Genomic DNA, 56332 nt, shown 5'->3' on the forward strand with positions numbered 1-56332 from the left:
TGGCGCTCGTGTACGAGCACCTCACCGACAGCGACTGCTGAGGATGCGGCTGGCACGCGTCGCCTATGGCGACGGCATCCGTACGGCCGTGCTGGGCCAGACCGGCGGCGAGCAGCTGCTCCTGCTGCCCGTGGGCGCCCCGACGATCGACGACCTCGTGCGGCTCGGGTTGGGGCCCGCGCTGGCGGAGGTGTCGGCGCTGCTCGCCACGGCGGAGGCCGTGCCCGCCTCCGATGCGGTTTTCCTGGCGCCGCTCACCCGGTTCAACCGCGACATCCTCTGCACCGGCTGGAACTACACCGACCACTTCTACGAATCCCTCGGCAAGCGCGAGGGCCAAGGACCGGTCGAGATGCCGGAGCACCCGACGTTCTTCACCAAGGGGCCGGGCGTGGTGATCGGCCCGACCGATCCGATCGCCTTCGACGCCTCGCTGTCGGCGAAGTGGGACTACGAGGTCGAGATCGCGCTCGTGATCGGCACACCGGGGCGCTCGCTGCGCGCCGCGAACGCCGCCGACCACGTGTTCGGCTACTTCGTGGCCAACGACATCTCGCAGCGCGACCTGCAGCGCCAGCACGGCGGCCAGTGGCTGAAGGGCAAGAGCGTCGACGGCACGATGCCGATCGGCCCATGGGTCACCACGGCCGACGAGGTCGACCTCGGTGCGCTGCAGCTCTCGCTCACCGTCAACGGCGAGACCCGGCAGAACGCGCCCGCCACGGCGATGGCGTTCACCGTGCCCGTGCTGCTCGAAGAGCTCAGCCGCGGCATGACGCTCGAGGCCGGCGACGTGGTGCTCACCGGCACGCCCAGCGGTATCGGCAGCGCCCGCGAGCCCGCCGTGTTCCTGGCCGACGGCGACGAGATCGTCACGCGCGTCGACGGCCTCGGCGAACTGCGCAACCGCGTGACGGCGACGGATCTGACCTCGCCCGCCTGATCATCCCCACCCTGCAACGCATCCGCACCCTGCCACGAAGGAACGATTCCATGGCCACTCCGCCCCCCGCCACCGCCTTCAGCCACGTCGGGGTCACCGTGCCTGATCTCGAGGCCGCCATCGACTGGTACCGAGACACGCTCGGCTACTACCTGCTGGCCGGACCGCTCGAGGTGCTCGAAGACGACTCCCCGCTCGGCCTCGCCGCCGCGAACATCTACGGGGTCGGGTTCACGAGCTTCCGCTTCGCCCACCTCTGCGGGGCGGATGGCGCCGGCCTCGAGCTGTTCCACTTCGCCTCGCCCGCCACGGTCGCCCCGGAGGACAACTTCGAGTTCTGGAAGACCGGCATCAACCACCTCTCGCTCACGGCGGTCGACTTCGACGGCGTGAGCGAGCGCATCATCGCCGCCGGCGGCCGTGCCCGCTCCGACACCGTGGTCATCGACCCGGCCAAGAACTACCGCATCCGCTACATGGAAGACCCCTGGGGCACCGTGGTCGAGCTCTGCTCCCACCCTTACACCCAGATCTGGGCGTAATCCCGCACCCACCTCGCGCGAGAAGTCGCAAACGGCCCCTGAGCCTTCGCTTCAGGGGCCGTTTGCGACTTCTCGGTGCCGGGGAGGAGGGGCTAGTGGCCCTTGAAGGCCTCGTGAAGCCACCAGGAGCCGCCGTCGGAGGCGATCTTCGCGTCGATCACGAGCGGGGCCTCGGGGCCGCCGGGGGTGGCGAGCCACTCGTCGACGCCGGCGAGGTCGGCGGCCGTGCGGACCGTGAGACCGGTGGCCCCGTAGCCGCGGGCGATCGAGGCGATGTCGGTCTCGGGGAAGGTGACCGTCGAGAGGTCGGTGTCCGCCCCGAAGTGGTGCACCTCCGCGCCGTAGGCGGCGTCGTTGTAGACGATCACCACGAGCGGCAGACCGATGCGCACGGCCGTCTCGAGCTCGGCGATGGCCATCAGGAAGCCGCCGTCGCCCGTGCCGAGCACCGGCAGCCGCGAGGGCTGCGCGAGGCCGGCGCCGATGGCCGTGGCCAGGCCCAGTCCGATCGACTGGAACGCCTGCGTGAAGCAGAAGCCCCGCTCGTCGGGTACCGCGAGGTAGGCGCTCGGATAGCCCATGAAGTTGCCCGAGTCGATCGAGACGATGCGCTCGGCCGGCAGCCGGAGGTCGATCTCCCGCGACAGCACGCGCGGGTCGATCGAGGTCGCGGTCGAGACATCCGGGGTCTCGACGTCGTTCCAGCGCACCGAACCCGGCAGGGGAGCGGAGCGGTATCCCGCACCTTCCCGGGGCGAAGCCTCGAGAGCGGCGAGCACGTCCACGGCGGTGAGGGCGGAGTCGCCCACGATGCCGAGATCGATCGGCCGGTTCGCTCCGAGGGCGCGGCCCTCGACGTCGACCTGCACGACCGTCGCATCCGGCCCGATCAGGTTGCCGTGCCGCATGGTCCACATGTTCAGTGCGCAGCCCCAGCCCACCACGAGGTCGGCCGAGGAGATGAGCTCGGCGGTCAGCGGCGACGAGAAGCCGCCCGAGATGCCGAGCGCGAAGGGCTCGTCGTGGAAGAGCCCGTTGGCCACGGCCGAGGTGGCCAGCAGGGCTCCGGATGCCTCGGCCAGCGCCGCGATCTCGGCTCCGGCCGCACGGCCACCGCGCCCGGCCACGAAAACGGGGCGAGAGGCGGCGCGGATGGCGGCCGCCAGCTCCTCGACCGCTGCGGCGGAGGGACGGATCGGCGTGTCGGGAACCACCGCGAGATCATCCGGAAGCGGCGGCGCGGCGGCGGCCTGCACGTCCAGCGGCAGGCTGATCACCACGGTGCGCCGCTCGTTGACGGCCGTGCGGTAGGCCCGGGTGACGTCGGCGAGGGCGGTGCCGGCCGAGTGCACGCGCTCGGCGACGGCGCCGAGGCTGCGGGCCAGCGCATCCTGATCGATCTTGAAGTTCGAGGTGACCGAACCGGTGGCCACGTCGGCGGTGAGCACGATCAGCGGGGTGCGGCTCTTGGCCGCCTCGCCGATGCCCGTGGCCGCGTTGGTGAGGCCGCAGCCCTGATGCGTGGTGAGCACGGCCGGCAGGTCGCTCATGCGCGAGAAGGCGTCGGCCATGGTGGCGGCGCCGCCCTCGTGCCGCGCGGTGGTGACGGGCACACCCGCCGCCGCGAGGGCGTTGGTGACCTCGAAGTTGCCGCTGCCGACCACGGTGAAGACGTGGCCGACACCGAGCCGGCCGAGGGCGGTGCCGACGAGTTCTGCGACGTTCACGGCTCAGGCGCCGGTGATCGCGAACACGCGGGTGGGGCTTCCCGTGCCTCCCACGATCGGCAGCGGGCTGACCACGAGCATGGCGCCGGTGGCCGGCAGCTCGCCCAGGTTCTGCAGCGAGGTGAGGCCGTACTTGTCGGCGCCGAGCAGGTAGAAGTGCGCCGGGAAGGCCGGGTCCATGCCGCCGGCGGAGCCCGCGTCGATGCCGACCGTCTCCACGCCGAAGCCCGAGATGGGGCGCTCCTCGGCCAGCCACTTGGCGCACGCGGCGGAGATGCCGGGGGTGTGCGGGCCGTTCTCGTCGGCGTTCAGGAACGCCTCCTGGCTGTCGGAGAACTTCTCCCAGCCGGTGCGCAGCAGCAGCCAGCTGTTCGCGGGCAGCTCGCCGTGCTCGGCCTCCCAGGCGAGGATGTCGTCGACCTCGAGCAGGAAGTCGGCGTCGGCCTCCACCTCGGCGGTCTTGTCGATCACGACGGCCGGGCCGATCAGGCGCTCCGGCAGGATCTGGGAGACGTCGAGCCCGTCGCGGCCGGTGGCCCAGTGCACGGGGGCGTCGAGGTGCGTGCCGATGTGCTCGCCGGTGTGGATGTTGTGGTGCTTCCAGTACGGGCCGGGCTCGTTGTAGGCGCTGACCTCTTCGAGGCTGAAGTCGATCAGGTTGGCGAACGGATCCGGCAGCCGCAGGGCGGGGGTGCTGCTGCTCAGCGTGTTCGTCAGGTCGACGACCTTCAGCGAGCCTCCGGTGATCCCGGACAGGAATTCGGCGATGACATTCGATCCGCTCACGATTCTCCAATCAGATGTGTGCCCCGACTCTAGCGCGCACGCCCGACTTCTGGCACCCTCAACTAACGATCGTCATGTCGTTGTAATTCTCTGGAAACGAAAGCACCGTAGCTTGAGACACCAGATCACCGCACCAGCAGTACCGCACGCACCGCATCGCACGCATCGCATCCCTACTGGAGGTCCTTCCATGAAACCCATCGCACGCACCGGAGCGGTCGCCGTCGTCGCCGCCTCCCTGTTCCTCGCCGGCTGTGTCAGCACCGCCGCCCCCGAATCCACGTCCGGCGGATCCACCGAGGGCGCCGCCGGCCTCACCATCGGCGTCGTGATGGCCGAGACCGGCTTCATGTCGCCCTTCGACATCCCCGCGCTCAACACCATCAAGATGGAGGTCGACGCGGTGAACGCCGACGGCGGCATCGACGGCGCCCCGATCGAGCTCAACATCGTCGACACCGGATCCGACCTCGACAAGTACGCCTCGGCGGCCCAGCAGGTCATCGACGCCGGCGCCGACGTGATCGTGGTCACCTGCGACTACGACGTGGCGAGCCCCGCCTCGCTCGTGGCGGAGGCCGCGGGCATCCTGAACATCGCCCCCTGCGTGGGCGACACCATCTACGGCCCCGCCGGCGGCCTGCAGCTCGGCTTCTCGATGGGCAACGGCACCCCCGGCGAGTCGTCGGTGATGGCCGAGTTCGCGAACAGCAAGGGCTGGAAGAACGCGGTGTTCCTCACGGACACCTCGATCAAGTACACCGTCGGCCAGTGCGACGTGGCGCAGAAGCGCTTCGAAGAGCTCGGCGGCACCACGGTCGGCACGTACGACTACGTGCAGGGCGAGTCGATCGTCGAGACCGTCTCGCAGATCACCGCGGGCACCGCGCCCGACGTGGTGTTCAACTGCGGCTACAGCCCGGGCGGCGCCCAGGCGGCCAAAGACCTGCGCGACAACGGCGTGACCGCGCCCATCGTCTCCGGCTTCGGCATGGACGGCACCTTCTGGCTCGACTCGGTTCCCGGGCTGAGCGACTACTACACCGTCACCTACTCCTCGATCATGGGCGACGACCCGGATGCGGCCGTCAACGAGCTGGCCGACGGCTACGAGGCCGAGTACGGCGAGCGGCCGAGCGTGGGCAGCTTCGTGACCGGCACCTCCACGGTCCAGGCCCTCGTCGCCGCTCACGAGACCACCGGGTCCTGGGACGGCAAGGCCCTGGCCGACGCCTTCCTCGCCTTCGACGACCAGGATCTGCTCGTGGGGCCGACCAGCTTCACCGACGAGCTGCACATCAACGTCGAACGCCCCCAGCGCGTGATGCAGATCACCGACGGCAAGCTCGCCTTCCTCGAGGAGCGGGCGCCCGAGAAGGTCGTCTTCGTTGACTGACCTCCCCACCGTGCAGGGTGAGTCCTCTCCGCCGTCAGGGATCCTGGCGGCGGAGGGGATCTCCCGGCACTTCGCCGGGGTCAAGGCCCTGAACGACGTGCACCTCACCGTTCCCGCCGGGCGGATCACCGGGCTGATCGGGCCCAACGGCGCCGGCAAGTCGACGCTGGTGAACATCCTGAGCGGCTACGACCGGCCGGATGAGGGCCGCGTGCTGCTCGGCGGCGTCGACCGCACCCGCGAGCGCTCGTACCGGCGCACCCGCCGGGGCGTGGCGCGCACCTTCCAGCACGGCCACATCTTCAAGGGGCAGACCATCCTCGAGAACGTGCAGCTGGGTGCGCTCGGGGTGGGCCGCGGATCGCGTGCCGCACGGCGGGAGGCGATCGAGATCCTCGACCGTTTCGACCTGCTCGAGCACGCCGGCGAGAGCGCCGAGCACCTGCCGCACGGCGTCGAGCGGCGCCTCGGCGTGGCCCGCGCGCTCGCCACCCGCCCCAGCCACCTGCTTCTGGACGAGCCGGCCGCCGGCCTCAACGACGGCGAGATGGAGCTGTTCAAGAGCGCCATCCGCGGCGTGGTCGACGACCTGGGCCTCGGCGTGCTGCTGATCGACCACAACATGCGCCTGATCTTCGGCGCCTGCGACCACATCCACGTGCTCGCCGCGGGTGCGAACGTGGTCGACGGCCCGCCCGAGACCGTGCGCACCGATCCCCGCCTGGCCGAGTCGTACCTCGGCAGCATGGCGGCCACCATCGCGGGAGGCGACGATGCCTGAGGGCAGCACCACGCCGGAGTCGTCCTCCGGGCAGAGCCCCATCCTCGAGGTGAAGGGCCTCACCGTCGCGTACGGCGGCGTCACCGCGGTGGCGGGCGTCTCGTTCCAGGTCGGGCCGGGTGAGCTCGTGGGCATCATCGGCCCGAACGGCGCCGGCAAGTCCTCCACACTGCTCGCGCTGGCGGGCGCCGTGCGCGCCAGGGCGACCACGCTGGACTTCGACGGCACCCCGCTGCTCGGCCGCAAGCCCGAGCAGATCGCCCGATCCGGCTTCGCGCTGGTGCCCGAGGGCCACCACATCTTCGGCGGTCTCACCGTGCGCGACAATCTGCGCCTCGGCGAGGTGGCCCGCCGCGGCAAGCAGGGGCTGGATGCCACCCGCGAGTGGGTGCTCGAGCTGTTCCCCATCCTGCGCGAGTTCCTCGGCCGGCAGGCCGGGCTGCTCTCGGGCGGTCAGCAGCAGCAGCTCGCCATCGCGCGCGCCCTGCTCTCCGAGCCCCGGCTGCTGGTTCTCGACGAACCCTCGCTCGGCCTCTCGCCCACCGCCATCGACACCGTCTTCGACGCCATCACCGCGGTGCAGCGCTCGGGCACGGCGGTGCTGCTGGTCGAGCAGCGCGCCCAGCAGACGGTCGCCGCGGCCGCCCGCACCCACGTCCTCGGCGAAGGCAGGATCACGATGACCCTCGGCCCCGCCGACGCCACCGACGCCGAACTCCTCGCGAAGGCCTACCTCGGATCATGAACTTCTTGCAGGCTCTCATCGACGCCACCTCCGCCGGCGCCGTCTACGCGCTCGCCGCCCTCGGCATCGGGCTCGTCTTCGGCGTGCTCCGGCTGGCCAACTTCGCCTACGGCGAGATCATCACCGCCTCGGCCTACACGCTCATCATCGTCTGGCCGATGAACCCCGTGCTCGCCGTGCTCGGCGCGGCCGTGGTGGGGATCGCGGTGGCGCTCGCGATGAACTACGCCGTGTTCACCTGGCTGCGCTCGCAGTCGCCGGCCACGCTGCTGATCGCGAGCTTCGGCCTCAGCATCCTGCTGCAGCGCATCTACGAGGGCGTCTTCGGGGCGAACGTGCTCTCGGCATCCGTGGCCGGCGGTCTGTCGACCTCGATCGACCTCGGCGCGGTGCGGCTGAACCTGCTCTCGGTGGTCACGATCGTGCTCGCCGTGGTGCTGCTGGTGGGCGTTCAGCTCTTCCTCACCCGCACCAGCATCGGCCTGCAGGTGCAGGCGGCCTCGGCCGACTTCCGGATCGCGCGCCTGCTGGGCGTGCGCTCGGGCCTCGTGATCGCCGTCACCTTCGCCATCAGCGGCTTCATCGCCGCGGCCGTGGCGTTCGTGCTGACCGTGCAGTCGGGCACCGTCGGCCCCTCGTTCGGCGTGCAGCCCACCCTGTTCGGCCTGATCGGCGCCGTCATCGGCGGGCTGCGCAATCTGCGCGGAGCCGTCGTCGGCGGCTTCGTGGTGGGCGTGGCGCTGTCGCTGCTCACCAGCTGGCTGCCGCCGGAGATCAACCCGTTCCGCACGGCCTTCGTCTACCTCCTCGTCATCGCCGTGCTCGTGCTGCGGCCGAACGGCCTGTTCTCCACAGGCGCCGGAAAGGTGCGCACCTGATGCGTCGCGATCGTAAGAACCCGGGCCTCGTCCCCGTTCCGGAGTGGATCGGCGACGTGTGGACCCTCGTCGCCCCGCTGGGCCTGCTCTACCTCGTCACCGCGATCGCGAGCGGCGTCTCCTCCTCGGCCCGCGTCGACCTCGGCTACATGCTGGTCAATCTCGTGATCGTGGTGGGGCTGTCGATCTTCGTCAGCAACAGCGGTGTGCTCTCGTTCGGGCACCTCGCGTTCGTGGCGATCGGCGCCTGGACGATGTCGCTGCTCACCATCCCGGTGGAGATGAAGGACTCGATCATGCCCGGCCTGCTGCCGGTGCTCCGCGACGCCTCGCTGCCCCCGCTGGTGGCCGTGCTGGTGGCGGCGGTCGTGGGCGGCGTCGTCGGGCTCATCGCGGGTGCGGCGCTGATGCGCCTGCACGGCCTCGAGGCCGGCATCGCCACCTTCGCGCTGCTGATGCTGGTGGTGCAGGTGCTCACCTACTCCACGGCGCTCGGCCCGAAGTCGGGGCAGTCCATGGTGGGCATCCCGCAGACCCTCGACCTGCAGGGGATGCTCGTCATCGCCCTGCTCATGGTCGTGGCCGCCTGGGCGTACGGCCGGTCGCGCAGCGCCCGCTTCCTGCGCGCCTCCCGCGACGACATCGTGGCGGCGCCCGCCTCGGGCATCGACGTGACGAAGCACCGCATCGTCGCCTTCATGGTGTCGGGTGCGGTCGCGGCCGTCGGCGGTGCGCTCTGGGCGCAGACCAACCGCGTGGTGCAGGCCTCCCAGTTCAACCTCGACTTCACCTTCACCACCATCGCGATGCTCGTGATCGGCGGCATGCTCTCGCTCTGGGGCGCCGTGGTGGGCGTGGTCGTGGTCTCGGCACTCAACCACATCCTGGGTCTGCTGGAATCGGGGATGCAGTTCGGCGGCGTGATCGTGTCGCTGCCCTCGGGCAGCCGGCTGATCATCGTGGGCCTCGTGCTGATCGTGGTGCTGATCCTGCGCCCGGGCGGCCTGACCGGCGGGCGGGAGGCCCGGTGGCCGCTCCGGCCGCGCCTCACGCTGGATCTTTCCCCGAAATCGGGCATTCGTAAGTGATGACGAACGTAAATTAAGAGTAATATCTAGTTCAGACCTTGCTGCACCTGACGGAACGGAAAGCACTCACGATGAAAATCGCATGCATCGGTGGAGGCCCGGGCGGCCTGTACAGCGCCATCCTGCTGAAGCTCGCCGATCCGGCCCACGAGGTGACGGTCTACGAGCGCAACGCCGTCGACGAGACCTTCGGCTTCGGCGTGGTGTTCTCGGAGGAGACGCTCGATGGGTTGCGCCTGGCCGACCCGGTGAGCTTCGAGCGGATCGAGAAGCTGTGGCGCAAGTGGAGTGCGATGGACGTCGACTTCCGCGGCTACCAGGAGCGCAGCGACGGGCACGCCTTCGCCGCCCTCGCGCGGAAAGACCTGCTGATGGTGCTGGCCGAGCGGGCCGCCGAGCTCGGCGTGACGATGCGGCACGACACCGTGGCGCCGCTGGCCGAAGACCTGCGCGAGACGCACGACCTCGTGATCGCCTCCGACGGCGTCAACAGCCGCACCCGCGAGACCTACGCGGCGGAGTTCGGCGAGAAGGTGGAGGTGCGCCCCTTCAAGTACGCCTGGTTCGGCACCGACCGCCCCATCGACTGCTTCACCTTCGTGTTCGTCGACACCCCGTACGGCCTGTTCTGGGCGCACATCTACCCGTACGGCCAAGACGGACCAACAGGCCAAAACGGATCGACGTTCCTCGTCGAGACGGATCCGGAGACCTGGCGCCGCGCCGGGCTCGACGCCTCCGAGCGTGTGCCCGGGCAGACCGACGAGAAGGCTCTGAAGTTCTGCGAGGAGATCTTCGCCGACTATCTGCAGGGCCATTCGCTGCAGGGCAACAACTCGAACTGGCTGAACTTCCGCGACGTCACGAACGAGCACTGGCACACCGGCAACGTCGTCATCATCGGCGACGCCGCGCACACCGCCCACTTCTCCATCGGCTCCGGCACCAAGCAGGCGCTCGAGGATGCGGTGGCGCTCGCGGGGGCGATCGCCGCCGAGCCGACCGTCGACGCCGCCTTGTCGCGCTACGAGGAGATCCGCCGGCCGGTCGCCGCATCGCTGCGCCGCTCGGCGATGACGAGCCTGGAGTGGTTCGAGAGCATCCACCGCTACACCGATCTGCCGCCCGCGCAGTTCGTGTTCCAGCTGCTCACCCGCAGCCAGCGCATCACCTACGACAACCTGCGCGTGCGCGATCCGCTGTACATGGCCCGCGTCGACGACTGGTTCGCGGCCGACCAGGCCGAGCGCGGCAACGGCGCGCCATCCGGAACCCCGCCGATGTTCTTCCCGTACTCGCTGCGCGGCCTGCGGCTGAAAAACCGCGTGGTGGTCTCGCCGACTGCACAGTACTCGGCCGTCGACGGCGTGCCGACCGACTGGCACCTCGTGCATCTGGGCTCCCGGGCCGTGGGCGGCGCCGGGCTCGTCTTCACCGAGATGACCTGCGTGTCGCCCGAGGGCCGCATCACGCCCGGTTGCCCCGGCATCTGGGACGACGAGCAGGAGCAGGCGTGGGCGCGGGTGGTCGACTTCGTGCACGAGAACAGCTCGGCCGCCATCGGGCTGCAGATCGGGCACTCGGGTCGCAAGGGCAGCACCAAGCTCATGTGGGAGGGCATCGACGAGGCGCTCGACGAGGGCAACTGGCCGATCGTCGGGCCGTCGGCCATCCCGTACCTCGCCGACGGGCAGGTGCCGCACGAGCTCACCGAGGCCGAGATCGCCGAGATCGTGCAGGAGCACGTGCGCGCCGCCGAGCGCGGGGCGCGGGCCGGGTTCGACATCCTCGAGCTGCACTTCGCCCACGGATACCTGGTGTCCAGCTTCCTCTCGCCGCTGTCGAACCGGCGCACCGACGGCTACGGCGGCGACGCCGCGGGCCGCAGCCGCTTCGCGATCGAGGTGTTCGACGCGGTGCGCGCCGTGTGGCCGGCCGACAAGCCGATCAGCGTGCGGATCAGCGCCACCGACTGGGTCGACGGCGGGTTCTCCGGCGACGACGCCGTGGAGCTGTCCCGCGTGCTCAAGGAGCACGGCTGCGACATCATCGACGTCTCCACCGGGCAGACCAGCACCGAGGCCAAGCCCAACTACGGGCGGCTCTACCAGACCCCGTTCGCCGACCGCATCCGGATGGAGGCGGGCATCCCGACCATGACGGTGGGCGCGGTCTCGTCGATCGACGACGTGAACACGATCCTGGTGGCCGGGCGCGCCGATCTGGCACTGCTGGCGCGGCCGCACCTGGTCGACCCGTACTGGACGCTGAACGCGGCGTTGGATCTGGGCTACCGCGACAAGACCGTTCCCAAGCAGTACAAGTCGGGGCTGCGGGCCCGGCGGCGGGCGCAGACTCCGTGACCGGGGCGGATGTGGCAGTCTCTCCGTTCGACCGGTTCTACGGCCTCGAGATCGTCTCACTTGGCGAGGGCGAGGCGGTTGCTCGGCTCGAGACCGGGCCGCACCACGCCCAGCCCACCGGTGTCGTGCACGGCGGTGTCTACTGCGCCATCGCCGAGGCGATCGCCTCGGAGGGCACCAATCACGCGGTCGGCCCCTCGGGCCGGATCGGCTTCGGGCTGTCGAACAGCACGAACTTCCTGCGCTCGGCGCCCGTGCCCGGCGTGCTCGTGGCGCGCGCCGAGGCTCTGCACCGCGGCCGCAGCACCTGGGTGTGGGACGTCACCATCGGCGACGAGTCCGGCGCCGTGCGCTACGCGGTCACCCGCATGGTCGTCGCCGTGCGCGACGTGCCGACCGCCTGACCCCACCCACCCCCCCCGTCGACCCGTCAGTTAGTCCCACTTTGGTGCCCGGATAACGGGAGAAAGTGACGGGTCGACGGAGGGGGAGGGGGGTCAGGGGCGCGGGGCGCGGGACTTGAGGAGGGCGGTGGCCACGAGGTGGCCGGAGCCCGCACCGAGGCCGGGGCCGGGGTGCGAGGAGGCGCCCAGGTGCCAGACGCCGGGCACGGCGGTCTTGTGCGAGCCGGCCGAGGGCAGCGGGCGCCAGAGCAGGTTCTGGTCGATCTCGGCCGAACCGGCGTACGGATCGCCCGCGACCGCATTGGGGTTGTAGGCGTTCAGGTCCTGCGGGGTGATGACCTCGGTCGCCAGGATGGAGTCGCGGAGGCCGGGCGCCACCGACTGCACGCGGTCGAGCACGCGGTCGACGTAGGCGCGCACCACATCCGCGGACCAGCCGCCGTCGGCGCCCGCGATGGTTCCGGATGCGTCGCCCCGAACCTCGAACGGAACCTCCTGCAGCTGCAACCACAGCGAGCCCTTGCCCTCGGGCACGCGGGTGGGGTCGAGCAGGTGCTGGCGGCCGATCACCACGGTGGGGGCGCTCGGCAGCAGGCCGGCCTCGGCCTGGGCGCAGGCCACACCGGTCGATCCGGAGCCGTCGCTGACGTGCACGAGCGGGGCCTCGTCGAGCCGGGAGTCCGTGAAGGTCAGCGGGGCGTCGAGCGCCAGGTGCAGCTGCATGGCGGCGCGGCCGTAGCGGTAGCGGGCGGCCTCGCTGCGGGTGCGCGCGGGCACGGATGCGCTGGGCAGCAGCTCGCGGAACAGCGCGCCGGGCGTGGTGCCGGCGAGCACCGCACGGCGGGCCAGGATGCGGCCCGAGCTCGTCTCCACACCGGTCGCCCGGCCGTCGGTCACGACGATCTTCTCGACGCTCGTTCCGGTGACGATCTCGACCCCATTGGCCTCGAGCACCCCGCGGAAGGCCTTGACGAAGTTGCCGGCGCCGCCCTTCACCACGGGCAGGCCGAAGCCGTGCATCGAGAGCGCCATGATGGCGAACATCATGCCGCCGGTGGCGCTGTCGGGGGAGAGCCCGGCGTGCAGCAGCCAGGGCGCCCAGAGGCGGTCGGACTCCTCGCCCTTGAAGCGCTCGCGGGCGAAGGAGCGGCCGCTCATCAGGGCGTCGCGGGCGAGCGACTCGCTGCCCTTGATCTTGAAGGCGCGCAGGGCCTTCGCGGCGAGGCCGACCGCGGCCGTCGTGCGCAGCTCGGAGCCGAGCGCGCCGAACACCACGGGGGCCCGCGAGCCCATCTGCTCGAGCATCAGGGCGTAGTTGGTGCGGTCGGAGGCGTGCTCGAAGGCCGCGGCGGTGGCCTCGGGGTCGCGGTACGCCACAGCCGAGCGTCCGTCGGGCGCGATGCTGCCGGTGAGCGCGCCGTCGGTGTTGCAGTACTCCAGGCCTTGAGCGTGCAGGTCTTCGCCGAGCGCGGCGTAGGCGGCGCCCGAGACGAAGAGCGGATGCCACGAGGAGTAGGTGTCGTGCACGAAGCCGGGTTCGGTGAGCTCGCCCGAGGCGATGAAGCCGCCGATCTCGGGGTTCTTCTCCACCAGCGCCACCGACCAGCCGGCCTTGCCGAGCTCGGCCGCGGCGACCATCGCGTTGATTCCGGATCCGATGATGACGGCGTCGACTGTGCGCTCCATGGTTGAACGATACCGGGCATCCGCTCGAAAATGGCACGTTCATGTTACGAACGGAATAAAAGTGTGTGATTTATGCGCTCCGGTGGTAGTTTGCCGGTGGAGGTTGCCATGTCAGCAGAAATCGTCCCCGTCGTCACCCGTCGCGGTGAGGAGCACACCGAGACCGGCCAGTCCGGGGGAGCCGTCCGCGTCTCCGGAGTGAGCATCCAGCACACCCCCGCCACCAAGATCTGGTTCGGCCAGGTGAGCAACGAGCCGGGCTACCGCTCGTTCCCGCACCACCACGGCGAGGCCGAGACCGGCGGCTACGTGCTGCGCGGCAGCGCCCGCATCTACTTCGGCGAGGGCTACTCCGAGTGGCTTGACATGAGCGAGGGCGACTGGGTGTTCGTGCCGCCGTTCATGCCGCACGTCGAGGCGAACATGTCCACCACCGAAGAACTCGTCTGGCTCACCACGCGCACGCCCGACAACATCGTGGTGAACCTCGACGACGTCGACGACTCGACGCTCGAGGGCTACCGCCGGGCATGAGCGACGCACCCGAGCTCGCCCCCACCTCGGCGCCGTTCCTCGCCGCCGTCGACCTGACCTCGACGGGCGACGACGTCTTCACCGCGCAGACACAGTACGTGCCGTGGCCCAAGGCCTACGGCGGCGACATGGTGGCCCAGGCGCTCGCCGCCGCCCTGCGCACCTCCACCCCGGATCGCCGGGTGAACTCGTTCCACGGGCACTTCCTGCGGCCGGTCGAGGTGTCGAGCGAGGTCACGTACGAGGTCGAGCGCGTCCGGGACGGCCGGGGGTACTCCACGCGCACCGTGACCGGGCGGCAGAACGGCAAGTCCGCGTTCATCGCGACCGTCACCTTCCAGGTGCCGGAAGAGGGCCCCGACCTCCAGATCGCGATGCCGGCGGATCTGCCCGGGCCGGAGTCGCTGCCGTCGTCGGCCGAGGCGGTCGCCGGCGTGGCCGGCGCTGCCGCCGCGTACTGGGCATCCGGCCGCAGCTTCGACATGCGGCACGCACCCTCGCCCGTCTACTTCGACGTGCAGGGTGTTGCCGTGCCGCACCAGGCCGTGTGGGTGAAGGCCTTCGACGCCCTGCCCGACGACGTCGATCTGCACCGCACGGCGCTGGCTTACGTGTGCGACTACACGATCCTCGAGAGCGCCCTGCGGGCCACCGCGACCCCGTGGGCCGCGGCCGGGCTCTCGACCGCGAGCCTGGACCACGCGATGTGGTTCCACCGCGACGGCCGCGCCGACGAGTGGGTGCTCTACGCGCAGCAGCTGCAGTCGCTGCAGAGCGCCCGCACGCTCGTGCACGGCTCGTTCTTCTCCACCGACGGGCGCCTGCTGGCCTCCGTCGCCCAGGAGGGCATGATCCGCCTTCCCTCATCCGCCCCGACGGGAGCATCCTCATGACGCAGCCGAGCAAGCAGACCATCAACCCGCCGAGCCTCTCCAAGCCCTCCGGTTTCGCGCACGGCACCAAGGTCGGCCAGACCGTGTACCTCGGCGGCCAGACCGCCATGGGTGCCGACGGCGCGATCGTGCCCGGCGGCATCGTCGAGCAGTTCCGGCAGGCGTTCTCGAACGTGCTCGCCACGCTCGAGCACGCCGGAGGCGTGCCATCCGATCTCGTCGACGTCACCATCTACCTCACCGACATCCCCGACTACCAGGCGCACGGCCGGGAGATCGGCCGCATCTGGCGCGAGCTCGCCGGATCCGACTACCCCGCGATGGCGGGCATCGGCACCACGGCCCTCTGGCAGCCCGAGGCCCTGATCGAGATCAAGGGCGTCGCCGTGATCGGCTCCTCCACCCCCGCCGCCTGACCTCGCTGCGTTAGCATGTCGCCATGGCAGAACATCGGGTGATCGCACCGACGATTCCTGCGGGCGAGAAGGTCAAGGGGCCGGCGTCGTACTTCCCCAGCATCGAGAAGACCTACGGCCGCCCGATGCAGGAGTGGCTCGACCTCGTGGCCGACCGGCTCGACACCGAGCGGCACATGGACGTGGTCACCTGGCTCAAGGCCGAGCACGGCCTGGGCCACGGCCATGCGAACGCCATCGTGGCCTACGTCAAGGCGAACCTGCCGTCTTGACTCGCTGATCCGAGCGGAGGGGGCGGGCTGATGGACGACGCTGAGTGGGAGCGCCTCGTGCGCGGCGTGCTGCCTCGGGGCGACTGGGCGTTCCGCGGGAGGCTGTGCTACTCGCAACCCGTCGGGCGCGTGCTGTTCGGGGTCGCGATGGAGCCGACGCCCGATCCGGACGTGATCCACATCACCCGGGTGTCGAGCCCGCTGTTCGTGCCCACCGACCGCATCACGGGCGGGATGCGGGTGACCGGATCGCGCAGCGAGGAGATCTCGCTGGTCAGCGACGACGTGCGCGGGATCGTGCGCTCGGTGCTGCGGATCGGCTACGACGAGCGCGAGGAGCTCGAGACGATGATCCACGAGGGGCTGGACTCGAGGAGCCTACAGCGATCGGAGGTGGGCGGATACGCCCTGTTCCTCTCCGGCGACGTGCCATCGGCCCTGCGGATGCTCCGGAAGGCCCACGATCGCGCCTCCGACGATCCGGGGCCGGCCGAGCTGGCGGCCCGGCGGCGCATCGGCGCGGTCTGCGAGTGGCTCGAGCGCGGTGAGTTCGCCGCGGCGCGCGAGCAGCTCGAGCGATGGGTGGATGCCTCCGTGCACGAGCTCGGCCTGGTGCGGGTGCACGGACTCGGGGTGCCGCGGGAGACGCCGTCGCTGGGTGCCCCCGGCGCATCCGTCGTCATCCGGCCGGCCTGACGCAAGACTCAGGCGACGGCGCCCCACAGGGGCGGGCGGGGCTTGTCGAGGTCGATGTTGACCGCCTTCGTGGTGGAGTACTCGTCGAGGGTCTGAGCGGCGGTCTCGCGCCCGAAACCGCTGTCGCCCACGCCGCCCATGGGCATGCCGGCGGGCAGGTCGAACCACTTGTTCACCCACACCATGCCGCTGCGCAGCTCCCGCGCCACGACGTGCGCCCGGGCGAGATCCCGCGTCCAGATGCCCGTCGCCAGGCCGTAGCGGGTGCTGTTGGCGCGCCGCACGGCGTCGTCGTAGTCGCTGAAGCGCTCGGCCACGGTGACCGGGCCGAACACCTCGTTGCGGGCGATGCGCGAGGCGCCCGCGTCGTCGGCGAGCATCACGGGCGCCTGGAAGTAGCCCGGGCCCTCGGGCGCCGAGCCGCTGGTGAGGAAGCCGATGCCGTCTTCGCGGGCCGTCGCCAGGTGCCCCTGAACGAGGGAGAGCTGCTTCGACGAGACGAGCGGGCCGAGCTCGGTCGAGGGGTCGAGCGCATCGCCCAGGCGGATGCGGTCGGCCACCTCCACGAAGGCCCCCACGAAGTCGTCGTAGATCTTCTCGTGCAGCAGCAACCGTGACGAGGCGATGCAGGCCTCGCCGTTGGCCATGTAGATGCCGGTCAGGGCATCCTGAACCGCCCGATCGAGGTCGGCGTCCTCCGCCACGATCATGGCGCCCTTGCCGCCCAGCTCCATCAGCGCCGGGGTCAGCGCGAGGGCCGCATTGCCGAGGATGAGCCGCGCGGTGGCCGGCCCGCCGGTGAAGGTGATCTTCGCCACGTCGAGGTGCGCGGAGAGCGCGGCACCCACGGCCCCGTGCCCGCACACGATGTTGACCACGCCCGGCTCCAGCAGATCCTCGATCAGCTTCATGAACTCCAGCACGCTCGCGCTGGCGTACTCGGAGGGCTTCACCACGGCCGTGTTGCCGGCCGCCAGCACGGGCGCGAGCTTGTTGGCGAGCGTGATCAGCGGCGAGTTCCAGGGCAGGATGACCGCGATCACCCCGAGCGCCTCGCGCGTGGTGTACACCAGCGAGTGCGGGTCGGAGACCGGCACCTGGTCGCCGTGGTGGGCGCGGACGACCCCGGCGAAGAACCGGAAGATGGCCGAGACGGTGGGGATGTCGCCCGCGAAGGCCTCGCGGATGGGCCGGCCGTTCTCGGTGGCGAGCAACGGCGCGAACGAGGCGCCGTGCTGCTCGAAGCGGTCGGCGATCGCGAGCAGCACGAGCTGGCGCTGCTCGGCCGAGGTGCGCGACCAGGCCGGGAAGGCGGCCTGCGCGGCGCGCACGGCGTCGTCGACATCGGCCGGCGTGCTCTCCGGCAGCACCGCCCAGGCCTCGCCGATGCTGGGATCGACGGCCTCGAAACTGCTCGCCGCGGGCCGCCAGACGCCGCCGACGAGGTTCTCGTAGTCGGCGTCGGGGCGGTAGGCGTCGCGGTCGAACGCGGGGGCGGCGGGGGCGTGGCTCATCGTGTGGTGCTCCTTCTCGGATTCCCGGGCGATGCAGGCGGCGTGCTCGTCGCGGCAGTTTGTCATGACTTGGCATCGATCGTCAAGAAAAGCGAATACTCGGGCCACGCCGTACTGTGGCACGCATGGCATCGATCGTGAGCAGGCTACTCGACGGCCGGGTGCGGATGCGGCACTTCCTGCTCGTGCAGGCCGTGGCCGAGCACGGCACCCTGAGCGGTGCGGCCGCCGCGCTCGGCGTGACGCAGCCCTACGTCACCCGCAGCCTGCAGGAGCTCGAGGCGGCGATCGGCACGACCCTGTTCGAGCGCGGTCCCCGCGGGGTCGAGCCCACGCCCCAGGGCCAGATCTTCGTGGAGTACGCCGCGGCGGTGCTCAACACGATGCGGCAGGCGGGGGAGCGGCTCGACGACTTCGTCCACGGCGCCTCGACCGGCCTCGTGCGGGTGGGCGTCAACCTGGCCACGGTGCACATGCTGCTGCCGGAGGCCATCCTGCGCTTCAAGGAGACCGCCTCCTGGGTGACCATCTCGCTGGTCGAGGAGTACCAGACCGCGCTGCGCTCCATGCTCAGCCGCAACGAGCTCGACATGCTGGTGGGGCGCATCCCCACCGAGCGCTCGAGCGAGAACCAGTACCTGCGGCTCTACGAGGATCCGCTCGTGCTGGCGGTGCGGAAGGAGCATCCGCTGCTCGGCCAGGACGTGGGCGTGCCCGACCTGATGGACCTGCCGTGGATCGTGCCCGGCTACTCCTCGGTGTTCCGCAGCGAGATCGACGGGCTGTTCCTCGTGCACGGGCTCAGTCAGCCGAGGAACCTGATCGAGAGCTCGACCATCACCGCCACCCGCCCCATCCTGCGCCGGATCGACGCCGTGGCCGTGCTGCCCCGCTCGCTCGTGCTCGCCGACGCCGCGCTCGCGCCGCTCTCGGTGACCGTCGACACGGTGCCGCGGGAGATCGGCATCACGATCCGCGCGGGCTCCGTCGAGGATCCGGTGGTCACCGACTTCATCGCCTGCGTGGTCACCGTCGCGCGGGAACTGACCGAGATGTCATCAGATCGAAACGCCCGGGAGCCCGAGGAAACATCCTCGAAACATCCTTGACATAGCGCTGCGGCGAGCTATGCCTAATCTGCATAGTGTTCCCGTTTACGCATTAGTCACCTTCCGGATCGACCGTAAAGATTGCGTGTCATGAAGCACTTACGCTCAGGTGGCACCGGCAACGACTTCCAGCTCGGCCTGTTCAGCGCCAACTCCCCGGGAGGCCTCGCGATGACCAAGGCGCCCGAGCGCTGGTCGGGCTCGTGGGACGACAACCGGGCCCTGGCGATCGCCGCCGACGCCGCCGGGATCGACTTCCTGCTGCCCATCGCCCGCTTCATCGGCTACGGCGGCGAGACCGACTTCCACGGCGAGATCCTCGATCCGCTCTCCTGGCAGGCGGGCCTCCTGGCCGTCACCGAGCAGATCGGCGTGTTCGCCACCGTGCACACCGCCTTCAACCACCCCGTGGTGACCGCGAAGGCCTTGGCCACCAACTCGCAGATCGGCCACGGCCGCGCGGGCATCAACATCGTGGCCGGCTGGAACAAGCCGGAGTACGAGATGTTCGGCGTCGACCTGCCGAGCGAGCACGACGCCCGGTACGCCCTCGCCCAGGAGTGGTGGGACATCGTGCAGAAGACGATGACGAGCGACGAGCCCTTCGACTGGCACGGCGAGCACTACTCGCTCGAGCACGTGCTCGGCAAGCCGAAGTCGTACGGCGGTCTGCCGCCCGTGCTGAACGCCGGCTCCTCGGCGCAGGGCCGCGAGTACGCCGCCCGCAACGCCGACTTCGTGTTCACCGTGGTGGGCGCGCCCGAAGACGGCGCGCCGATCGTGGAGTCGGTGACGGCGGATGCCCGTGCCCGGGGCCGCGAGACCGGCGCCATCACCCTCACCCACGTGGTGTGCCGGCCCAGCGACGCCGAGGCCGAGGAGTTCCTGCACTACTACGCCGACGAGCAGGCCGACTGGGAGGGCATCGACAACGCCATGCGCCTGCAGGGCCTGCACGCCAAGACCTTCACGCCCGAGATGCTCGGCACGTTCCGCGGCCGTTTCGCCGCCGGCTACGGCAGCGCACCGCTGATCGGCAGCCCCGACACGGTGGCCGACCTCATCCAGCGCTACGCCGACGCCGGGTTCGCCGGCATCACCCTGAGCTTCATGAACTACCTCGACGAGCTTCCGTTCTTCGTCGAGGAGGTGCTGCCGAGGCTGGAGAGCCGCGGCCTGCGTGGGAGCCGGCGATGACCAGCGTCATCGGGCAGGCGGCCGGGTCGTCCCTGGTGCAGTACGGCTACGCGCGCACCGCGCTCGGCCAGCTGCACTACGCCGAGGCGGGCGACGGACCGGCCGTGCTGCTGCTGCACCAGACGCCGCGTTCGCTCGACGAGTACGCCGAGCTGCTGCCGATGCTCGCCGCGGCCGGGCACCGCGCGATCGCGATGGACATGTACGGCTTCGGCCAGAGCGCCAAGCCCGAGGGGCCGCAGAGCATCGAGCAGTTCGCCGCCGGAGCGGTGGCGCTCGCCGACGCGCTCGGGCTCGAGGGGTTCGCGGTGATGGGGCATCACACCGGGGCGGTCGTCGCGATCGAGCTGGCTGCGGCGTATCCGGAGCGCGTGAGCGCCGTCATCCTCTCCTCGCCCGCTTACACGGATGCGGCCTACCGCGCGGCCCACGCGAACGGCCCGGGCGTCGACGAGGCCGACATCGCCGACGACGGATCGCACCTCATCACGCTGTGGCAGCTGCGCGCTCCCTATTACCCCGGTGCGCGGCCGGATCTGCTGGACCGTTTCATCCGCGACGCCCTCGCCCCCGGGGTCGTGCCCGCCGAGGGACACCTGGCCTGCGCCCGCTACAGCATGGAAGAACGGATCGGGCTCGTGAGCGCGCCGGCCCTCGTGATCGGCGCCTCCGAGGATCCGTTCGCCCTGCCCGACGTGGCGCGCGTCGCCGAGGCGCTGGTGAATGCCGTGGCCGTTCAGGTGGCCGTGATCGAGGGCGGCACCATCCCGCTGCTCGAGCACAAGAGCGCCGAGGTCGCCGCGGTGGTGCTGCCTTTCCTGGCCGGCCTGCCCGCGGAAGTCGAGAGGAGCCGATCGTGACCGACCCGCAGCCCGCCCTCATCCGGGTGGAGAACCTCGTCAAGCGCTTCCCCGGAGTGCTCGCCCTCGACGACGTGACGCTCGAGATCCGTGCCGGCGAGGTGCTGGCGCTGACCGGCGAGAACGGATCGGGCAAGTCGACCCTCTCGAAGATCGTCGGCGGCCTCTACCAGCCCGACGGCGGCCGCCTCCTGGTCGACGGCGTCGAGCGCCGGCTCGCCAACCCGCACGCGGCCCTCGAGCACGGCATCGTGCTGATCAGCCAGGAGCTCACCCTCGCCCCCACCCTCACGGTGGCCGAGAACGTGCTACTCGGCCGGCTGCCCCGGCGCGGCGGCGCCATCGACTGGCCGGAGACCCGCCGCCGGGCGGCCGAGGTGCTGGCCGAGCTCGGGGTGCACATCGACGTCGAGCGCCGGGTCGACTCGCTCAGCGTGGAGCTGCAGCAGGAGGTGGAGATCGCCCGCGCCATCTCCACCCGTGCGCGTCTGCTCATCCTCGACGAGGCCACCAGTTCGCTCTCCGAGGGCGCCACGCTGCGCCTGCTCGACATCGTCGCCGGGCTCTCCGCCCGCGGCGTCGCCGTGCTCATGATCACCCACCGCATGCCCGAGCTCTACGCCAGCTGCTCGCGGGCCGTGGTGCTGCGCGACGGCGCGCTGGCCGGCGAAGCGCCGCTGCCCGCCACCGCCGAGCACGAACTGGTGCGGATGATGGTGGGGCGCGAATTGCTCGACTACTACGGCAGCCGCGAGCCCGCCCTCGCCGGGGTGGTGCTCGAGGTCGACGGCCTGCACACGGCCGACGGGGCTCTGCAGCCCACGCACTTCGATGTGCGGGCGGGCGAGGTGTTCGGGGTGGCCGGGCTCGTGGGATCGGGCAAGGCCGAGCTCGCGATGGCCCTCGGCGGCGCCGTCCCGGCCCGCGGCGACGTGCGGGTGGCCGGCCGGCCGGTTCGCCTCGGCAGCCCCCGCCGCGCCATCGCGGCCGGTGTCGGCTACGTGCCCGACGACCGGCGCCGCGAAGCGCTGCTGCCCCCGCGCAGCGTGGCGGAGAACATCAGCCTGGCGTGGCTGGACACCATCACGCGGTTCGGCTTCGTGCGCGTCGGCGCCGAACGCCGCGACGTCTCGCAGGTGGTGGCCGACTACGGCGTGAAGACCTCCTCGCTCGACAAGCGCATCACGCTGCTCTCGGGCGGCAACCAGCAGAAGGCCATCCTCGGCCGCACCTTCGCCCGCGGATGCCCCGTCTACGTGCTCAACGAGCCGACCCGCGGCGTCGACGTCGGCTCGAAGAGCGCGATCTACGGCTACATCCAGCGGCTGGCCGAGAAGGGCGCGGCCGTGGTGCTGATCTCCTCCGAGCTGCCCGAGCTGATCGGCCTCTCGGATCGGGTCGCCGTCTTCCACCACGGCGCGATCAGGGCCGTGGTCTCCGGCGACGATCTGACGGAAGAGGTGCTCGGCTCGTACGCCGTGAGCGGCACCCGCCCCGGCGAGCACCCCTCCGCGGTCATCACGACCGGCTCCGACGACATCAGTACCGGCGTCACAGCCGGCGCGGGAAGGACACGATGAACGAGACACTCCTGGAGCGCGTCGACGAGAAGCCGGCGCCCCCGGCCCGACGCCCGGTCTGGTCGCGCATCGCGGCCGCCACCGGGCCCGCGACCGGCGCCATCGCCGGCATCGTCATCCTCACGGTGATCCTCGCCGTCACCCAGCCGGTGTTCCTCACCTGGGGCAACATCACCAATCTGGTCGGTGCGAACAGCGTCACCCTCGTCCTCGCCCTCGGCGCCACCTTCGTGCTGCTGGCCGGCGGGCTCGACCTCTCGCTCGTGGCGGCCAGCGCGGCCACCGGCATGGTCTTCGGCCTGATGCTGCAGAGCGGCGCCGACGCCCTCCCGGCGATCGCCGTGACCCTGCTGGCCGGGCTCGTGTTCGGCCTGCTCAACGGCGTGCTCACGAGCTACGCCCGCATCCCGTTCCTCGTGGTCACCCTGGGCACGGCCTCCCTGTTCGCCAGCATCGCGCTGCTGCTGAACGACGGCAAGACCATCAACGTCTTCGACTTCCCGGGCTTCGCCTTCGTGAACGACTTCGTGCTCGGCCAGGTTCTCGGCATCCCGCTCATCCTGCTGTTCGACATCGTGCTGATCGTCATCACCGCGGTGGTGCTGCGCTTCACGAAGTTCGGCCGGGGCATCTACGCGGTCGGATCGAACGCCGAGGCGGCCCGGCTGAACGGCATCAACGTGCGGCTCACCACGATGCTCGTCTACGTGATCGTGGGCTTCACCGCCGCGCTCGCCTCGCTCGTGCAGGTGGGCCGGCTCGCCGGGGCGGCGCCCACCTTCGACGCCACGCTGCTGCTCACCGTCATCGCCGCCGTGCTGATCGGCGGCACCGCCTACACCGGCGGCGAGGGCGGGGTGGGCGGCACGGTGCTCGGCGTGCTCTTCCTCGGCATCATCCAGAACGGGCTGACGCTCACGAGCGTCTCCTCCTTCTGGCGGGGCGCGGTCAACGGGATCGTGCTCATCCTCGCCGTCGCCCTCGGAGTGGCGCGGCAGTACGGCTGGCTGCGATTCGGACGGAAAGGACGATGACGATGACCGACACGCACACCCTCACCCCCGCCCTCATCGCGCGGGAGACCCAGGACGAGGTCGTCCGGGCCGTCTGCGACGCCCTGCTGCCCTCGCTCGAGCCGGCGGCCGACGCGATCGGCGATCCGGTGCTCGAGGCCTACTACCGCGACGGCGCCGTCGCCCGGGGCATCGACACCGCCGTCGCCGCCGCGGTGCCGACCCTCGACGCCACCCTGCGCCGGGCGATCGCCTCGCTCGCCGAGCACCTCGTGGCCGGCGGGTTCCTCGACCCCGCCGCGGCCGCCGATCCGGATGCCCGGATCGCGATGCTGCGCGCCGCCGGTGACGCCTCGCTCACCCACCGCAACGCGGTGCGGCAGCTGAAGAGCATGGCCATGGGCACCTTCGTGAACGCCGTCGACGAGACCGGCGTGAACCCCGTCTGGCCCGCCCTCGGCTACGGCCCGCTGGCCTACCGTCCGGCCACCCCGGGGGAGACGCCGAAGAACCTGCGGGTCGAGACGCCCGAGCCGGCTGACGAGGTGGTGCTCAGCGCCGACGTCGTGGTGGTGGGATCCGGAGCGGGCGGGGGCGTCATCGCCGCTCGCGCCGCCCAGGCCGGCCTCTCGGTGATCGTGCTCGACGCCGGCCCGCACATCGTCGACGCCAAGCGCACCCAGCACGGGTCGGAGGGCGGCGCGGTGTTCCTCGGCCGTGGCGGTCTGTTCTCCGAGACCGGGCAGATGGGCATCCTGGCCGGATCGGCCGTCGGCGGTGGCACCCTGATCAACTCCATGGTGAGCCTGCGGCCGCCGCAGAAGATCCGTGAGCTGTGGGCGAGCGAGGGCCTCGAAGGTCTCGACGGCCCCGAGTTCGAGGCCCAGCTCGACCGGGTCTGGAGCCGGCTCGGCGTGAACACCGAGGCCTCGCACCACAATGCGAACACCCGCGCCATGATCACGGGGCTCGCCGAGCTCGGTTACGCGCACGAGCGCCTGCCGCGCAACTTCGTGGCCGACGGGGTGAGCGAGTTCTGCCCGTTCTGCGCCGACGGATGCACGCACCAGCAGGGTTTCCGCGCCTCGACCGTGGTGACCTACCTCGACGACGCCGTCGCATCCGGGGCCCGGGTGTTCGCCGACGCCTGGATCGACCGGGTCACGGCCGCCGACGGCCGGGCGACCGGGGTCACCGGCACGATCGAGACCACCGACGGGCCGCGGCCGCTGCGCGTCGACGCCCCCACCGTGGTCGTGGCGGCGGGAGGCATGGAGTCGCCCGCACTGCTGCTGCGCTCGGGCATCGGCGGTCCCGCCGTCGGCGAGAACCTGCGCCTGCACCCGGCCTGGATCGTCACCGGCGTCTACGACGAGGCCATCGAGGCCTGGCACGGCCAGATCCAGTCGGCCGTGAGCTTCGACCTCACCGAGGTGGTCGACGGTGAGGGCTTCCTCGTGGAATCGCTCTCGCTCAACATCGGCAGCTGGGCCGGCCTCAGCCCGCTCGCCGAGGGCCGCGTGGCGCGCGACCGGATGCGCTCCTTCGACCGCTACGCCACCTGGCACGGCGTGGCGCACGACCACGGCGCCGGCCGGGTCGTGCTCGACGAGGAGGGCCGCGCCGCCCTGATCTGGGATCTGGACGACGACATCGACTACCGGGTCGGCGTGCGCGCCCATCAGGAACTCGCACGGATGCACCGGGCGGCGGGGGCGAAGGAGATCTTCACCTTCCTGTGGCGCGACCTGCGCTGGCGCGACGGGGAGGACTTCGAGGCGTTCCTGGAGGCGCTCGCGGCCGAGCCGCCGCGCGACTACCTCGCGATGTCGGCCCACCAGATGGGTTCGTGTCGGCTCGGCGCCGACCCGGCCGTCTCCGTGGCCGACGGCCGCGGGCAGCTGCACGACACCGCCGGGGTGTGGATCGGCGACGCCTCGGCGCTGCCCACCGCGCCCGGCGTCAACCCGATGATCACCGTGATGGCCGTCGCCGAGCGCACCGCGGAAGCGCTCGTCGCGACCGTGCGAAAGGGCGGCTGACACCCGGCCCGTTCCGCACCATCCAGCCCACCAGACCCTCCTCGGGTGCCGGTGCCGTGCATCCGCACGCCCGAAAACCGGCCGAGGAGCCCCGCACCACCCGAAAGCTCCACACCCGAAAGCACCAACTCACATCCCCTGAAGAGAGGTCGTTCGACATGAAGTTCAAGACACCGGTCGCCATCGCCGCACTGGTTCCCGCCGCCCTGCTGCTCGCCGCCTGCAGCGGCGGCACCACCGCCGACACCGGCAGCGGCGACAGCGCCTCCGGCGCGTGGAAGCTCGGATACTCGACCCCGGTCGGTGCGCAGCCCGGCCAGCAGCAGATCGCGGAGACCATCGGCGCCGCCACCGGCGAGCTCGGCTGGAGCAACGAGATCCTGGATGCCAACCTCTCGGTCGACAAGCAGGTCTCCGACGTGCAGACCATGCTGCAGCTCGGCGTGAACGCGATCGGCCTGTGGGCACTCGACTCGAACGCCCTGCGCAGCGCCTACGCGCAGGCCGCCGAGAAGGACGTCAAGCTGATCGGCCTGAACAGCGAGGCCGACGAGTTCGACGGCACCGTGTGGTGGCAGACCCACGTCTGCATCGACGGCGGGCCCTCCGACCAGACCGCTCAGTACATCGCCGACGCCAAGCCCGACGCGAAGGTGATCGTGATCGGCGGGCCGCCCGTGGCGTCCATCACCGCCACCGTCGAGTGCTTCACCGCGGCCGCCGAGAAGGCCGGCATCACGATCGTGAACCAGACCGACAACACGGCCGACGACAGCGCCACCGCCGCCTCGCTCGTCTCCGACCTGCTGCTGCAGTACCCCGACGTCGACGCCATCTGGTCGTACAACGACGCCTCGGCACTCGGCGCCTCCTCGGCGGTCACCCAGGCCGGCGGCAGCATCTACGACGGCACGAACGACGGCGTCATCACGATCGGCATCAACGGCGACGCGGATGCCATCCAGGCCGTCGAGCAGGGACGCCTCACCGGGAGCTGGGACCCGAACCCGCCGGCCACCGGCTGGGCGATGGTCAAGGCCGCCGAGCTGCTGAAGGACGGCGAGCCCGCCGACCTGATCGTCGAGGCCACCTTCTGGACCAAGGAGAACCTGGCCGACTACGTGGCCCCCGAAGACCGCGTGTACACGCTCGACACGATCCCGCTGGTCGAGTAGCGGCAGCCGCCGTCCGTCCCGACGGGCCGATCCACAGCACCACAGCACCACAGGCACACAGAACCACCGATCCACAGAACCACCTGAAGAAAGGCGACGACGGCATGAGCGGATCCACCCGGCTCCTGATCGGCGGCCACTGGGCCGACGCGAGCGACGGCGGTACCCGGGACACCCGGGACCCGGCCACCGGCGTCGTGATCGGCTCGGCGGCCGAGGCCACTCGTGACGACGTCGACGCCGCGGTCCGTGCCGCGCGGGAGGCCTTCCGGTCTCCCGCGTGGCGGGACCTCACCCCCGACGCCCGGGGCCGCCTGCTCTGGCGCGTCGCCGAGCTGATCGAGCGCGACGCCGACGAGCTCGCCGCGCTCGAGGTGCACGACTCGGGGCAGCCGATCGGCATGGCCCGCGACGTCAACGTGCCCCTCGGCGCCCAGGTCTTCCGGTACTACGCGGGCTCCGCCACGAAGCTCGAGGGCAAGACCACGCAGGTCTCCATCCCCGGTCAGCTGACCTACACGCTGCGGGAGCCGATCGGCGTCACCGCGCTCATCACCCCCTGGAACGTCCCCTTCGCCATTGCGGCCTGGAAGCTCGCACCGGCTCTGGCCACCGGCAACGTCGCCATCCTGAAGCCGGCCGAGCAGACGCCGCTCTCCACGGTCAAGCTCGCCGAGCTGTGCGAGGAGGCCGGCCTCCCGCCGGGCGTGGTGAGCCTGCTCACCGGCGGCCCCGAGGTGGGCAAGGCGCTCGTGGCGCACGCCGGTGTGGGCAAGGTCTCGTTCACCGGATCCACCGAGGTGGGCCAGGAGATCGTGCGTTCCTCGGCCGGCAACCTCAAACGGGTCTCGCTCGAGCTCGGCGGCAAGGCGCCGAGCATCATCGCGGCGGATGCCGACATCGACGCGGCCGTGCAGGGCAACCTCCAGGGAGCCGCCTTCAACTCGGGCCAGGCCTGCGGGGCGTACACCCGCTTCTACGTGCACGAGTCGCGGCTGGCGGAGTTCTCGGAGAAGATCGCCGCCGCCGCCGAACAGCTCGTGATCGGCCCGGGCAGCGACCCCGCCACCGTGCTCGGCCCGCTCATCTCCGAGGAGCAGCTCGACAAGGTGCACTCCGCCGTGCGGGCGGCGGTCGACGGGGGAGCGTCCCTGCTCACCGGCGGCTCGCGCGCCGACGGAGACCTCGCCTCCGGATGCTTCTACCGCCCGACCGTGCTCACCGGCGTGCGCGACGACATGGCCGTCGCCCGTGAGGAGCTGTTCGGCCCCGTCATCCCGATCTTCTCCTTCCGCGACCTCGACGAGGCGATCGAGCGCGCCAACGACTCCGCCTACGGTCTCGCCAGCGTGGTGTGGACCAACGACCTCCGCACCGCCCACCGCGTGGCCGCCGAGGTGCAGGCGGGCACCGTCTTCGTCAACCAGCTCCCGCTGATCGACCCCGCGGCCCCGTGGGGCGGCATCGGCCTGAGCGGCTGGGGCCGCGAGATGGGCTCGTACTCGATCGACGCCTTCACCGAGACGAAGAGCGTCTTCGTCAACCTGACCTGATGGTGAGCGGATCGGGAATGAGTGATTCCGTCTTCATCGCCGGGGTGGCCGAGACGCCGTACACCCGGCATCCGGAGCCCCACGTCACCACCGCGGCCCTGCTGGTCCGCGCCGCCCGCGAGGCGGTCGAGGCGGCGGGACTGGCCTGGTCGGACGTCGACGGGCTCGGCGTCTCGAGTTTCACCCTCGGCCCCGACCACGCCGTCGACCTCGCCTGGCGCGCCGGCCTCGGCCCGCTGCGCTGGCTGATGGAGGACACCAACGGCGGCGCGAGCGCCCTCAACCTGCTGCAGCACGCCGAGCTCGCCATCCGCTCGGGCCAGGCCTCCACGATCGTGCTGGTGTCGGGCGACCGGATGGATGCCGCAGCCTTCCGGATGCTGGTCGAGCACTACAACCGGGCCACCGAAGACCACCTGGTGCCGTTGCCGGCGACCGGGCCGAACGCCCTGTTCGCCCTGCTCACCCAGCGGCAGATGAGCGCGCTCGGGCTCAGCCGGCGCGACTACGGGCACATCGTCACCGCGCAGCGCGAGTGGGCGGGGCTCAACCCGGGCGCCGTCTACCGCAGCCCGCTCAGCCTGCAGGAGTACCTCGAGGCGCCGCTCGTCGCCCCGCCGCTCGGCCGCTACGACTGCGTGCCGCCGGTGAGCGGGGCGGATGCCGTGGTGCTCACCGCGGCGCACGGGCCGAGCCCCGAGGGCGGCCGCGCCGTGCGCGTGCTGGCGGTGGAGACCACGATCGGCGTCGACGACCAAGACGGCGACGGCCTCACGACGGGTCTCGTCCAGGCCGCCCCGCGCGCCTGGGAGCGCACCGGCCTCGGCGCCGACGACATGGACGTGTTCAGCGTCTACGACGACTACCCGGCGATGGCGCTCGCCCAGCTGATCGACCTCGGGGCGATCGCGGCCCCGGATGCGGCACGCGACCTCGCCGAACGCATCGGCACCCGCCGGCTGCCGGTGAACACGGCGGGCGGCCAGCTCTCGGCCGGTCAGGCCGGGGCGGCCGCGGGCATGCACGGGCTCGTCGAGACCTACCGGCAGCTCGCGGGCGTGGCGGGCGGGCGGCAGGTTCCGGATGCGCGGCTCGGCGTGGTCACCGGCTACGGCATGGTGCTCTACCGGTACGGGTCGTGCGCGAACGTCGCCGTGCTGGAGGCCGCCCGATGAGCGCCGGCGCCCGCGCGGCGGCCGGGGCATCCGGACCCTCCCCGGCTTTCCTCCAGCGCTGCCTCGCCTGCGACACGGTCGTCTACCCACCGCGGCTGGCCTGCCGGGCCTGTGGCGCCGATCGCTTCGAGGACGTGCCGGCCGGCCCCGGCGTCGTCGAGCAGGTCACCGAGCTGGTCGGAGGGCTCCGCATCGCCTCGGTGCGCGCCCGGGGCGTGCCCGTCGTCTGCTCGAGCACCGGAGCGCTCGCCGAGGGCGACTCGGTCACCGTCATCGGCTCGCCGGGCGACCCGGCCGCCGTTCCCGCGCAGGTGTATCTGCCCGGCTCCGCACACATCCACGACTCCGCACACACCGAGAACTCCGCACACACCGAGAACGAGGGAACCCCATGACTCGCATTCCTCAACTGGACCGCCCCTTGGCGGACTGCACCATCCCGGCGATGCTGCAGCGCCGCGCCGACGAGATGCCCGACGAGCTGCTGCTGAGCTCCGGCACGCAGACCCGCACGGGCGCCGAGCAGCTGAGCGTGGTGCGCGGCCTCGGCGGCGTGCTGAGCGATGCGGGGGTGGCCGTGGGCGACCGGATCGCGATGCTCTCCGGGAACCGGCTCGAGCTGCTGGACACGATCCTCGCCGCCGCCTGGATCGGCGCGGTCGCCGTGCCGTTGAACCCCGCCCTCACGCCGCCGCAGCTGCGGCACGCGCTGGCCAACAGCGGCGCACGCCTGCTGCTGGCCGACGAGCAGGGTCTGGCCGGGTTCGCCCGGCTCGACGACCCGGTGGGGATCGAGCGGGTGCTGGGCTTCGAGGCCTCCGCGGAGGACCCCGCCGGCGCCGCGTGGGTGCTCTCGCTGCCGGTGGAGCCGATCCCGGCGATCTCCCGCGAGGTCGACGCCGCCGCGGTCGCGCCCTCCGACATCGCCGCCATCCTCTACACCTCGGGCACCACCGGCCCGTCGAAAGGCGTGCTCTGCCCGCACGCGCAATTCTACTGGTGGGGCCGCAACCAGACGCTGCACATGCGCTTCACCCGCGACGACGTGCTGTTCACCACACTCCCGCTGTTCCACACCAACGCGCTGAACGCCTTCATCCAGGCGGTCGTCTCGGGCGCCTCCTTCGTGGTGGCGCGGCGCTTCTCGGCCAGCCGGTTCTGGCAGGATGCCGCCGACTGCGGCGCCACCTTCACCTTCCTGCTCGGGGCCATGGTGGGCATCCTGCTCAACCGTCCCGAGAGCGAGTTCGTGCCGCACACCGTTCGGGCCGCCCTCGCGCCGGCGACGCCCGCGCGCATGCTGCCGGAGTTCAAGGAACGCTTCGGCGTCAACCTCGTCGACGCCTTCGGTTCCACCGAGACGAACCTCGCGATCGCCGTTCCGGTCGACGAGCTGCGGCCCGGCTACCTGGGCGTCTCGGTGCCCGGCTTCGACAACCGCGTGATCGACCCGGAGAACGGCGAGCCGTTGCCCGACGGCGTTCCCGGCGAGCTGCTCATCCGAAGCGACCAGCCCTACGCGCTCGCCCGCGGCTACTTCGGCATGCCGAACGAGACGGTCAAGGCGTGGGACGACCTCTGGTTCCACACCGGCGACCGCGTGGTGCGCGAGGCCGACGGCTGGTTCCGGTTCCTGGACCGCATCAAGGACATCATCCGGCGCCGGGGCGAGAACATCTCCTCGGTCGAGGTGGAGTCCACCGTGCTGCAGCACCCCGGTGTCGCCGCCGTGGCCGCCTACGCGGTGCCCTCCGAACTCGGCGAGGAGGAGGTGCAGGTCTCGGTCGAGGTGAAGGCGGGGGTCGAGCTCGACCCGCGCGAGCTGATCGAGTTCGTCGAACCCCACCTGCCGCCGTTCGCGGTGCCGCGGTTCATCGTCTTCGAGCACGACCTGCCGCGCACGGCCAACGGCAAGGTGAGCAAGGCCGAGCTGCGCAAGCGCGGTGCTGCCGTGGAGCGCTGGGACCGCGAGGCCGAGACGGCGGACCGGTGAGCGAGACATCCGACCTCCTGGCGCTCGACGCCACCGGCCAGGCCGAGGCGGTGCGCAGCGGGTTGCTCACCCCCGCCGAGCTGATCGGACTGTCGTTCGACCGGATCGCGGAGGCGGATCCCGCCGTCAACGCGGTGATCCATCTCGATCCGGATGCGGCGGGGCAGCCGGCCGCGCCCGGGCCGTTCTCGGGGGTGCCGGTGCTGCTGAAGGATCTCGGGGCCGCCGCCATCGGCCACCCCGACCACCAGGGCAGCCTCGTGCGCAAGCGGGCCGGCTGCACCTTCGACCACGACTCGGCGCTCGTGCGCCGGCTGAGGGCGGGCGGCTTCGTGCCGATCGGCCGCACCAACTCGGCCGAGTTCGGGCTGCACTCCGAGACCCGCAACCTCGCCTACGGGCTCACCCGCAATCCGTGGCAGCCGGACCGTTCGGCCGGTGGGTCCTCCGGAGGCGCGGCGGCCGCCGTGGCCGCGGGGATGACGGCCCTCGCGCAGGGGACCGACGGGGGCGGCTCGCTGCGCAACCCGGCCGCGCACTGCGGGCTGGTGGCGCTCAAGGTGAGCCGGGGAACGATCAGCGGGGCGCCGGCGGGTGAGTCGCTCTACGGCATCTCGCAGCCGGGGGTGCTCACGAAGTCGGTGCGCGACGCCCGTGCCGTCTTCGCGCTGCTGGCCGGCGCAGAGCCCGGAGACGCCGTACTCTCGCCCGCGCTGTCCTCGGCCGGGGGAGAACCGCGCACCGCCACCGGGCTGCGGATCGGCGTGCTCGATCACGATCCGGCGGGCGTGTACGCCGTCGATCCGGAGATCTCCGCCGCGGTGACCGGAACCGGCCGGCTGCTCGACGGCCTCGGTCACTCGGTGGAGGAGGCCTGGCCGGCGGCGATGTTCCCGCCCGACTTCGCCGAGCACTGGTTCCAGGCCCTGCTGCCCTTCGCGAAGATCGCGCGGGACCGCGCGGTCGCCGCCGCCGTCGCATCCGGAGTCCCGGGGGCGGCCGAGGCGGGCTTCGATCCGATCACCGAGCACTGGGCCGAGAAGGCCGCGTCGCAGTCGTCGGCCGAGCACGTGGAGGCGATGAGCTGGTTCGACGGGTTCCGCCGGCGCGTCCAGTCCTGGTGGCAGCACTTCGACGTGCTCGTCAGCCCGGTGCTCCCGCTGCAGCCGCAACCGGCCGGGCAGTTCGCCGAGGGCGCCGCGGGCATCGAGGAATCCATCCGCATCCTGCGTTTCACCCCGCAGGCCAACATGACCGGGTTGCCGGCGATGAGCATCCCCGCCGGTTTCAGCACCGATGGGCTCCCGCTCGCGGTGCAGCTCGTGGGAGCGTACGGCGCCGACCACCTGCTGCTCGACCTGGCCGAACAGCTCGAGCAGGCCCGGCCCTGGCGTACGTCCGTGCTCGCCCCCGCCCTCTGACGTTGGGGCGAGCACGGACCTCGGCCCGCGAGGCCGGCCCGGCAGCCGAGGTCAGCGGGGGAGCCGGATGCCCTTCTTCTCCAGCCGCGGGAGCACCTCGGCGGCGAAGTAGCCGAGCTCGTCGGTGTAGTTCAGAAAGCTCATGGTCATGCCCGAGAAGCCGGCCTCGGCGTAGCGGGCGATCTCGTCGGCCACGTCGTCGGGGGAGCCGATCAGCGGCACGCTGCCGTGGCCCGCGGCGAACCGGCCGCGGAACATCTCGAGCATCTCGGGCGTGAACGACTGCGCGTGCAGGCCCTGCAGGCGCATCAGGTTGTCCACGGCGTCCCAGTCGGCGTTCTCGTCGGCGTAATAGTGCAAGAACTCCTCGGCCTCGGCGCGGGTCGGTCGGCACACCACATGGCCGAGCGTGAAGACGCCCACGTCGCGGCCGTGGTCGGCCTGGCCGGCGGCCTTGATCGAGGTCACGATCTCGGCGCCGTCCTCCGGGCCGCCCACCACGGTGAAGGCGTAGTCGGCGTTACGGGCGGCGAAGTCGCGGCCCTGCTTCGACGAGCCGGCGTTCAGCACCGGAACGCCCCCGCCCTGCGGCTTCGGCCAGCCCTCGAGGTGCTTCGAGCTGAAGTACTCGCCGTCCCAGTCGAAGGGCTCCTCGCTCTCCCAGAGCGTGCGGATGAGGTCCCACCACTCCTGCGCGCGGGCGTAGCGGGCGTCGTGGTCGGTGGGCAGTTCGATGCCGAAGGTCTCGTACTCGGGCTGGTTCCAGCCGGCGACGATGTTGAGGCCGGCGCGGCCGTGGCCGATCTGCGAGGCCGTGGCGAGGGCCTTGGCCACGACGATCGGGTGGTTGAAGGCGGTGTGCACGGTGGCGAACACGCTGATCTTCTCGGTGATCGCGAGCAGACCGGCCTGCCAGGCCACGGGGTCGAGCACGGATCCGTGGAAGTTGGTCGATCCGCCGTAGCCGATCCACCGGGCGATCGGCAGCAGGAAGTCGATCCCCACCTCGTCGGCGAGGCGGCCGAGCGCCATGTTGTCGTCCCAGCTGCCCGACCAGCGCTCGGGCACGGTGGTGACCGCGAGTCCGGACGAGCAGTTCGGGCTGAAGAGGCCGAGTTTGAAGTCGGGGAGGGCGAGGGATCCGGTCGGGTTGGGCATGCGGGCTCCTGTTCTGGCTGACGCTCACACGGTATGCCGCCCGGGCCCGGATGCGAAAGATCCGCGCACAGGTTTAATATTCTCGAAACGTGGCGATCGTCATGTGTTAGTGATGGATGTGGACGGCCAGTGCGCCGCGGCGTGGGCCAGGGCGCGGCCCTCCAGCAGCGTCACCATCCGCTCGAAGAGCACGCCGGCGGCCGGCGCCGCCCAGTCCTCGCCGAGGATCTCGCGGGGCAGACCCGGGTCGCGGAAGGGGAGCTTGCGCCACTGGTTGATCACCGAGACATAGGTCACGAAGGCGTCTTCGCCGTTGATGGCGCCCGAACTCTCCAGCGCTTCGGCGTGCTCGCGGTGGGTGTCGATGAAGTCGCGGTAGCGCTGGTCGATCTCCGGCAGGTCCCAGCCGCTGCGCAGCAGCGAGTCCAGATCCTGCCCGCCCGCGTAGTCGCCCACGAAGACCGCGGACTGGCCGGTGAGCTCCAGCTCCTCGATCGCCCGCTTGGCCGCGTCGAGCATCCGGGCGGGTGCGATCCACACGCCGGAGCCGATGTTGCCGAAGCCCAGGGAGGCCAGATGGGCGCGCAGTTTGTGCCGCTTGGCCCGGGCGGACTCGGGCACCGAGAAGTTCACGACGCACCAGCCGTCGTCGAGGTTGGCGGCCTGGCGGGCGTGCCAGACGATCTCGTCGCCGGCCGCGAGCGACTGCAGCGCCAGCTCGGTCAGCAGGTAGCCCTTGGCGCGGGCCCGGGTCTCCGGTTCCAGCCAGCCGCGCTGCTTCAGCCGGAAGATGGCCGTCCGCACACTCGATTCGTCGAGACCGCACTGGCCCATCAGCTCGACGGCGCCGGCGATGGGCATCCAATTGCCCATCCGCCGCACGATCGAGCCGAGGAAGCCCACGAGGATGGTTCGGGAGGCGCGCGCCGCGGCGGAACCCTGCGCTTGGCTGATCTCGGTCATTTCACCCCATCATGGCAGGCCGATCGCGGTTTACCGTGATGCGCGCGAGTGCGCCCCCGTCGTCGCGGCGATGGTGAGCACGGCGCCGAGGGCGACCAGGGCGAAGGCGATCACGGCGATCCACTCGATCACGCTGTCGGCCGGGCTGTGCTCGGCGATGTCGCCCGTCAACAGGATCTCGAAGCCCTGGGCGGCGAAGGCGTAGACGACGTCGAGCAGGAACAGTGCGGCGCCCAGGATGTAGCAGATGCGCAGCAGCAGCACGAGGCGGGCCGTCGTCGTGGTCACGACTCCACGATAGGGGCTCCTCCGGTGCCGTGCCACGTACGGGGTCGGCGCGGTCACTACGTATCCCTCTGCATCGAGCTACGTAAACCCTGTCGAGACAGCGGAAGTGCGCTCAGAACGTGAGTAAAACCTACTCAACAGCACTGTCCGATCCCAGGGCGTCACCCTCGCTCTCCGACCCGAGTCTCCGCGAATCCCGCACCGTCGCGGCGCAGAAGGAATCCCCATGTCCCCGTCGAAATCCGTCTCCCCCCGAGTCCGCGGCCAGCGTCTGCACGGTCGCGACCGGGCCTTCAAGCGCACCGTCCTCACCCTCCGGGGCTCGGGTCCCGGCGTCTGCGTGCTCATCACCGGGCAGCCCGGATCCGGCCGCACCGCGTTCCTGGACGCGGTCGCCGAGGCTCTCGCCGAGGAGCGCACGGTGTACCTGGTGCGGGGCCGCTCGGATCTCTCGGGTGTGCCGCTGGGCGCGCTCGCACCCCTTCTCGCGACGCTGCCGGATGCGGCCGACGCGGGCAGCCCCACCGACGGCGTTCCGGCCGACGACCACGCGCTGGTCCGGTTCCACCGGGAGCTGAACCGCACCGACGTGGTGCTGGTGGTCGACGACGCCGATCTGCTCGACCCGGCCAGCGCCTGCGTGCTCGAACAGGTGCGCCAGGGCGGGTCGGCGTCGATGGTGGTGTCCCGGCGACGGGAGTCGATCGCCGAGCCGGGAACGCGGGCGCGGCTGGAGAACGCCGTCGTCGGGGCGCCGAGTCTCGGGCGTGACGCCTCGGCGGTGTTCGAGCTCACGCCGCTCTCGGCGACCGAGGGCCACTCGCTGGTCAAAGACCGTCTCGGGCCGAGCGTCGGCGACGCCGCGGCCGCCGAGATGGTGCGTCTGGCGGCCGGCAGCGTGCGCACCCTGGTGGAGCTGATCGAGGCCTCGGCCGGCGCCTGCGAACTCGGTGACGACGCCGGATCGTGGCGCGAGCAGTGGCCGTATGTGTCCGCCGGGCTGGTCGCCTCGCTCCCGGCGAACCCGCTGCAGGGCGACTTCCTGATCGACGACCTGATGACGGTGCTGGCGGTGGCCGGCGACCTCCCGGTCGAACAGGCGGGCACCTCGGGCGTCTCCGAGAAGGCGACCCGGCGTGCCGAGGCGATGGGGCTGGTGACCACCCGCCTGACCGACGGGCGCACGTGGGTGCGGCTCGCGCATCCGCTCTACTCGGCCGTGGTGCTCGCCACCGTCACCGAGCTCGACCGGGGCGACTTCGCCGCGGCCGGCGCCGACATGCTCGACGGGTACCCCGCGCACCGCGTGCGGCGGGTTCTGCTGATGCTCGCCGCCGGCCAGCCGGTCGCCCCGTGGACGCTCGTCGATCTCGCCCGCGAGGAGCTCGGCCAGCAGCGCTATGCCACGGCCATCCGGCTCGGCGAGCAGGCCACGGCCACCGCCGGCGACGACCGCCGGCTGCGCGCCGCCGGGGAGTACGTGCAGGCGCAGGCCCTCTCGCAGATCGGCCGCATCCGTGCGGCGAGCGATCACTTCGCCGCCGCCTGGGCCGCCGTCGACGCCCAGGAGGGACCGGTCGACGAGGAGTTCCTGGCCGCACTGGCCCAGGCGGAGGGCAACCACCTCGCCTTCCGCACCCTGCGCCCCGACCTCGCGGTGATCCGCACCGAGCCCGTCCTCGGGCGGCTCGGCGATGCCGCGGTCCGAGCGCTGATCGAGTCCGACCTGGTGAAGTGGCGGCTGATGGCGGGTCAGGGGATGCCGGCCGACCTGGATGCCGTGCCCGATCCGCTCGGCGCGCTCGGCCCGGTCGAGACCTCGGGAGACCTCAACCTGCTGATCATGACCGCGATGCTGCAGACCATGGGAGGCAACCTGCGGCTCGCCCAGGAGGCGGTGCAGCGCGGGCTCGCGGAGTGCGAGCGCTTTCGCGACGTGCTCCCCAACGCCCGCGACCTCCTGCAGCTCTCGGAGGTTCTGGTGCTCGCTTTCACCGACCGCTTCCTGCAGGCCCGCTCGGCGGCGCGCGCCAACCTGGCCAGGGCCGAGGAGTCCAACCCGAGCGCCAAGGGCGTCTGGAAGTTCGCGCTCGCGATGATCGAACTGCACACCGGATCGCCCGCCCGGGCCTGGAAGCTCATCATCGAGGGGCGCCGCGACCTGGTCTGGCGCGACATCGCCGGCCTGCTCGCCTCCGCCGACGCCCTCTCCGCGGCGATCGCCGCGCGCACCGGCCGGTTCGCGATCGCGCGCAGCTGGCTCGATCAGCTGACGCCCGCCGAGGTGCGCGATCCGAAGGTGGAGCTGTACGCCTCACTCGCCCGGGCCTGGGTCTCGGCCTCGTCCGGCCGGCCGGGCTTCGCCATCCGCTCCCTCGCTCCCGCGCTGCAGCAGGCGGTCGACGGCGGGCACCGCTATCTGGCGGCTCTCGTGGCCTACGAGGGCGTGCGGATCGAGCCCGTGGTCGGCTCGACCGTGATGCTGCCGTACCTGACGGCGGCGCGCCACGCGTTCCCGCTCTGCGAAGCACACGCCCGGGCCGTGGCGGCACGGCAGGACGTGCTGCCGGTCGCGAAGCAGCTGGCCGAGGCGGGGCTGCTCGGGCCGGCCATCGACGCCGCTCGCTGGGCGGCCGACCGTGCCGGGGACGACCTGATGCAGGCGGCGCGGGCGCACCGGCTGGCCGACTCCTGGACGGTGCGCACGGGGGTCTCGATGGCGGGCCGGCAGCGACAGGATCAGCCGCGGGTGACGCCGCTGACCGATCGCGAGTGGCAGCTGGCATCCGGGGCGGCGGCGTTCCGCACGAGCGCCGAGCTCGCCGCCGAGTTCGGCATCTCGGTGCGCACCGTGGACAACCACCTGGCGCGCATCTACAAGAAGCTCGGGGTGGCCGGCCGGCGCGAGCTCTCGGCCGAGCTCAGCGAGCTGCAGCTGGATCACGACGACTACGCCACCGGTACGGGCAATAGCGCGAGCCCGAGGTGACGTCGAGTGGCCGAGCAAATTAGGTGGAAAGTACTCATCACACCCTGCCGGGTGGGGGCCGCAGACTGATCACAGGCGCACAGCCTGATCATCTGCGCAACGAGCATCCGCGCCGTGCGTGCGCGCCATACACAGCGGTGTCCCTCGTCAGACCCGCTGCGATGCCTGCGCGATGATCGGGAGCAGGGGCGGCCTTCGGGTGGTCGTCCCTGCTCCCCATGTGCGCACCGTTCCGCCTCAATCCGCCTCATCTGCGCACCCGCTCCACCTTGCTACTGCGAGAGACCTCACCTCGCTACTGTGAGAGACATGACACAACGGGTAGACACGCTCCTCATCTTCGGCGCCAGCGGCGACCTCACGGCCCGCCTGCTGCTGCCCGGTCTCGCGCAGCTCCTGACGGCGCAGCCCGAGCGGCGGCTACGGCTGATCGGTGCCGGTGGGCTCGACTGGAGCGACGAGAAGTGGCACGAGGTCGTCACCGCCTCGTTCGCCCAGGTGCAGGCATCCGGAGCCGCGGTCGACGACCTGCTGAAGAGCACACGGTACGTCAAGGCCGATGTCACCGACCCCGCGGAGCTCACCCGCGTGCTGGGCCTGGCCACCGGCACCCCGGCCATCTACTTCGCGCTGCCGCCGGCGGTCGCCGCCGCCGTGGTCACCACCCTGCAGAAGGTCGAATTCCCGGCCGGGCTCACGCTCGCCCTCGAGAAGCCCTTCGGCGTCGACGTGCCGAGCGCCGTCGCTCTGAACGCCGAGCTGGCGAAGCTCGTGCCGGAGAACCAGATCCACCGGGTCGACCACTTCCTCGGCCGATCGACGGTGTTCAACATCCTCGGCCTGCGCTTCGCGAACCGCATCTTCGAGCCGCTCTGGAACTCCGGGCACATCGCTAAGATCGACGTCGTCTACGACGAGCAGCTGGGCCTGGAGGGCAGGGCCGGCTACTACGACAAGGCCGGCGCGCTGGTCGACATGATCCAGAGCCACCTGCTTCAGGTGATGGCCGTGCTCGCCATGGAGCCGCCCGCCACGCTCGGTCAAGACGACCTTCGCGACGCGAAGGAGCTGGTGCTGCGCGCCACCCACCTCTGGCAGGACGACCCGAAGACCGCGAGCCGTCGCGCCCGCTACACCGCCGGCAGCATCGACGGCCGCGAGCTGCCGAGCTACGCCGACGAGGAGGGTGTCGATCCGGCGCGCGAGACCGAGACGCTGGCCGAGGTCACGCTCGAGGTGCAGACCTGGCGCTGGAAGGGCGTGCCGATCACGCTGCGCTCCGGCAAGGCGATCGGGCAGCGCCGCCGCGAGATCGTGGTGACCTTCAAGCCGGCTCAGCAGGTTCCGGTGGGCCTCACCGGGGAGAGCTCGCCCACGGTGCTGCGCATCTTCCTGGCTCCGGATGCGATGTCGCTCGAGATCGACATCAACGGTCCCGGAGACCCCTACGAGCTCGAGCGCGCCAGCCTGGAGGCCACCTTCGGCGACGGCCAGCTGCTGGCCTACCGCGAAGTGCTCGCGGGCATCCTCGACGGCGACCCGACGCTGAGCGTGCGCGGCGACTCCGCGGTCGAGGGCTGGCGCATCCTGGCCCCGGCGATCGCCGCCTGGGCGGCCGACGAGGTGCCCCTCGAGGAGTACCCGGCGGGCTCGGAAGGCCCCGCCGACTGGACTCCCATCGGCTGACCCTGCCGCAGGCCCGGCAGGGCGACCCGCCGAGCACGTGGGTGCCCGGCGGGGAGGTCAGATGACCCAGCGCACCTGGTTGTGGTTGCGGGCGGTGGCCTCGGTGACCTCGGCGTGGTGGGCGACGAGCGCGCGCAGGGCGTCGTCGTCGCGCGGGTCGGGGCCCTCGAGCACGGGAGCGGAGCCCACGGGCACGGCGGGGGTGGAGGCGGCCGTTGCGGCGGCGGGCGTCTCGGCGACGGATGCCGCGGCGGGCAGCACGGCGATGGGGGCGGTGCGCGGCGTGGTGGCCGAGGCGACGGCGCGAGCGAGATCGCGGGGCACGAACACGCGCTCGACGGGCGCGAGGCGAGCGGATGCGGCGGCCGGAGTCGCACCGGCCTCGGCGTGGCCGAGGTTCGTGCGCACGGTGATGCCGTGCTCGGCGAGGTTCGCCACGATGTCGTGGGCCACGGATCGGGCCAGCGCGGTGTGGAAGATGTCGTCGGTGTCGGCGGCGCTGCGCCGCGTGATCGCGAACGATCCGAGCGGACCGAAGTTCTCCATCAGGGTCTGGCTGACCAGCTCGTACAGGCGCTCCGGGCTGACCGTGCTCTCCCGTGCCGCCTTCGCGCGCCGTCTCCACCCGATCATCGCTGCTCCCTTCGCACCCACCGCTGTGTGAACAGTGTGCGTCCCCTGCGTTCCCGGTGAAGCCCGACACGCCGGGGTGCGGTCTCCGATTCCCTGATTAGGCTGGAATTTCCCATGGCGGGCGACCGCCCGCCCCGAACCGGGACGAAGAAGGGAACCCATGTCCGTCGAACGAAGCTGGATCGCCCTCGCGATCGCTTCCGTGTCCGCCCTGGTCATCGCTCTGGCGCTGACCGCCCTCGTGGCTCTGATCATCCGCCTCGCGGCCCGTCGCCGCCGCTGGCCGAACGCCCTCGTGAAGCGGGCGCGCATCCCGTTCCGCGTCTTCCTGGTGGTGGTGCTGCTGTGGGTGGCGGTGGCCGTCACGGCCCCGGCGGGGGAGTGGATGCCGGCGGTGAACCAGGCGTTCCTGATCGCCACGATCGGTGTCGGGGCCTGGCTGGTCTGCGCGCTGGCGATGTTCCTGGAGGACGTCGCCCTCGCCCGCTACACGATCGACCGGCCGAACAACCGGATCGCCCGCCGGCTGCGCACCCAGGTGCTCATCCTGCGCCGGCTCGGCATGGCCGCGGTGATCGTGATCGCCGTCGGCGCCATCCTGCTCACCTTCCCGGGAGCGCAGGCGGTGGGCACCAGCGTGCTCGCGAGTGCCGGTGTGGTCTCCATCATCGCGGGCCTCGCGGCGCAGTCGACCCTCGGCAACGTCTTCGCCGGCATGCAGATCGCGTTCAGCGACGCCGTGCGGGTCGACGACGTGGTGATCGTCGAGAACGAGTGGGGCCGGATCGAGGAGATCACGCTCACCTACGTGGTGGTGCACATCTGGGACGACCGACGGATGGTGCTGCCGAGCACCTACTTCACCTCGAAGCCGTTCCAGAACTGGACCCGTCGCAACTCCGAACTGCTCGGCTCGGTGGAGTTCGACCTCGACTGGCGCGTGACCCCGGGCGAGATGCGGGACGAGCTCGCGCGCATCCTGACCCGCACCGATCTCTGGGACGAGCGGGTGAGCGTGCTGCAGGTGACGGATGCCGTGGGCGGCTTCGTGCGCGTGCGCATCCTGGTGACCGCGGTCGACGCGCCCACCCTGTTCGACCTGCGCTGCTTCATCCGCGAGGAGATGGTGGCCTGGCTCTACCGCAGCAGCCCGCAGTCGGTACCGCGCACCCGCGTGCGGATGGTGGAGGAGGAGGCCGACATCTCGCGTCCGCCGCGGGCAGGCGACCACAAGGCCGACCACGACGCCTCCGCCCTGTTCCACGGCGACCACGGCGCCGAGGGGCGGGCGAGCCAGTTCACCGGGCCGATCCAGACGGCCCGGTGATGCTCAGTCCTCGGACGGAGCGGGAGGCACCTTGGGCTTTTCGGGGCACGAGCGCCACGGCCGCCGCCACGACGGAGAACACGCTCGAGAGCAGCCCGAAGATCAGCGGGAACCCGCCCCCGTCGTGGAACGCGTCAGGAATCCTCGAGCTCGCGGGCGTCTTCGTCGTTCTGCATGACGCTGCCGACCGCCAGGGCGACCGTGATGGCCCAGCTCACCCAGAGCAGGATGAGGCGCCAGTCGCGCGGGCCCTTGCGGGTGGCCTGCACGGCCGAGACGCCGCCGATGACCGCGCCGATGATGCTGCTGTTCAGGATGTATTTGCGCACGCTGACTCCGTCTTGTCCGATGGTGGCCTCTACGCTACCCCGGGCGGCGCTCAGGTGCCCCCTGGTAGTCTGGCGGCTGGACGACCGGGGCGGATTCGCCTGAATCCGTGTGCACCGCAGACACCGAACGGACTCATGCCCTCCACCGACAGACCCCATTCCGACAGCTCCGGAGCCGCCCCCGTGTTCGAGGAGTTCCCCTTCGTCGTGGTCTCGAACCGCCTGCCGATCGACCGCACCACGGATGCCGAGGGCAACCCCTCCTTCCGCACCTCGCCCGGCGGCCTGGTCGCCGCCTTGGAACCCGTGATGCAGGAGGCCGACGGCGCCTGGATCGGCTGGACCGGCAGCGCCGACGACGAGGCCGAGCCGTTCGCGCACGACGGTATCCACCTCATCCCCGTCGCCCTCTCCGAGAACGAGGTCGAGTTCTACTACGAGGGCTTCTCGAACGACACGCTCTGGCCGCTGTACCACGACGTGATCGCGCCGCCCGCCTACCACCGGGAGTGGTGGGAGAGCTACGTGATCGTGAACCAGCGCTTCGCCGATCGCGCCGCGGCCGCGACATCCGAGGGCGGCACCGTCTGGGTGCAGGACTACCAGCTGCAGCTCGTGCCGAAGATGCTGCGCGCCCAGCGGCCCGACCTCACCATCGGCTTCTTCAACCACATTCCGTTTCCGGCATACGGCATCTACTCGCAGCTGCCGTGGCGCACCCAGATCCTGGAGGGTCTGCTCGGCGCCGACGTCATCGGCTTCCAGCGCACCGCCGACGCGGGCAACTTCACCCGCGCCGTCCGCCGACTGCTCGGTTTCCAGACGAAGGGCACCGTCATCGACGTGCCGATCAGCGCGGATGCCGAGGTCGCCAGCGCGAAGCACCGCATCTCCCAGGTGGCCGGCGACAAGCTCGTGCGCACCGTGGTCGCGAAGGCGTTCCCCATCTCGATCGACGCGGGACGCTACGAGGAGCTGGCCCGCCGCCCCGACATCCAGGCCCGGGCGCGGGAGATCCGCGAAGGGCTCGGCAATCCGAAGGTCGTCATGCTCGGCGTCGACCGCCTCGATTACACCAAGGGCATCGGCCACCGGCTGAAGGCGTTCGGCGAACTGCTGGCCGACGGCGCGGTGAAGGTCGAGGACGTGACGCTCGTGCAGGTGGCGAGCCCGAGCCGGGAGCGCGTGCAGACCTACCAGATGCTGCGCGACGAGATCGAGCTCACGGTGGGCCGCATCAACGGCGACTACAGCACCATCAGCCACACCGCGATCAGCTACCTGCACCACGGCTACCCGCGCGAGGAGATGGTGGCGCTCTACCTCGCCGCCGACGTGATGCTCGTCACGGCCCTCCGCGACGGCATGAACCTGGTGGCCAAGGAGTACGTGGCCTCCCGCTTCGACAACAACGGCGTGCTCGTGCTGAGCGAGTTCGCCGGCGCCTCCGACGAGCTGCGCACGGCGCTGCGGGTGAACCCGCACGACATCGAGGGGCTGAAGGAGTCGATCCTGCAGGCGATGGACATGCCGGCGGCCGAGAAGGCACGGCGGATGCGCGCCATGCGCAAGCGCGTGCAGGAGTTCGACGTGGCGCGCTGGTCGTCGTCGTTCCTGGAGACGCTCACCACGCCCTCGCACGATCTCTCGCTGCCGCGGGCCAATTCGCGCGATCAGCGCACCCGGATGCAGGCCAGGGCCGAGGAACGCCGCGCGCAGGATGACGGCGGCACCCAGGAGGACGCCCGCACGCAGGAGGACGCCCGATGAGCCCCGAACTGACCGCGTCGATCGACCGCCTGGCCGCCACCTCGCACCTGCTCGTGGCGTTGGACTTCGACGGCACGCTGGCACCCGAGGTCGACGACCCCGAAGCGGCCAGGGCGCTCCCCGAGGCGCACGACGCCATGCTGCGGCTGCTGGCGCTGCCCGACACCTCGCTCGCCCTCGTCTCCGGGCGGGCGATGGCCAGTCTCGAGCACGTCAGCGAGCTGCCCGCCGAGGCGCTCCTGGTCGGCTCCCACGGTGTCGAGGAGCGCTTCGACGGCGAGGTGCGGCTGGCCCTCGATCCCCACGAGCAGCGCGTGCTCGCGCGGTTGCGCGAGGTGCTGGAGTCCGTGGCATCCGGTGCCAAGGGCGCCTGGGTGGAGGTGAAGCCCGCCGGCTTCGCCCTGCACACGCGGCGCTCGGCGCCCGACGCGGCTCAGGATGCGCAGGCGCGTGCCCGAACAGATGCGGCGGCGATCAGCGACGCGCTCACGGTGCGGGCGGGCAAGAACGTGCTGGAGTTCTCGGTGCGCGGCACCACGAAGGGCGAGGGTGTCCAGCGCCTGCGCGAGCGCACCGGCGCCACCGCCGTGCTGTTCGCGGGCGACGACGTGACCGACGAAGACGGCTTCCGGGCGCTGCGGCCGGGCGACATCGGGCTGCGCAGCGGATCGGGCGACACGGTCGCGGAGTTCCGGGTCGACGGCCCGCTCGAGGTCGCGGCGGTGCTCGACGCGCTCGCCTCGCGGCGCTCTGACTTGTCCACCACAGGCACCCGCTGACAGGGGAGTTCTCCCCAGGCCGCACATCCGTGCAAGAACACCCCTCCGACGGTTCTAAACTCGTAACATGCCGGAAATAGACATCAAGCCGCGTAGCCGCACCGTCACCGACGGAATCGAAGCCCTGACCTCGCGGGGCATGCTCCGCGGCGTCGGCATGGGCGACGGCGACTGGGAGAAGCCCCAGATCGGCATCGCGAGCTCGTGGAACGAGATCACGCCCTGCAACCTCTCGCTCGAGCGCCTCGCGCGCGCCTCGAAGGAGGGCGTGCACGCCGGCGGCGGGTACCCGTTGCAGTTCGGCACCATCTCGGTCTCCGACGGCATCTCGATGGGCCACGAGGGCATGCACTTCTCGCTGGTCTCCCGCGAGGTCATCGCCGACTCGGTCGAGACCGTCATGATGGCCGAGCGCCTCGACGGTTCGGTGCTGCTGGCCGGCTGCGACAAGTCGCTGCCCGGCATGCTGATGGCCGCCGCCCGGCTCGACCTGGCCTCGGTGTTCCTCTACGCCGGCTCCATCGCCCCCGGCTGGGTGAAGCTCTCCGACGGCACGGAGAAAGACATCACGATCATCGACTCCTTCGAGGCCGTCGGCGCCGTGCGCGCCGGCCGTATGTCGATGGAAGACGCGCACCGCATCGAGTGCGCCTTCGCCCCCGGCGAGGGCTCGTGCGGTGGCATGTACACCGCCAACACGATGGCCAGCGCGGCCGAGGCCATGGGCATGAGCCTGCCGGGCTCCGCGTCGCCGGCCGCGGCCGACCGTCGCCGCGACTACTTCGCGCACCGCTCCGGCGAGGCCGTGGTGGAGATGCTCCGCCTGGGGCTCACCGCCCGCGACATCATCACCAAGAAGTCGCTCGAGAACGCGATCGCCGTGGGCATGGCCTTCGGCGGCTCCACCAACCTGGTGCTGCACCTGCTGGCCATCGCGGCCGAGGCCGAGGTCGAGCTCACGCTGGCCGACTTCAACAAGATCGGCGACAAGGTGCCCCACATCGGCGACCTCAAGCCCTTCGGCCGCTTCGTGATGAACGACGTCGACCGCCACGGCGGCGTCCCGGCCGTGATGAAGGCGCTGCTCGACGAAGGCCTGCTGCACGGCGACCAGATGACGGTCACCGGCAAGACGGTGGAGGAGAACCTCGCCGAGATGGACATCGCGCCGCTGGACGGCGAGGTGCTGCGCCCGCTCTCCAACCCCATCCACAAGTCCGGCGGCCTCACCGTGCTGCAGGGTTCCTTCGCCCCCGAGGGCGCCGTGGTGAAGTCGGCCGGCTTCGACGCCGACGTGTTCGAGGGCCCCGCGCGGGTGTTCGAGCGCGAGCGCGCGGCGATGGATGCTCTCACCGAGGGCCGCATCAACGCCGGCGACGTGGTGGTCATCCGCTACGAGGGCCCCAAGGGCGGCCCCGGCATGCGCGAGATGCTCGCCATCACCGCCGCCATCAAGGGCGCGGGCCTCGGCAAAGATGTACTACTATTGACAGACGGCAGATTCTCAGGCGGCACAACCGGCCTGTGCATCGGCCACATAGCACCCGAAGCGGTCGACGCAGGTCCGATCGCCTTCGTGCGCGATGGTGATCTAATACGGGTCGATATCGCCGCTCGCTCGCTCGACCTACTGGTCGATGAGGCAGAGCTGGAATCCCGCCGAGACGGCTGGGCCCCCCTTCCCCCGCGCTATACCCGTGGCGTTCTCGCGAAGTACTCCAAGCTGGTGCATTCCGCCGCCGTCGGCGCCATCACCGGCTAGTCCGCCCTACGCGGATCACCGGTCGGTGCGCTGTAGGCGGATCGCCAAGCAGTACCGAGCATCCATCACTCGTGCTTTCGACTTAGGAAACCTTTATGTCCACGGACGCCTTCCCCGTGCCAAGCAAGAAGACACCCTCCGCCCCCACACCTGCGGCGTCGCCCTCGGCTCCGGCCGAGCCCGAGATCCTCACCGGATCCGGTGCCGTGCTCCGCTCGCTCGAACTGCTCGGCGTCAAAGACGTCTTCGGCCTGCCGGGCGGCGCCATCATCCCGTTCTACGACGAGCTGATGACGCAAGACAAGATCCGCCACATCCTGGTGCGCCACGAGCAGGGCGCCGGCCACGCGGCCGAGGGCTACGCCGCGTCGACGGGCAAGGTCGGCGTCGCCATCGCGACCTCGGGCCCCGGTGCCACGAACCTCGTCACGGCCATCGCGGACGCGTACATGGACTCGGTGCCGCTGCTCGCGATCACCGGTCAGGTGTTCTCGCACCTGATGGGTACCGATGCGTTCCAGGAGGCCGACATCGTGGGCATCACGATGCCGATCACGAAGCACTCCTTCTTGGTCAAGCGCCCCGAAGACGTGCCGGCCACCATCGCGGCGGCCTACCAGATCGCCTCCACCGGCCGTCCCGGTCCGGTGCTGGTCGACATCACCAAAGACGCCCAGCAGAACAAGGCCGAGTTCATCTGGCCGCCGAAGATCGACCTGCCCGGCTACCGCCCCATCACGAAGGCGCACGGCAAGCAGATCCAGGCCGCGGCGCAGCTGATGGCCGAGGCGAAGAAGCCCGTGTTCTACGTGGGCGGCGGCGTCATCCGCGCCGAGGCCTCGGCCGAGCTGCTGGCCCTGGCCGAGACCACCGGCGTGCCCGTGGTCACCACGCTGATGGCCCGCGGCGCCTTCCCCGACTCGCACCCGCAGCACCTCGGCATGCCCGGCATGCACGGCACGGTGCCGGCGGTGCTCGCCCTGCAGGAGAGCGATCTGCTCATCTCGCTCGGTGCGCGCTTCGACGACCGGGTCACCGGCCGCGCGGCCGACTTCGCGCCGCACGCCAAGGTGGTGCACGTCGACATCGACCCCGCCGAGATCTCGAAGATCCGCACGGCCGACGTGCCGATCGTGGGCGACGCCAAAGAGGTGATCGCCGACCTCAGCAAGGCCTACGCCGACGTGGTGGGCGCCGAGAAGCTCGCGATCGACGAGTGGTGGGAGTACCTGCACGGACTGCAGGAGAAGTTCCCGCTCGGCTACACCGAGCCCGACGACGGCCTGATGGCGCCGCAGTACGTCATCCAGCGCATCGGTGAGCTCACCGGCCCCGAGGGCGTCTACGCCGCGGGCGTGGGCCAGCACCAGATGTGGGCGGCGCAGTTCATCAAGTACGAGCGCCCGCACGCCTGGCTGAACTCCGGCGGCGCCGGCACCATGGGCTACGCGGTTCCCGCGGCCATGGGCGCCAAGGTCGCCGAGCCCGAGCGCGTGGTCTGGGCGATCGACGGCGACGGCTGCTTCCAGATGACCAACCAGGAGCTGGCCACCTGCACGATCAACGACATCCCGATCAAGGTCGCGATCATCAACAACTCCTCGCTCGGCATGGTGCGCCAGTGGCAGACGCTGTTCTACGACGGCCGCCACTCCTTCACCGACCTGCACACCGGGCACGAGACGCGGATGGTGCCCGACTTCGTGAAGATGGCCGACGCCTACGGCGCCCTGGGCATCCGGGTCACCAAGCCCGAAGAGGTCGACGCGGCCATCAAGCTCGCGCTGGAGACCAACGACCGTCCCGTGGTGATCGACTTCATCGTCTCGCCGCAGGCGATGGTGTGGCCGATGGTCGCCCAGGGCACGTCGAACAGCGAGATCCAGTACGCCAAAGAGCACGCCCCCGAGTGGGACGAGGAGTAGACCATGAGCACGCACGTTCTGAGCCTCCTCGTCGAGGACAAGCCGGGTCTGCTGACCCGCGTGGCCGGGCTGTTCGCCCGCCGCGGCTTCAACATCGAGTCGCTCGCCGTGGGCGCCTCGGAGATCGAGGGCCTCTCGCGCATCACGATCGTGGTCGACGTGGAGGACTTCCCGCTCGAGCAGGTGACCAAGCAGCTGAACAAGCTGATCAACGTCATCAAGATCGTGGAGCTCGACACCTCGCAGTCGGTGCAGCGTGAGCACCTGCTGATCAAGGTGCGGGTCGACAACACCACCCGTTCGCAGGTGCTGGAGGCCGTGAACCTCTTCCGCGCCCGCGTGGTCGACGTGGCCACCGACGCACTCGTGATCGAGGTCACCGGCGACTCGGGCAAGACACAGGCCTTCCTGCGCGTGCTCGAGCCCTACGGCATCAAGGAGATCGCCCAGTCGGGTCTTCTCGCGATCGGCCGCGGCGGCAAGAGCATCACCGAGCGCGTCTTCAAGAGCTAACACCCTCATCCTCGCCCCGCGGGCGTTGATCCATCCTCAACCAAGGAGAAAACTACAGTGACCGAGATCTTCTACGACAACGACGCCGATCTGGCCCTGATCCAGGCCAAGAAGGTGGCCGTGATCGGCTACGGCTCGCAGGGCCACGCCCACGCGCTGAACCTGCGCGACTCGGGCGTCGAGGTCGTCGTCGCCCTCAAGGAGGGGTCGAAGTCGACCGCCAAGGCCGAGGAAGCGGGCTTCAAGGTCCTCTCCGTCGCCGAGGCCACCTCCTGGGCCGACGTCATCGTCATCCTCGCGCCCGACCAGCACCAGCGCGGCATCTACGCCGCCGACATCAAGCCGAACCTCGCCGAGGGCAAGACCCTCGTGTTCGGCCACGGCTTCAACATCCGCTTCGGCTACATCGAGGCGCCCGAGGGCGTCGACGTGATCATGGTCGCCCCCAAGGGCCCGGGTCACACCGTGCGCCGCGAGTACGAGGCCGGCCGTGGCGTTCCCGTGATCGTCGCCGTGGAAAAGGACGCCACCGGATCGGCGTGGGACCTCGCCTGGAGCTACGCCAAGGGCATCGGCGGCCTGCGCGCCGGCGGTATCAAGACCACCTTCACCGAAGAGACCGAGACCGACCTGTTCGGCGAGCAGGCCGTTCTCTGCGGTGGCGTTTCGCAGCTGGTGCAGTACGGCTTCGAGACCCTTACCGAGGCCGGCTACCAGCCGCAGATCGCCTACTTCGAGGTGCTGCACGAGCTCAAGCTGATCGTCGACCTGATGTGGGAGGGCGGCATCGCCAAGCAGCGCTGGTCGGTCTCCGACACCGCCGAGTACGGCGACTACGTCTCCGGCCCGCGCGTGATCGACCCCAGCGTCAAGGAGAACATGCAGGCCGTTCTCGCCGACATCCAGAACGGCGCGTTCGCCAAGCGCTTCATCGACGACCAGGACGCCGGAGCCCCCGAGTTCCTGGCCCTGCGCGAGAAGGGTGCCTCGCACCCCATCGAGGCCACGGGAAAGGAGCTCCGCGCCCTGTTCGCCTGGAAGCAGCAGGACGCTGACTACACGGATGGCTCCGCCGCCCGCTGACACACCGGGACCCGCTTGCGGTCTGACTAGCTCACAGTCGGATCCGCTTCGGTCGCAGAAAAGTGCCCAAGACCTCGGTCTTGGGCACTTTTTCGCGAACCGGGAAGGTCAGGGGCAGGCGGTCAGGTTGCGCACGCCGTCGCCCAGCGAAGCCGGGCCGCCGAGCAGCGTGATGTGGTCGACGCCCAGGCGCTGCACCTCGGCGAGCACCGCACGGGGAACGCAGTTCTGCTGCACCACGTACAGCGGCGCGCCGATCCGGCCGGCCCAGGCCGATCCCGCCAGCGCATCGGGGTAGTTCAGCCCGGTGGCGAAGAAGACCTCGGTGCTCGATCCGAAGGAGGCGTTGACCGAGACGGCTGCCTCGAAGCGATCCGCCCCGCTGCGCCGGGCGGTGGGCGCGATGTCGTCCAGTGCCGTGACCACCGCGGGGGTGACGGAGACCGGGCCGCCGACCACCGTCAGGCTCGTGACGTCCAGACCCTCCAGCAGGGAACGCGTCGGGGTGTCGACGCCGGCGGCTGCGCCGGGCAGCAGCACGACCGGAGCGTCGGCCGCTCCCGCCGCGCCACCGGCGCTCAGCGCATCCGGGAAGTTCGCACCGGTCACCACGAACGCCTGCGCGGCGCCGGTGTCGCCGAAGGCGTACTGCACCACGGCGCGGGACGCCTCGTACCGGTCGGCTCCGCCCAGACGCACGATGCTCGGTGCGAGCACCTTCAACTCGTCGTAGACCGCAGGGGAGACCGAGTTCGGCCCGCCGACCACCACGATCTTCTGCGGCTGCAGGCGCTGGATGGTGACCCGCGTCTGGCCGGACAGCGAGTCGGGCGTGGTGAGCAGCAGCGGCCCGCCCTGGTGGGCGGCGGCCGGGCCCGCGCTCAACGCATCCGGGTAGTTGTAACCGGTGGCCACGTACACGACGGGCGCCGTCTGCGGGAACGGGAAGGCGCGGTCGGCGATGGCCATCGCCACGTCGATCCGCAGCGCTCCGGACACCTGGTCGACCGAGCCGTGCGTCACGGGCGAGACGAGCACGGTGAAGCAGCCGAGGTGGCTGCCGTCGCGACGGGTGTTGTCCGGCCCCGGCAGAGCGTAGACGCACACCTGGTAGTCGCCGGTCTCGTTCGCTGGGAGCCCCGTGGCGAAGCCGTGCGCGGAGCCCGCTTCCGGATGCGCTGCGACGGCGGCCGCACTGACCTGGTCGGCCAGGGCGGTGGGGTGCGTGAGCGCACCCGATGGCGCCGTCACGTCCAGCCGCACCGAGATCGGCACGCCCGGGCTGGACGGGTCGATGGCCCATCCGGAGACGTTGATCACAGAGTCCGCCGCGAGCACGGGATCGACCCGGCCCACCGCGAAGACACCGGCACGGGTGGGCCCGAACCAGTCCGAGTAGGTGGCCCAGAAGTCGAGGTTCACGAAGGATGCGCACGCAGCGGAGCGGTCTCCCGCCAGGGCGGCCGCGTTCGGCTGGGACGGGGTGAGCGAGTACAGGGCGGCCGTGGCCTTGTTGTCGAGCGTGAGCGGGGCGGAACCGCAGTCGAGGTCACTGCTGAACGGCACCTCGCTCGGCGAACCGACGGGGAACAGCGGGGCCGAAGGCGATCCGCTCGCCCCGGAGAAGTGCCGGAGCCGGTGGGCGGCCAGGGAGAGCTGCTCGAAGAAGCTGTCGCACTCGGTGGTGACCGCGCAGCTCTGCGCGAAGGCGCCCGCGTAGTCCTCCGGCCCCGGGGTGGAGCTGGTCACCAGGCCCGACTCGGCCTGGAGCAGGCTGATCAACGCCTTCTGACTGATTCCGCAGGCGGCGGACATCGAGGTGACCATCGCGGCGACCGTCTCGTTCTGCGCGCCGGGGTAGGCGGCGCAGACGCCGTCGGCGGGCACGGTGGGAGTCGTCTCGAGGTGTGCTTTGAGACAGGGGCGGGGCCCGTCGAGGCAGTCGCGGCCGCGCTCGTCGAGCACGGCCTGCACGCCGGCGACCGAGAGGCCCGCGTTGAACGGGTCGGTGCTGTCGGCGTAGAACAGCGCATCGTCGATGATGTGGGCGGCGTGGTAACCGGTGACATCGGGCTGCGTCGGAACGCCGGACGTGACGGCCGCCGAGGCCGACGGGCCGGCGGCCTGCGCCGCGACGGGCGTCGCGAAGAACACGGTGGCGACGAGGGTGACGGTGGCGACGAGTGCGCCGAGGGCGCGACGGTGTGCCCATCTCTGGCTGTGCATGGTGCGATGCTAGTCGACGGCCGTTGACGAATGTCAACGAATCCGGGGTGGACCGCAGGCCGGAGGGCGCGCGCTAGGCTGGGCGCATGAGTGATCGGCGGGATGACGACGCGCTCGCCTGGGCGGGCGACGACGATCCGACGCTGGAGCCCGTGGGCTCGCCGGCCGGTCGCGCCGACGAGGCCGCCGACGATCCGCTGATCGCCGACACGGAGGCCGCCCCACCGGCGCGCACGGTGCTCGACGAGGCGGAGGACGCGGAAGACCTCGCCGCCGAACGCGAGCTGGCCGAGGCCGAGGCGGCCTCGAAGCAGATGAGTTCGGCCGCCCTGATCGCCTTCGGCGTGCTCGGGGGCATCTACCTGCTCTACACGATCGGCTGGATCATCAGCTTCACCCGGGTGGAGGTGGCCTCCGAACTCACCTTCGGCGTCTTCACCGACATCGTGGCGCGCACGCTCGCCATCGCCGCCTCGCCGTTCTGGTTCATCGCGACGCTCGTCATCACGCAGAAGAAGGACGTGCGGTACACGATGCTCTGGCTCGTGATCGGCATGCTGGTGCTGGTGCCGTGGCCGTTCCTGATCGGGAGGGCCGCATGAGCGCCGCATCCGCATCCGCTTCCGCCTCCGGATCGGCGCCCGCCACGGCTTCCGCTCCCGGCCCCGCCAAACGCGGTTTCCGCACCTTCGGGGCGGCCGGCTGGACCGTCGCCGTGATCTTCGCGTTCCTGTACGCCTACCACCTGTGGGGCGGCATCGCGAACCTCGTGGGCGTGCTCGCGCTGCTGAATCAGGTGGGTGCGGAACCGGATGGCGGCCTCTGGGCGCTCATCATCGGCTACGCGATCGTGCCGATCGTGGTCTACGCCGCCGCCCTGATCGTGGGCCGCACCCTGCGCAACTGGGAGCGCGCCGTGGTGTTCGCGGTCGGCTTCTGCGTTGTCTCGGTGATCTCGCTCAGCCTGCTCGCCGTCTGATAGCCGGCTAGGTCAGGGGCAGCGCCACCAGCAGCACCAGCGCGGCGAGCACGATCTGGCCGAGCAGGCGGGGCCAGAACGGGATGGCGAGCGCTCCGAACCTGTCGCGGCGACCGGCCGCGTACGCGTTCGCCGGGAACACGCAGGCCAGGAAGACCACGAGCGCGATGCCGGCCGCCAGCCGCGTCGGCGGGAACAGCAGCCCCAGCCCACCGGCGATCTCGCACACCCCGGTGATGTACACGAGCGTCAGCGGCGTCACGCGCCCGTCGGGTCGCAGCCACGGCGGGATCATCGCGGCCATCGTGCGCGCCGACCGCGGCACGAAGTGGTTGATCCCCATCCCCACGAACGCCACGGCGATCAGGATGCGCAGCACGGTCAAGATGACGTCGAGCGTCTCGGGGGACATCCCTTCATCCTGCACCCAGTACAGTGGATGCGTTCCCCCCACGCAGAACCAAAGGATACGTCTGTGTCGAAGCCGGTCGTGCTGATCGCCGAAGAACTCTCACCCGCCACCGTCGACGCCCTCGGGCCCGACTTCGAGGTGCGCACCGTCGACGGGACGGACCGGCCGGCGCTGCTGTCCGCCCTCGCCGAGGCGAACGCCATCCTGGTGCGCTCCGCCACCAAGGTCGACGCGGAGGCCATCGCCGCCGCGCCCGTGCTGAAGGTGATCGCCCGCGCCGGTGTCGGTCTCGACAACGTCGACATCAAGGCGGCCACCACCGCCGGTGTGATGGTGGTGAACGCACCCACCTCGAACATCATCTCGGCCGCCGAGCTCACCGTGGGGCACATCCTGAGCCTGGCCCGTCACATCCCGGCCGCGCACGCCGCGCTGGCGCAGGGGCAGTGGAAGCGCTCCGCCTACACCGGCGTCGAGCTCTATGAGAAGACCGTCGGCATCATCGGCCTCGGCCGCATCGGTGCGCTCATCACGGCCCGCCTGCAGGCCTTTGGTGTGAACGTGGTGGCCTACGACCCCTACGTCACGAGCGCCCGCGCGCAGCAGCTCGGCGTGACACTGCTGACGCTCGACGAGCTGCTGGAGCAGAGCGACTTCATCACCATCCACATGCCGAAGACCCCCGAAACGACCGGGATGATCGGTGAAGAGCAGCTGGCGAAGATGAAGCCCACCGCGTTCGTGGTGAACGTCGCCCGCGGCGGCCTGATCGACGAGGGCGCCCTGCAGCGCGCGCTCGAGAACAAGGTGATCGCCGGCGCCGGCCTCGACGTGTTCACGAGCGAGCCGCCGAAGGACGCCGAGGCGCTGCTCAGCCTCCCCAACATCATCGTGACCCCGCACCTCGGCGCCTCGACCGACGAGGCGCAGGAGAAGGCGGGCGTCTCGGTCGCCAAGTCGGTTCGCCTGGCGCTCTCCGGCGAGCTGGTTCCGGATGCGGTCAACGTCGCCGGCGGCGTCATCGACCCCTACGTGCGCCCCGGCATCCCGCTGATCGAGAAGCTCGGCCAGGTGTTCTCGGGTCTCGCCGAGAGCCCGCTGACCAGCGTCGACGTGGTGGTGAAGGGCGAGCTCGCCGAGTTCGACGTGAGCGTGCTGAAGCTCGCCGCCCTCAAGGGCATCTTCACCAACGTCGTGAGCGAGACGGTCTCCTACGTGAACGCCCCGCTCCTGGCGGAGCAGCGCGGTGTGACCGTGCGGCTGATCACCGACCCCGTGTCGGAGGAGTACCGCAACATCATCACCCTCACCGGTGCGCTGAGCGACGGAACGCAGATCTCGGTCTCGGGCACCCTGATGGGCACCAAGCAGATCGAGAAGATCGTCGAGATCAACGGCTACGACGTCGAGGTGCCCTTCGCCAAGCACCTCATCGTGATGATCTACACCGACCGCCCCGGCATCGTCGCGGTGTACGGCAAGGAGTTCGGCGAGGCATCCGTCAACATCGCCGGCATGCAGATCGCCCGTCACGAGGCCGGCGGCCAGGCCCTCAGCGTGCTGACCATCGACTCGGCCGCCCCCGACGGCCTGCTCGACTCGCTCCGTCAGTCGATCGAGGCCGATGTCATGGTGGAGATCGACATCACCGAGTAGGAGTGCGCGGAGGACTAATCTGGTCGTATGACGCGCGCGATCAAGCTGGCCCTTATCCCTGGTGACGGAATCGGGCCGGAGGTGGTCGCGGAGGCCGTCAAGGTTCTGGATGCGGTGACGGCGGATGCCGGGGTCGCGTTCGAGAAGACGGAGTTCTCGCTGGGGGCCGCCCGCTACCTCGAGACCGGTGACACCCTCACCGACGAGGATCTGGCCGCCATCCAGGCCAACGACGTCATCCTGCTCGGCGCCGTCGGCGGCGTGCCCGGCGACCCGCGCCTGGCGGGCGCGAACATCGAGCGCGGGCTGCTGCTGAAACTGCGCTTCACGCTCGACCACTACGTCAACCTGCGGCCGACCACGATCTACCCGGGCGTGCCCAGCCCGCTGGCCGAGCACGGCGACGTCGACTTCGTCGTGGTGCGCGAGGGCACCGAGGGCCCGTACGTCGGCACCGGCGGCTCCATCCGCGTGGGCACGCCGCACGAGATCGCCAACGAGGTCTCGGTCAACACCGCGTACGGCGTCGAGCGCGTCGTGCGCGACGCCTTCGCACGCGCATCCGCTCGTCGCAAGAAGCTCACGCTGGTGCACAAGACCAACGTGCTCACCTTCTCGGGCACCCTCTGGAAGCGCATCGTCGACGAGGTGGGGGCCACCTTCCCAGAAGTGGCCGTCGATTACCTGCACGTCGACGCCGCGACCATCTTCCTGGTCACCGATCCTGCTAGATTCGATGTCATCGTCACGGACAACCTCTTCGGCGACATCCTCACCGACCTGGCCGGCGCGATCAGCGGCGGCATCGGACTGGCGGCCTCGGGCAACATCAACCCCGACGGCACGCATCCCTCGATGTTCGAACCGGTCCACGGATCCGCTCCCGACATCGCGGGGCAGCAGAAGGCCGATCCCACCGCCGCGATCCTCTCGGTCGCGCTGATGCTCGATCACCTGCAGCTGCCGGATGCGGCCGCCCGCGTGCGCACGGCCGTCGTGGCCGACATCGCCTCGCGCGACGGATCCGCCCGCCGCACGGCCGAGATCGGCGACGCCATCGTGGCCGCGCTCG

Annotated in this window: 51 protein-coding genes (2 of these 51 cut by a window edge); 40 read left to right on the forward strand and 11 right to left on the reverse strand. The window is 70.8% G+C overall.

Annotated features, from left to right (window positions below; all coding sequences use genetic code 11):
* The 3 genes in view from ACN4JJ_RS03900 to ACN4JJ_RS03910 are tightly spaced (at most 50 nt apart) and all read left to right on the forward strand, a layout consistent with a single transcriptional unit that may run on beyond the window.
* Positions 1-41 carry the 3' end of a hypothetical protein gene (locus ACN4JJ_RS03900; RefSeq protein WP_440708588.1) on the forward strand. Its footprint begins 163 nt before the window's first position, so the window shows 41 of its 204 coding nt (coding positions 164-204); its start codon lies beyond the left edge, outside the window; its stop codon occupies positions 39-41.
* 2 nt (positions 42-43) lie between these two features.
* Entirely contained in the window at positions 44-943 is a 900-nt protein-coding gene (locus ACN4JJ_RS03905; RefSeq protein ID WP_440708589.1) for a fumarylacetoacetate hydrolase family protein, read from the forward strand.
* 50 nt (positions 944-993) lie between these two features.
* Positions 994-1485, forward strand: coding sequence for a VOC family protein (locus tag ACN4JJ_RS03910; RefSeq protein ID WP_440708590.1), 492 nt, complete (start codon positions 994-996; stop codon positions 1483-1485).
* 92 nt (positions 1486-1577) lie between these two features.
* On the opposite strand, the gene ACN4JJ_RS03915 is transcribed toward ACN4JJ_RS03910, so the two are convergent.
* Together ACN4JJ_RS03915 and ACN4JJ_RS03920 are read right to left on the reverse strand one after the other, a co-directional pair.
* Positions 1578-3212, reverse strand: coding sequence for a thiamine pyrophosphate-binding protein (locus ACN4JJ_RS03915; protein WP_440708591.1), 1635 nt, complete (start codon positions 3210-3212; stop codon positions 1578-1580).
* Positions 3213-3215: 3 nt separating this feature from the next.
* Positions 3216-3998, reverse strand: a complete 783-nt coding sequence (locus tag ACN4JJ_RS03920) for a cyclase family protein (RefSeq protein ID WP_440708592.1) — start codon at positions 3996-3998, stop codon at positions 3216-3218.
* A 190-nt stretch (positions 3999-4188) separates the two neighbouring features.
* Here ACN4JJ_RS03920 and ACN4JJ_RS03925 point away from each other — a divergent pair, with 190 nt between their 5' ends.
* The 7 genes from ACN4JJ_RS03925 (at position 4189) to ACN4JJ_RS03955 (ending at position 11653) form a co-directional block, all read left to right on the forward strand.
* The gene (locus ACN4JJ_RS03925; protein ID WP_440708593.1) at positions 4189-5394 is read left to right on the forward strand and encodes an ABC transporter substrate-binding protein; all 1206 of its coding nucleotides are present in this window, start codon (positions 4189-4191) and stop codon (positions 5392-5394) included.
* On the forward strand, positions 5387-6175 hold the full coding sequence (locus tag ACN4JJ_RS03930) for an ABC transporter ATP-binding protein (RefSeq protein ID WP_440708594.1): 789 nt from the start codon (positions 5387-5389) through the stop codon (positions 6173-6175). Before ACN4JJ_RS03925 ends, ACN4JJ_RS03930 begins: the two co-directional genes overlap by 8 nt.
* Complete coding sequence (locus tag ACN4JJ_RS03935) at positions 6168-6920, forward strand: ABC transporter ATP-binding protein (RefSeq protein WP_440708595.1); 753 nt, start codon at positions 6168-6170, stop codon at positions 6918-6920. Before ACN4JJ_RS03930 ends, ACN4JJ_RS03935 begins: the two co-directional genes overlap by 8 nt.
* The gene (locus ACN4JJ_RS03940; RefSeq protein ID WP_440708596.1) at positions 6917-7798 is read left to right on the forward strand and encodes a branched-chain amino acid ABC transporter permease; all 882 of its coding nucleotides are present in this window, start codon (positions 6917-6919) and stop codon (positions 7796-7798) included. The genes ACN4JJ_RS03935 and ACN4JJ_RS03940 overlap by 4 nt, the downstream gene beginning before the upstream one ends.
* Complete coding sequence (locus ACN4JJ_RS03945; RefSeq protein WP_440708597.1) at positions 7798-8886, forward strand: branched-chain amino acid ABC transporter permease; 1089 nt, start codon at positions 7798-7800, stop codon at positions 8884-8886. Before ACN4JJ_RS03940 ends, ACN4JJ_RS03945 begins: the two co-directional genes overlap by 1 nt.
* A 71-nt stretch (positions 8887-8957) precedes the next feature.
* Positions 8958-11249, forward strand: coding sequence for a bifunctional salicylyl-CoA 5-hydroxylase/oxidoreductase (locus tag ACN4JJ_RS03950; protein ID WP_440708598.1), 2292 nt, complete (start codon positions 8958-8960; stop codon positions 11247-11249).
* A gap of 11 nt (positions 11250-11260) precedes the next feature.
* Positions 11261-11653, forward strand: coding sequence for a PaaI family thioesterase (locus ACN4JJ_RS03955; RefSeq protein ID WP_440708599.1), 393 nt, complete (start codon positions 11261-11263; stop codon positions 11651-11653).
* A 93-nt stretch (positions 11654-11746) separates the two neighbouring features.
* On the opposite strand, the gene ACN4JJ_RS03960 is transcribed toward ACN4JJ_RS03955, so the two are convergent.
* Positions 11747-13339, reverse strand: coding sequence for a phytoene desaturase family protein (locus tag ACN4JJ_RS03960; protein ID WP_440708600.1), 1593 nt, complete (start codon positions 13337-13339; stop codon positions 11747-11749).
* 108 nt (positions 13340-13447) lie between these two features.
* Here ACN4JJ_RS03960 and ACN4JJ_RS03965 point away from each other — a divergent pair, with 108 nt between their 5' ends.
* The 5 genes from ACN4JJ_RS03965 to ACN4JJ_RS03985 are packed head-to-tail and all read left to right on the forward strand — an operon-like array spanning position 13448 to position 16150.
* Positions 13448-13873, forward strand: coding sequence for a cupin domain-containing protein (locus tag ACN4JJ_RS03965; protein WP_440708601.1), 426 nt, complete (start codon positions 13448-13450; stop codon positions 13871-13873).
* A complete protein-coding gene (locus tag ACN4JJ_RS03970; RefSeq protein WP_440708602.1) occupies positions 13870-14766 on the forward strand; it encodes an acyl-CoA thioesterase in 897 nt (298 codons plus the stop codon). The genes ACN4JJ_RS03965 and ACN4JJ_RS03970 overlap by 4 nt, the downstream gene beginning before the upstream one ends.
* A complete protein-coding gene (locus ACN4JJ_RS03975; protein WP_440708603.1) occupies positions 14763-15182 on the forward strand; it encodes a RidA family protein in 420 nt (139 codons plus the stop codon). The genes ACN4JJ_RS03970 and ACN4JJ_RS03975 overlap by 4 nt, the downstream gene beginning before the upstream one ends.
* Before the next feature lie 23 nt (positions 15183-15205).
* On the forward strand, positions 15206-15454 hold the full coding sequence (locus ACN4JJ_RS03980) for a DUF4287 domain-containing protein (protein ID WP_440708604.1): 249 nt from the start codon (positions 15206-15208) through the stop codon (positions 15452-15454).
* Between the two features lie 30 nt (positions 15455-15484).
* On the forward strand, positions 15485-16150 hold the full coding sequence (locus ACN4JJ_RS03985) for a tetratricopeptide repeat protein (RefSeq protein WP_440708605.1): 666 nt from the start codon (positions 15485-15487) through the stop codon (positions 16148-16150).
* Positions 16151-16158: 8 nt separating this feature from the next.
* On the opposite strand, the gene ACN4JJ_RS03990 is transcribed toward ACN4JJ_RS03985, so the two are convergent.
* Positions 16159-17664: an aldehyde dehydrogenase family protein gene (locus ACN4JJ_RS03990; RefSeq protein WP_440708606.1), complete on the reverse strand. Its 1506-nt coding sequence runs from the start codon at positions 17662-17664 to the stop codon at positions 16159-16161.
* A gap of 125 nt (positions 17665-17789) precedes the next feature.
* Between ACN4JJ_RS03990 and ACN4JJ_RS03995 the strand changes: the two genes are divergently transcribed.
* The 12 genes from ACN4JJ_RS03995 (at position 17790) to ACN4JJ_RS04050 (ending at position 32782) form a co-directional block, all read left to right on the forward strand.
* Positions 17790-18773 carry a LysR substrate-binding domain-containing protein gene (locus tag ACN4JJ_RS03995; RefSeq protein WP_440708607.1) on the forward strand — a complete coding sequence of 328 codons (984 nt, stop codon included), beginning with the start codon at positions 17790-17792 and terminating at the stop codon, positions 18771-18773.
* Positions 18774-18863: 90 nt separating this feature from the next.
* Complete coding sequence (locus ACN4JJ_RS04000; RefSeq protein ID WP_440708608.1) at positions 18864-19970, forward strand: LLM class flavin-dependent oxidoreductase; 1107 nt, start codon at positions 18864-18866, stop codon at positions 19968-19970.
* Positions 19967-20830, forward strand: a complete 864-nt coding sequence (locus ACN4JJ_RS04005; RefSeq protein WP_440708609.1) for an alpha/beta fold hydrolase — start codon at positions 19967-19969, stop codon at positions 20828-20830. The genes ACN4JJ_RS04000 and ACN4JJ_RS04005 overlap by 4 nt, the downstream gene beginning before the upstream one ends.
* The gene (locus ACN4JJ_RS04010; RefSeq protein WP_440708610.1) at positions 20827-22410 is read left to right on the forward strand and encodes a sugar ABC transporter ATP-binding protein; all 1584 of its coding nucleotides are present in this window, start codon (positions 20827-20829) and stop codon (positions 22408-22410) included. The genes ACN4JJ_RS04005 and ACN4JJ_RS04010 overlap by 4 nt, the downstream gene beginning before the upstream one ends.
* The gene (locus ACN4JJ_RS04015; protein ID WP_440708611.1) at positions 22407-23444 is read left to right on the forward strand and encodes an ABC transporter permease; all 1038 of its coding nucleotides are present in this window, start codon (positions 22407-22409) and stop codon (positions 23442-23444) included. The genes ACN4JJ_RS04010 and ACN4JJ_RS04015 overlap by 4 nt, the downstream gene beginning before the upstream one ends.
* 2 nt (positions 23445-23446) lie before the next feature.
* Positions 23447-25465: an FAD-dependent oxidoreductase gene (locus ACN4JJ_RS04020; RefSeq protein ID WP_440708612.1), complete on the forward strand. Its 2019-nt coding sequence runs from the start codon at positions 23447-23449 to the stop codon at positions 25463-25465.
* 158 nt (positions 25466-25623) lie between these two features.
* Entirely contained in the window at positions 25624-26640 is a 1017-nt protein-coding gene (locus tag ACN4JJ_RS04025) for a sugar ABC transporter substrate-binding protein (RefSeq protein ID WP_440708613.1), read from the forward strand.
* A 104-nt stretch (positions 26641-26744) separates the two neighbouring features.
* Entirely contained in the window at positions 26745-28193 is a 1449-nt protein-coding gene (locus ACN4JJ_RS04030; RefSeq protein ID WP_440708614.1) for an aldehyde dehydrogenase family protein, read from the forward strand.
* A gap of 17 nt (positions 28194-28210) precedes the next feature.
* Positions 28211-29368 (forward strand): thiolase family protein, encoded by a 1158-nt coding sequence (locus ACN4JJ_RS04035; RefSeq protein WP_440708615.1) that lies wholly within the window; start codon positions 28211-28213, stop codon positions 29366-29368.
* Complete coding sequence (locus tag ACN4JJ_RS04040; RefSeq protein WP_440708616.1) at positions 29365-29763, forward strand: zinc ribbon domain-containing protein; 399 nt, start codon at positions 29365-29367, stop codon at positions 29761-29763. The genes ACN4JJ_RS04035 and ACN4JJ_RS04040 overlap by 4 nt, the downstream gene beginning before the upstream one ends.
* Complete coding sequence (locus ACN4JJ_RS04045) at positions 29760-31361, forward strand: AMP-binding protein (RefSeq protein WP_440708617.1); 1602 nt, start codon at positions 29760-29762, stop codon at positions 31359-31361. Before ACN4JJ_RS04040 ends, ACN4JJ_RS04045 begins: the two co-directional genes overlap by 4 nt.
* Positions 31358-32782 (forward strand): amidase, encoded by a 1425-nt coding sequence (locus ACN4JJ_RS04050; RefSeq protein ID WP_440708618.1) that lies wholly within the window; start codon positions 31358-31360, stop codon positions 32780-32782. The genes ACN4JJ_RS04045 and ACN4JJ_RS04050 overlap by 4 nt, the downstream gene beginning before the upstream one ends.
* 51 nt (positions 32783-32833) lie before the next feature.
* Here the strand turns inward: ACN4JJ_RS04050 and ACN4JJ_RS04055 are convergent, their stop codons facing one another.
* The 3 genes from ACN4JJ_RS04055 to ACN4JJ_RS04065 form a co-directional block, all read right to left on the reverse strand.
* Entirely contained in the window at positions 32834-33940 is a 1107-nt protein-coding gene (locus tag ACN4JJ_RS04055) for an LLM class flavin-dependent oxidoreductase (protein WP_440708619.1), read from the reverse strand.
* Between the two features lie 99 nt (positions 33941-34039).
* Positions 34040-34903: a PaaX family transcriptional regulator gene (locus ACN4JJ_RS04060; RefSeq protein ID WP_440708620.1), complete on the reverse strand. Its 864-nt coding sequence runs from the start codon at positions 34901-34903 to the stop codon at positions 34040-34042.
* Positions 34904-34933: 30 nt separating this feature from the next.
* Positions 34934-35191 carry a hypothetical protein gene (locus ACN4JJ_RS04065; RefSeq protein ID WP_440708621.1) on the reverse strand — a complete coding sequence of 86 codons (258 nt, stop codon included), beginning with the start codon at positions 35189-35191 and terminating at the stop codon, positions 34934-34936.
* A 226-nt stretch (positions 35192-35417) separates the two neighbouring features.
* On the opposite strand from ACN4JJ_RS04065, the gene ACN4JJ_RS04070 reads away from it, so the two are divergent.
* Both ACN4JJ_RS04070 and ACN4JJ_RS04075 read left to right on the forward strand, forming a co-directional pair.
* Positions 35418-38180, forward strand: a complete 2763-nt coding sequence (locus tag ACN4JJ_RS04070; RefSeq protein WP_440708622.1) for a helix-turn-helix transcriptional regulator — start codon at positions 35418-35420, stop codon at positions 38178-38180.
* 309 nt (positions 38181-38489) lie between these two features.
* Positions 38490-39866, forward strand: a complete 1377-nt coding sequence (locus ACN4JJ_RS04075; protein ID WP_440708623.1) for a glucose-6-phosphate dehydrogenase — start codon at positions 38490-38492, stop codon at positions 39864-39866.
* A gap of 57 nt (positions 39867-39923) precedes the next feature.
* Here ACN4JJ_RS04075 and ACN4JJ_RS04080 read toward each other — a convergent pair whose 3' ends face one another.
* Entirely contained in the window at positions 39924-40499 is a 576-nt protein-coding gene (locus ACN4JJ_RS04080) for a hypothetical protein (RefSeq protein WP_440708624.1), read from the reverse strand.
* 160 nt (positions 40500-40659) lie between these two features.
* Between ACN4JJ_RS04080 and ACN4JJ_RS04085 the strand changes: the two genes are divergently transcribed.
* Positions 40660-41826 (forward strand): mechanosensitive ion channel family protein, encoded by a 1167-nt coding sequence (locus ACN4JJ_RS04085; protein WP_440708625.1) that lies wholly within the window; start codon positions 40660-40662, stop codon positions 41824-41826.
* Positions 41827-41960: 134 nt separating this feature from the next.
* Here ACN4JJ_RS04085 and ACN4JJ_RS04090 read toward each other — a convergent pair whose 3' ends face one another.
* The gene (locus ACN4JJ_RS04090) at positions 41961-42155 is read right to left on the reverse strand and encodes a hypothetical protein (protein WP_440708626.1); all 195 of its coding nucleotides are present in this window, start codon (positions 42153-42155) and stop codon (positions 41961-41963) included.
* A gap of 135 nt (positions 42156-42290) precedes the next feature.
* Between ACN4JJ_RS04090 and ACN4JJ_RS04095 the strand changes: the two genes are divergently transcribed.
* The 6 genes from ACN4JJ_RS04095 (at position 42291) to ilvC (ending at position 49987) form a co-directional block, all read left to right on the forward strand.
* Positions 42291-43925 (forward strand): alpha,alpha-trehalose-phosphate synthase (UDP-forming), encoded by a 1635-nt coding sequence (locus tag ACN4JJ_RS04095; protein WP_440708627.1) that lies wholly within the window; start codon positions 42291-42293, stop codon positions 43923-43925.
* Positions 43922-44704 (forward strand): trehalose-phosphatase, encoded by a 783-nt coding sequence (gene otsB, locus ACN4JJ_RS04100; protein WP_440708628.1) that lies wholly within the window; start codon positions 43922-43924, stop codon positions 44702-44704. Before ACN4JJ_RS04095 ends, otsB begins: the two co-directional genes overlap by 4 nt.
* 67 nt (positions 44705-44771) lie before the next feature.
* On the forward strand, positions 44772-46466 hold the full coding sequence (ilvD, locus tag ACN4JJ_RS04105; RefSeq protein ID WP_440708629.1) for a dihydroxy-acid dehydratase: 1695 nt from the start codon (positions 44772-44774) through the stop codon (positions 46464-46466).
* 95 nt (positions 46467-46561) lie between these two features.
* Positions 46562-48391 carry an acetolactate synthase large subunit gene (locus tag ACN4JJ_RS04110; protein ID WP_440708630.1) on the forward strand — a complete coding sequence of 610 codons (1830 nt, stop codon included), beginning with the start codon at positions 46562-46564 and terminating at the stop codon, positions 48389-48391.
* Between the two features lie 3 nt (positions 48392-48394).
* Positions 48395-48904, forward strand: coding sequence for an acetolactate synthase small subunit (gene ilvN, locus ACN4JJ_RS04115; protein WP_291055099.1), 510 nt, complete (start codon positions 48395-48397; stop codon positions 48902-48904).
* 57 nt (positions 48905-48961) lie between these two features.
* Positions 48962-49987: a ketol-acid reductoisomerase gene (gene ilvC, locus ACN4JJ_RS04120; protein WP_440708631.1), complete on the forward strand. Its 1026-nt coding sequence runs from the start codon at positions 48962-48964 to the stop codon at positions 49985-49987.
* A 108-nt stretch (positions 49988-50095) separates the two neighbouring features.
* On the opposite strand, the gene ACN4JJ_RS04125 is transcribed toward ilvC, so the two are convergent.
* Entirely contained in the window at positions 50096-52213 is a 2118-nt protein-coding gene (locus ACN4JJ_RS04125; protein ID WP_440708632.1) for a cell wall-binding repeat-containing protein, read from the reverse strand.
* Positions 52214-52299: 86 nt separating this feature from the next.
* Here ACN4JJ_RS04125 and ACN4JJ_RS04130 point away from each other — a divergent pair, with 86 nt between their 5' ends.
* Both ACN4JJ_RS04130 and ACN4JJ_RS04135 read left to right on the forward strand, forming a co-directional pair.
* A complete protein-coding gene (locus ACN4JJ_RS04130; RefSeq protein ID WP_440708633.1) occupies positions 52300-52815 on the forward strand; it encodes a hypothetical protein in 516 nt (171 codons plus the stop codon).
* Complete coding sequence (locus ACN4JJ_RS04135; protein ID WP_440708634.1) at positions 52812-53192, forward strand: hypothetical protein; 381 nt, start codon at positions 52812-52814, stop codon at positions 53190-53192. Before ACN4JJ_RS04130 ends, ACN4JJ_RS04135 begins: the two co-directional genes overlap by 4 nt.
* A gap of 7 nt (positions 53193-53199) precedes the next feature.
* Here the strand turns inward: ACN4JJ_RS04135 and ACN4JJ_RS04140 are convergent, their stop codons facing one another.
* Positions 53200-53604: a DoxX family protein gene (locus tag ACN4JJ_RS04140; protein ID WP_440708635.1), complete on the reverse strand. Its 405-nt coding sequence runs from the start codon at positions 53602-53604 to the stop codon at positions 53200-53202.
* Positions 53605-53667: 63 nt separating this feature from the next.
* On the opposite strand from ACN4JJ_RS04140, the gene serA reads away from it, so the two are divergent.
* A complete protein-coding gene (serA, locus tag ACN4JJ_RS04145) occupies positions 53668-55260 on the forward strand; it encodes a phosphoglycerate dehydrogenase (RefSeq protein ID WP_440708636.1) in 1593 nt (530 codons plus the stop codon).
* A gap of 27 nt (positions 55261-55287) precedes the next feature.
* Positions 55288-56332 carry the 5' portion of a 3-isopropylmalate dehydrogenase gene (locus ACN4JJ_RS04150; protein ID WP_440708637.1) on the forward strand. The gene runs 29 nt beyond the window's last position, so the window shows 1045 of its 1074 coding nt (coding positions 1-1045); it begins with the start codon at positions 55288-55290; its stop codon lies beyond the right edge, outside the window.

Origin of the sequence: Herbiconiux dendrobii (assembly GCF_052048175.1) — a bacterium.
Taxonomy (GTDB): Bacteria; Actinomycetota; Actinomycetes; order Actinomycetales; family Microbacteriaceae; genus Herbiconiux.

Coding starts and splice junctions, on each gene's coding strand:
- ACN4JJ_RS04045 (WP_440708617.1), top strand. CDS start 29,760: ATGACTCGCATTCCTCAACTGGACCGCCCCTTGGCGGACTGCACCATC.
- ACN4JJ_RS04055 (WP_440708619.1), bottom strand. CDS start 33,940: ATGCCCAACCCGACCGGATCCCTCGCCCTCCCCGACTTCAAACTCGGC.
- ACN4JJ_RS04075 (WP_440708623.1), top strand. CDS start 38,490: ATGACACAACGGGTAGACACGCTCCTCATCTTCGGCGCCAGCGGCGAC.
- ACN4JJ_RS04060 (WP_440708620.1), bottom strand. CDS start 34,903: ATGACCGAGATCAGCCAAGCGCAGGGTTCCGCCGCGGCGCGCGCCTCC.
- ACN4JJ_RS04130 (WP_440708633.1), top strand. CDS start 52,300: ATGAGTGATCGGCGGGATGACGACGCGCTCGCCTGGGCGGGCGACGAC.
- ACN4JJ_RS03940 (WP_440708596.1), top strand. CDS start 6,917: ATGAACTTCTTGCAGGCTCTCATCGACGCCACCTCCGCCGGCGCCGTC.
- ACN4JJ_RS03905 (WP_440708589.1), top strand. CDS start 44: ATGCGGCTGGCACGCGTCGCCTATGGCGACGGCATCCGTACGGCCGTG.
- ACN4JJ_RS03985 (WP_440708605.1), top strand. CDS start 15,485: ATGGACGACGCTGAGTGGGAGCGCCTCGTGCGCGGCGTGCTGCCTCGG.
- ACN4JJ_RS04140 (WP_440708635.1), bottom strand. CDS start 53,604: ATGTCCCCCGAGACGCTCGACGTCATCTTGACCGTGCTGCGCATCCTG.
- ACN4JJ_RS04080 (WP_440708624.1), bottom strand. CDS start 40,499: ATGATCGGGTGGAGACGGCGCGCGAAGGCGGCACGGGAGAGCACGGTC.
- ACN4JJ_RS03935 (WP_440708595.1), top strand. CDS start 6,168: ATGCCTGAGGGCAGCACCACGCCGGAGTCGTCCTCCGGGCAGAGCCCC.
- ACN4JJ_RS04035 (WP_440708615.1), top strand. CDS start 28,211: ATGAGTGATTCCGTCTTCATCGCCGGGGTGGCCGAGACGCCGTACACC.
- ACN4JJ_RS04110 (WP_440708630.1), top strand. CDS start 46,562: ATGTCCACGGACGCCTTCCCCGTGCCAAGCAAGAAGACACCCTCCGCC.
- ACN4JJ_RS04025 (WP_440708613.1), top strand. CDS start 25,624: ATGAAGTTCAAGACACCGGTCGCCATCGCCGCACTGGTTCCCGCCGCC.
- ACN4JJ_RS04000 (WP_440708608.1), top strand. CDS start 18,864: ATGAAGCACTTACGCTCAGGTGGCACCGGCAACGACTTCCAGCTCGGC.
- ACN4JJ_RS03960 (WP_440708600.1), bottom strand. CDS start 13,339: ATGGAGCGCACAGTCGACGCCGTCATCATCGGATCCGGAATCAACGCG.
- ACN4JJ_RS04085 (WP_440708625.1), top strand. CDS start 40,660: ATGTCCGTCGAACGAAGCTGGATCGCCCTCGCGATCGCTTCCGTGTCC.
- ACN4JJ_RS03990 (WP_440708606.1), bottom strand. CDS start 17,664: ATGAGCCACGCCCCCGCCGCCCCCGCGTTCGACCGCGACGCCTACCGC.
- ACN4JJ_RS04095 (WP_440708627.1), top strand. CDS start 42,291: ATGCCCTCCACCGACAGACCCCATTCCGACAGCTCCGGAGCCGCCCCC.
- ACN4JJ_RS04040 (WP_440708616.1), top strand. CDS start 29,365: ATGAGCGCCGGCGCCCGCGCGGCGGCCGGGGCATCCGGACCCTCCCCG.
- ACN4JJ_RS04015 (WP_440708611.1), top strand. CDS start 22,407: ATGAACGAGACACTCCTGGAGCGCGTCGACGAGAAGCCGGCGCCCCCG.
- ACN4JJ_RS03945 (WP_440708597.1), top strand. CDS start 7,798: ATGCGTCGCGATCGTAAGAACCCGGGCCTCGTCCCCGTTCCGGAGTGG.
- ACN4JJ_RS04070 (WP_440708622.1), top strand. CDS start 35,418: ATGTCCCCGTCGAAATCCGTCTCCCCCCGAGTCCGCGGCCAGCGTCTG.
- ilvD (WP_440708629.1), top strand. CDS start 44,772: ATGCCGGAAATAGACATCAAGCCGCGTAGCCGCACCGTCACCGACGGA.
- ACN4JJ_RS03910 (WP_440708590.1), top strand. CDS start 994: ATGGCCACTCCGCCCCCCGCCACCGCCTTCAGCCACGTCGGGGTCACC.
- ACN4JJ_RS03965 (WP_440708601.1), top strand. CDS start 13,448: ATGTCAGCAGAAATCGTCCCCGTCGTCACCCGTCGCGGTGAGGAGCAC.
- ACN4JJ_RS04125 (WP_440708632.1), bottom strand. CDS start 52,213: ATGCACAGCCAGAGATGGGCACACCGTCGCGCCCTCGGCGCACTCGTC.
- otsB (WP_440708628.1), top strand. CDS start 43,922: ATGAGCCCCGAACTGACCGCGTCGATCGACCGCCTGGCCGCCACCTCG.
- ACN4JJ_RS03975 (WP_440708603.1), top strand. CDS start 14,763: ATGACGCAGCCGAGCAAGCAGACCATCAACCCGCCGAGCCTCTCCAAG.
- ACN4JJ_RS03995 (WP_440708607.1), top strand. CDS start 17,790: ATGGCATCGATCGTGAGCAGGCTACTCGACGGCCGGGTGCGGATGCGG.
- ACN4JJ_RS03925 (WP_440708593.1), top strand. CDS start 4,189: ATGAAACCCATCGCACGCACCGGAGCGGTCGCCGTCGTCGCCGCCTCC.
- ACN4JJ_RS04135 (WP_440708634.1), top strand. CDS start 52,812: ATGAGCGCCGCATCCGCATCCGCTTCCGCCTCCGGATCGGCGCCCGCC.
- ACN4JJ_RS03970 (WP_440708602.1), top strand. CDS start 13,870: ATGAGCGACGCACCCGAGCTCGCCCCCACCTCGGCGCCGTTCCTCGCC.
- ACN4JJ_RS03950 (WP_440708598.1), top strand. CDS start 8,958: ATGAAAATCGCATGCATCGGTGGAGGCCCGGGCGGCCTGTACAGCGCC.
- ACN4JJ_RS03980 (WP_440708604.1), top strand. CDS start 15,206: ATGGCAGAACATCGGGTGATCGCACCGACGATTCCTGCGGGCGAGAAG.
- ACN4JJ_RS04020 (WP_440708612.1), top strand. CDS start 23,447: ATGACCGACACGCACACCCTCACCCCCGCCCTCATCGCGCGGGAGACC.
- ACN4JJ_RS04030 (WP_440708614.1), top strand. CDS start 26,745: ATGAGCGGATCCACCCGGCTCCTGATCGGCGGCCACTGGGCCGACGCG.
- ACN4JJ_RS04005 (WP_440708609.1), top strand. CDS start 19,967: ATGACCAGCGTCATCGGGCAGGCGGCCGGGTCGTCCCTGGTGCAGTAC.
- ilvN (WP_291055099.1), top strand. CDS start 48,395: ATGAGCACGCACGTTCTGAGCCTCCTCGTCGAGGACAAGCCGGGTCTG.